The 55,301-nt window shown below is 70.1% G+C and carries 57 protein-coding genes and 1 pseudogene (1 of these 58 running past the window's edge); 36 read left to right on the forward strand and 22 right to left on the reverse strand.

What is annotated here, in order from left to right; translation table 11 throughout:
* Both TN53_RS27375 and TN53_RS44235 read left to right on the forward strand, forming a co-directional pair.
* Positions 1–778, forward strand: a 778-nt coding sequence (locus TN53_RS27375) for a peptidase dimerization domain-containing protein (protein ID WP_046261347.1), incomplete at its 5' end; no start/stop codon positions are given.
* Positions 779–849: 71 nt separating this feature from the next.
* A complete protein-coding gene (locus TN53_RS44235; protein WP_052745321.1) occupies positions 850–1,251 on the forward strand; it encodes a hypothetical protein in 402 nt (133 codons plus the stop codon).
* Positions 1,252–1,419: 168 nt separating this feature from the next.
* Here the strand turns inward: TN53_RS44235 and TN53_RS27385 are convergent, their stop codons facing one another.
* Positions 1,420–2,250 (reverse strand): LppX_LprAFG lipoprotein, encoded by an 831-nt coding sequence (locus tag TN53_RS27385; protein ID WP_234441722.1) that lies wholly within the window; start codon positions 2,248–2,250, stop codon positions 1,420–1,422.
* Between the two features lie 203 nt (positions 2,251–2,453).
* On the opposite strand from TN53_RS27385, the gene TN53_RS27390 reads away from it, so the two are divergent.
* Positions 2,454–2,816, forward strand: a complete 363-nt coding sequence (locus TN53_RS27390) for a hypothetical protein (protein ID WP_052745322.1) — start codon at positions 2,454–2,456, stop codon at positions 2,814–2,816.
* Positions 2,817–2,944: 128 nt separating this feature from the next.
* Complete coding sequence (locus TN53_RS27395) at positions 2,945–3,253, forward strand: SCO4225 family membrane protein (RefSeq protein WP_052745323.1); 309 nt, start codon at positions 2,945–2,947, stop codon at positions 3,251–3,253.
* Between the two features lie 96 nt (positions 3,254–3,349).
* On the opposite strand, the gene TN53_RS27400 is transcribed toward TN53_RS27395, so the two are convergent.
* Positions 3,350–3,787 carry a hypothetical protein gene (locus tag TN53_RS27400; protein WP_003974483.1) on the reverse strand — a complete coding sequence of 146 codons (438 nt, stop codon included), beginning with the start codon at positions 3,785–3,787 and terminating at the stop codon, positions 3,350–3,352.
* Between the two features lie 483 nt (positions 3,788–4,270).
* Between TN53_RS27400 and hemL the strand changes: the two genes are divergently transcribed.
* The 8 genes from hemL (at position 4,271) to TN53_RS27440 (ending at position 12,790) form a co-directional block, all read left to right on the forward strand.
* Positions 4,271–5,587: a glutamate-1-semialdehyde 2,1-aminomutase gene (hemL, locus tag TN53_RS27405; protein ID WP_046261349.1), complete on the forward strand. Its 1,317-nt coding sequence runs from the start codon at positions 4,271–4,273 to the stop codon at positions 5,585–5,587.
* Between the two features lie 38 nt (positions 5,588–5,625).
* A complete protein-coding gene (locus TN53_RS27410; protein WP_046261411.1) occupies positions 5,626–6,273 on the forward strand; it encodes a histidine phosphatase family protein in 648 nt (215 codons plus the stop codon).
* Between the two features lie 131 nt (positions 6,274–6,404).
* Positions 6,405–7,697 carry a polysaccharide deacetylase family protein gene (locus TN53_RS27415; RefSeq protein ID WP_046261350.1) on the forward strand — a complete coding sequence of 431 codons (1,293 nt, stop codon included), beginning with the start codon at positions 6,405–6,407 and terminating at the stop codon, positions 7,695–7,697.
* A gap of 66 nt (positions 7,698–7,763) precedes the next feature.
* Entirely contained in the window at positions 7,764–8,366 is a 603-nt protein-coding gene (locus TN53_RS27420; protein ID WP_046261351.1) for a TlpA family protein disulfide reductase, read from the forward strand.
* Position 8,367: 1 nt separating this feature from the next.
* Positions 8,368–9,141, forward strand: a complete 774-nt coding sequence (locus tag TN53_RS27425) for a cytochrome c biogenesis CcdA family protein (RefSeq protein WP_046261352.1) — start codon at positions 8,368–8,370, stop codon at positions 9,139–9,141.
* A 3-nt stretch (positions 9,142–9,144) separates the two neighbouring features.
* Complete coding sequence (gene resB, locus TN53_RS27430) at positions 9,145–10,869, forward strand: cytochrome c biogenesis protein ResB (protein ID WP_046261353.1); 1,725 nt, start codon at positions 9,145–9,147, stop codon at positions 10,867–10,869.
* Between the two features lie 187 nt (positions 10,870–11,056).
* On the forward strand, positions 11,057–12,157 hold the full coding sequence (gene ccsB, locus TN53_RS27435; protein WP_046261354.1) for a c-type cytochrome biogenesis protein CcsB: 1,101 nt from the start codon (positions 11,057–11,059) through the stop codon (positions 12,155–12,157).
* Between the two features lie 222 nt (positions 12,158–12,379).
* Positions 12,380–12,790, forward strand: a complete 411-nt coding sequence (locus TN53_RS27440; RefSeq protein ID WP_046261355.1) for a hypothetical protein — start codon at positions 12,380–12,382, stop codon at positions 12,788–12,790.
* On the opposite strand, the gene TN53_RS27445 is transcribed toward TN53_RS27440, so the two are convergent.
* Positions 12,787–13,755 (reverse strand): isopenicillin N synthase family dioxygenase, encoded by a 969-nt coding sequence (locus TN53_RS27445; RefSeq protein ID WP_234441723.1) that lies wholly within the window; start codon positions 13,753–13,755, stop codon positions 12,787–12,789. The two genes, TN53_RS27440 and TN53_RS27445, sit on opposite strands and share 4 nt — an antisense overlap.
* Complete coding sequence (locus TN53_RS27450) at positions 13,748–14,197, reverse strand: nucleoside deaminase (RefSeq protein WP_046261357.1); 450 nt, start codon at positions 14,195–14,197, stop codon at positions 13,748–13,750. Before TN53_RS27450 ends, TN53_RS27445 begins: the two co-directional genes overlap by 8 nt.
* 112 nt (positions 14,198–14,309) lie before the next feature.
* Between TN53_RS27450 and TN53_RS27455 the strand changes: the two genes are divergently transcribed.
* A complete protein-coding gene (locus tag TN53_RS27455; RefSeq protein WP_046261358.1) occupies positions 14,310–15,623 on the forward strand; it encodes a PucR family transcriptional regulator in 1,314 nt (437 codons plus the stop codon).
* Here the strand turns inward: TN53_RS27455 and TN53_RS27460 are convergent.
* Positions 15,620–16,531, reverse strand: coding sequence for a transglutaminase-like domain-containing protein (locus TN53_RS27460; RefSeq protein WP_046261359.1), 912 nt, complete (start codon positions 16,529–16,531; stop codon positions 15,620–15,622). The genes TN53_RS27455 and TN53_RS27460 overlap by 4 nt on opposite strands.
* 133 nt (positions 16,532–16,664) lie before the next feature.
* Between TN53_RS27460 and TN53_RS27465 the strand changes: the two genes are divergently transcribed.
* On the forward strand, positions 16,665–17,432 hold the full coding sequence (locus TN53_RS27465; RefSeq protein ID WP_046261360.1) for a CDP-alcohol phosphatidyltransferase family protein: 768 nt from the start codon (positions 16,665–16,667) through the stop codon (positions 17,430–17,432).
* A 155-nt stretch (positions 17,433–17,587) separates the two neighbouring features.
* Here the strand turns inward: TN53_RS27465 and argG are convergent, their stop codons facing one another.
* The 3 genes from argG to TN53_RS27480 all read right to left on the reverse strand — a co-directional run bounded on the left by argG (position 17,588) and on the right by TN53_RS27480 (position 20,832).
* Positions 17,588–19,042, reverse strand: coding sequence for an argininosuccinate synthase (gene argG / locus TN53_RS27470; RefSeq protein WP_046261361.1), 1,455 nt, complete (start codon positions 19,040–19,042; stop codon positions 17,588–17,590).
* Positions 19,043–19,100: 58 nt separating this feature from the next.
* The gene (locus TN53_RS27475) at positions 19,101–19,697 is read right to left on the reverse strand and encodes a TetR/AcrR family transcriptional regulator (RefSeq protein ID WP_046261362.1); all 597 of its coding nucleotides are present in this window, start codon (positions 19,695–19,697) and stop codon (positions 19,101–19,103) included.
* Positions 19,698–19,854: 157 nt separating this feature from the next.
* Positions 19,855–20,832 (reverse strand): quinone oxidoreductase family protein, encoded by a 978-nt coding sequence (locus tag TN53_RS27480; protein ID WP_046261363.1) that lies wholly within the window; start codon positions 20,830–20,832, stop codon positions 19,855–19,857.
* 116 nt (positions 20,833–20,948) lie between these two features.
* Between TN53_RS27480 and TN53_RS27485 the strand changes: the two genes are divergently transcribed.
* Together TN53_RS27485 and TN53_RS47465 are read left to right on the forward strand one after the other, a co-directional pair.
* Positions 20,949–21,281: an ArsR/SmtB family transcription factor gene (locus TN53_RS27485; RefSeq protein WP_046261364.1), complete on the forward strand. Its 333-nt coding sequence runs from the start codon at positions 20,949–20,951 to the stop codon at positions 21,279–21,281.
* Between the two features lie 41 nt (positions 21,282–21,322).
* Positions 21,323–21,949, forward strand: coding sequence for a hypothetical protein (locus TN53_RS47465; RefSeq protein ID WP_046261365.1), 627 nt, complete (start codon positions 21,323–21,325; stop codon positions 21,947–21,949).
* Here the strand turns inward: TN53_RS47465 and TN53_RS27495 are convergent.
* Positions 21,931–23,328: a purine-cytosine permease family protein gene (locus TN53_RS27495; protein ID WP_046261366.1), complete on the reverse strand. Its 1,398-nt coding sequence runs from the start codon at positions 23,326–23,328 to the stop codon at positions 21,931–21,933. The genes TN53_RS47465 and TN53_RS27495 overlap by 19 nt on opposite strands.
* A 169-nt stretch (positions 23,329–23,497) precedes the next feature.
* Between TN53_RS27495 and TN53_RS27500 the strand changes: the two genes are divergently transcribed.
* A complete protein-coding gene (locus tag TN53_RS27500; protein ID WP_046261367.1) occupies positions 23,498–24,439 on the forward strand; it encodes a DMT family transporter in 942 nt (313 codons plus the stop codon).
* Here the strand turns inward: TN53_RS27500 and TN53_RS27505 are convergent.
* The gene (locus TN53_RS27505) at positions 24,384–25,292 is read right to left on the reverse strand and encodes a LysR family transcriptional regulator (protein ID WP_046261368.1); all 909 of its coding nucleotides are present in this window, start codon (positions 25,290–25,292) and stop codon (positions 24,384–24,386) included. The two genes, TN53_RS27500 and TN53_RS27505, sit on opposite strands and share 56 nt — an antisense overlap.
* Complete coding sequence (locus tag TN53_RS27510; protein ID WP_046261369.1) at positions 25,292–25,612, reverse strand: PLD nuclease N-terminal domain-containing protein; 321 nt, start codon at positions 25,610–25,612, stop codon at positions 25,292–25,294. Before TN53_RS27510 ends, TN53_RS27505 begins: the two co-directional genes overlap by 1 nt.
* 87 nt (positions 25,613–25,699) lie before the next feature.
* Here TN53_RS27510 and TN53_RS27515 point away from each other — a divergent pair, with 87 nt between their 5' ends.
* Complete coding sequence (locus TN53_RS27515; protein WP_046261370.1) at positions 25,700–27,157, forward strand: menaquinone biosynthesis decarboxylase; 1,458 nt, start codon at positions 25,700–25,702, stop codon at positions 27,155–27,157.
* Positions 27,154–28,056 (forward strand): menaquinone biosynthesis prenyltransferase MqnP, encoded by a 903-nt coding sequence (mqnP, locus tag TN53_RS27520; protein ID WP_046261371.1) that lies wholly within the window; start codon positions 27,154–27,156, stop codon positions 28,054–28,056. Before TN53_RS27515 ends, mqnP begins: the two co-directional genes overlap by 4 nt.
* Here the strand turns inward: mqnP and TN53_RS27525 are convergent.
* Complete coding sequence (locus TN53_RS27525) at positions 28,046–28,648, reverse strand: rhomboid family intramembrane serine protease (RefSeq protein WP_046261372.1); 603 nt, start codon at positions 28,646–28,648, stop codon at positions 28,046–28,048. The two genes, mqnP and TN53_RS27525, sit on opposite strands and share 11 nt — an antisense overlap.
* A gap of 81 nt (positions 28,649–28,729) precedes the next feature.
* Here TN53_RS27525 and TN53_RS27530 point away from each other — a divergent pair, with 81 nt between their 5' ends.
* From TN53_RS27530 to TN53_RS27560, 7 genes are all read left to right on the forward strand, one after another.
* Positions 28,730–29,419: a UbiX family flavin prenyltransferase gene (locus TN53_RS27530; protein WP_046261373.1), complete on the forward strand. Its 690-nt coding sequence runs from the start codon at positions 28,730–28,732 to the stop codon at positions 29,417–29,419.
* A gap of 79 nt (positions 29,420–29,498) precedes the next feature.
* A complete protein-coding gene (locus tag TN53_RS27535) occupies positions 29,499–29,954 on the forward strand; it encodes an Lrp/AsnC family transcriptional regulator (protein ID WP_046261374.1) in 456 nt (151 codons plus the stop codon).
* 38 nt (positions 29,955–29,992) lie between these two features.
* Positions 29,993–31,156 (forward strand): aminofutalosine synthase MqnE, encoded by a 1,164-nt coding sequence (mqnE, locus tag TN53_RS27540; protein ID WP_046261375.1) that lies wholly within the window; start codon positions 29,993–29,995, stop codon positions 31,154–31,156.
* Between the two features lie 86 nt (positions 31,157–31,242).
* Positions 31,243–31,890, forward strand: a complete 648-nt coding sequence (locus TN53_RS27545; RefSeq protein WP_046261376.1) for a UdgX family uracil-DNA binding protein — start codon at positions 31,243–31,245, stop codon at positions 31,888–31,890.
* A 27-nt stretch (positions 31,891–31,917) separates the two neighbouring features.
* Complete coding sequence (locus tag TN53_RS27550; protein ID WP_046261377.1) at positions 31,918–32,439, forward strand: GNAT family N-acetyltransferase; 522 nt, start codon at positions 31,918–31,920, stop codon at positions 32,437–32,439.
* Between the two features lie 86 nt (positions 32,440–32,525).
* A complete protein-coding gene (locus TN53_RS27555) occupies positions 32,526–32,825 on the forward strand; it encodes a DUF4229 domain-containing protein (protein ID WP_046261378.1) in 300 nt (99 codons plus the stop codon).
* 226 nt (positions 32,826–33,051) lie between these two features.
* Positions 33,052–33,738: a TetR/AcrR family transcriptional regulator gene (locus tag TN53_RS27560; protein ID WP_046261379.1), complete on the forward strand. Its 687-nt coding sequence runs from the start codon at positions 33,052–33,054 to the stop codon at positions 33,736–33,738.
* Here the strand turns inward: TN53_RS27560 and TN53_RS27565 are convergent.
* Both TN53_RS27565 and TN53_RS27570 read right to left on the reverse strand, forming a co-directional pair.
* On the reverse strand, positions 33,720–34,562 hold the full coding sequence (locus tag TN53_RS27565) for a MaoC family dehydratase (protein ID WP_095046764.1): 843 nt from the start codon (positions 34,560–34,562) through the stop codon (positions 33,720–33,722). The two genes, TN53_RS27560 and TN53_RS27565, sit on opposite strands and share 19 nt — an antisense overlap.
* On the reverse strand, positions 34,562–35,830 hold the full coding sequence (locus TN53_RS27570; protein WP_046261380.1) for a 3-oxoacyl-ACP reductase: 1,269 nt from the start codon (positions 35,828–35,830) through the stop codon (positions 34,562–34,564). The genes TN53_RS27565 and TN53_RS27570 overlap by 1 nt, the downstream gene beginning before the upstream one ends.
* A 99-nt stretch (positions 35,831–35,929) precedes the next feature.
* Between TN53_RS27570 and TN53_RS27575 the strand changes: the two genes are divergently transcribed.
* From TN53_RS27575 to TN53_RS47470, 3 genes are all read left to right on the forward strand, one after another.
* On the forward strand, positions 35,930–37,201 hold the full coding sequence (locus TN53_RS27575) for an acetyl-CoA C-acetyltransferase (RefSeq protein ID WP_046261381.1): 1,272 nt from the start codon (positions 35,930–35,932) through the stop codon (positions 37,199–37,201).
* A 379-nt stretch (positions 37,202–37,580) separates the two neighbouring features.
* On the forward strand, positions 37,581–39,500 hold the full coding sequence (locus TN53_RS27580) for an AMP-dependent synthetase/ligase (RefSeq protein WP_046261382.1): 1,920 nt from the start codon (positions 37,581–37,583) through the stop codon (positions 39,498–39,500).
* Positions 39,501–39,997: 497 nt separating this feature from the next.
* Positions 39,998–40,348 carry a HEAT repeat domain-containing protein gene (locus TN53_RS47470; RefSeq protein ID WP_159038208.1) on the forward strand — a complete coding sequence of 117 codons (351 nt, stop codon included), beginning with the start codon at positions 39,998–40,000 and terminating at the stop codon, positions 40,346–40,348.
* Here the strand turns inward: TN53_RS47470 and TN53_RS27590 are convergent.
* Complete coding sequence (locus TN53_RS27590) at positions 40,319–40,513, reverse strand: DUF397 domain-containing protein (RefSeq protein ID WP_046261384.1); 195 nt, start codon at positions 40,511–40,513, stop codon at positions 40,319–40,321. The genes TN53_RS47470 and TN53_RS27590 overlap by 30 nt on opposite strands.
* Positions 40,510–41,364, reverse strand: a complete 855-nt coding sequence (locus TN53_RS27595) for a helix-turn-helix domain-containing protein (protein WP_095046766.1) — start codon at positions 41,362–41,364, stop codon at positions 40,510–40,512. The genes TN53_RS27590 and TN53_RS27595 overlap by 4 nt, the downstream gene beginning before the upstream one ends.
* A gap of 130 nt (positions 41,365–41,494) precedes the next feature.
* Here TN53_RS27595 and TN53_RS27600 point away from each other — a divergent pair, with 130 nt between their 5' ends.
* Complete coding sequence (locus TN53_RS27600) at positions 41,495–41,950, forward strand: ATP-binding protein (RefSeq protein ID WP_046261386.1); 456 nt, start codon at positions 41,495–41,497, stop codon at positions 41,948–41,950.
* Positions 41,951–41,967: 17 nt separating this feature from the next.
* Positions 41,968–43,347, forward strand: a complete 1,380-nt coding sequence (locus TN53_RS27605; protein ID WP_052745324.1) for an FG-GAP and VCBS repeat-containing protein — start codon at positions 41,968–41,970, stop codon at positions 43,345–43,347.
* 18 nt (positions 43,348–43,365) lie between these two features.
* On the opposite strand, the pseudogene TN53_RS27610 reads toward TN53_RS27605, so the two are convergent.
* Positions 43,366–43,920 (reverse strand): annotated as a pseudogene (locus TN53_RS27610) (LysR family transcriptional regulator substrate-binding protein); the annotation flags it as partial.
* Between the two features lie 187 nt (positions 43,921–44,107).
* On the opposite strand from TN53_RS27610, the gene kstD reads away from it, so the two are divergent.
* Positions 44,108–45,862: a 3-oxosteroid 1-dehydrogenase gene (gene kstD / locus TN53_RS27615; protein ID WP_046261387.1), complete on the forward strand. Its 1,755-nt coding sequence runs from the start codon at positions 44,108–44,110 to the stop codon at positions 45,860–45,862.
* Positions 45,863–45,960: 98 nt separating this feature from the next.
* Here the strand turns inward: kstD and TN53_RS27620 are convergent, their stop codons facing one another.
* From TN53_RS27620 to TN53_RS27630, 3 genes are all read right to left on the reverse strand, one after another.
* Positions 45,961–46,605 (reverse strand): class I SAM-dependent methyltransferase, encoded by a 645-nt coding sequence (locus tag TN53_RS27620; RefSeq protein WP_046261388.1) that lies wholly within the window; start codon positions 46,603–46,605, stop codon positions 45,961–45,963.
* Positions 46,606–46,668: 63 nt separating this feature from the next.
* The gene (locus TN53_RS27625) at positions 46,669–46,983 is read right to left on the reverse strand and encodes an AzlD domain-containing protein (protein ID WP_046261389.1); all 315 of its coding nucleotides are present in this window, start codon (positions 46,981–46,983) and stop codon (positions 46,669–46,671) included.
* Entirely contained in the window at positions 46,980–47,669 is a 690-nt protein-coding gene (locus TN53_RS27630) for an AzlC family ABC transporter permease (RefSeq protein WP_046261390.1), read from the reverse strand. Before TN53_RS27630 ends, TN53_RS27625 begins: the two co-directional genes overlap by 4 nt.
* A gap of 68 nt (positions 47,670–47,737) precedes the next feature.
* Here TN53_RS27630 and TN53_RS27635 point away from each other — a divergent pair, with 68 nt between their 5' ends.
* A complete protein-coding gene (locus tag TN53_RS27635; protein ID WP_046261391.1) occupies positions 47,738–48,307 on the forward strand; it encodes a helix-turn-helix domain-containing protein in 570 nt (189 codons plus the stop codon).
* Between the two features lie 90 nt (positions 48,308–48,397).
* Here the strand turns inward: TN53_RS27635 and TN53_RS27640 are convergent, their stop codons facing one another.
* Positions 48,398–48,601, reverse strand: coding sequence for a cold-shock protein (locus tag TN53_RS27640; RefSeq protein ID WP_007490911.1), 204 nt, complete (start codon positions 48,599–48,601; stop codon positions 48,398–48,400).
* A 285-nt stretch (positions 48,602–48,886) separates the two neighbouring features.
* On the opposite strand from TN53_RS27640, the gene TN53_RS27645 reads away from it, so the two are divergent.
* The 3 genes from TN53_RS27645 (at position 48,887) to TN53_RS27655 (ending at position 52,774) form a co-directional block, all read left to right on the forward strand.
* On the forward strand, positions 48,887–49,735 hold the full coding sequence (locus tag TN53_RS27645; RefSeq protein ID WP_046261392.1) for a menaquinone biosynthetic enzyme MqnA/MqnD family protein: 849 nt from the start codon (positions 48,887–48,889) through the stop codon (positions 49,733–49,735).
* A gap of 84 nt (positions 49,736–49,819) precedes the next feature.
* Entirely contained in the window at positions 49,820–50,248 is a 429-nt protein-coding gene (locus tag TN53_RS27650; protein ID WP_046261393.1) for a hypothetical protein, read from the forward strand.
* A gap of 180 nt (positions 50,249–50,428) precedes the next feature.
* Positions 50,429–52,774, forward strand: coding sequence for a serine/threonine-protein kinase (locus TN53_RS27655; protein ID WP_046261394.1), 2,346 nt, complete (start codon positions 50,429–50,431; stop codon positions 52,772–52,774).
* A gap of 10 nt (positions 52,775–52,784) precedes the next feature.
* Here the strand turns inward: TN53_RS27655 and TN53_RS27660 are convergent, their stop codons facing one another.
* Positions 52,785–55,301, reverse strand: partial view of an FtsK/SpoIIIE domain-containing protein gene (locus TN53_RS27660; RefSeq protein ID WP_046261395.1) — the 3' portion only. Its footprint extends 2,097 nt past the window's final position; 2,517 of the gene's 4,614 nt are visible here — the last part of the coding sequence; its start codon lies off the right edge, out of view; its stop codon occupies positions 52,785–52,787.

The following is a 55,301-nucleotide window of genomic DNA, read 5'->3' on the forward strand; positions in this document are numbered from 1 at the left end:
CGGGCACTTCGGGGGGGGGGGGGGGGGGGGGGGGCTCGGTGGGTTCGGGCGATTGCGGGGGGGGTACGGCGGGGACGTCTGTGTCATCCCCGAACCGACCGCCGGCACCCTGGTCACCGCCAACGCGGGCGCGCTGACGTTCCGGCTCACCGTCAACGGGAAGTCCGCGCACGGCAGTTCACGCGACGAGGGGGTCAGCGCGATCGACGCCTATCTGCCGCTGCACCGGGCGCTGGGGCGGCTGGAGGCCGAGCGGAACCGGGAGCCGCATCCGCTGATGGCGGAGTATCCGATCCCGTACGCCCTGTCGGTGGGGACCCTGCGCTCCGGGGACTGGGCGAGCAGTGTGCCCGATCTGCTGGTCGCGGACGGGCGGTTGGGGGTACGGCTGGGGGAGGAGCCGGCGGCGGCGCGGGCCGCGTTCGAGCGGTGTGTGGCCGAAGTGTGCGCCGGGGACGCCTGGTTGGCCGACCATCCGGTCGCCGTGTCCTGGCCCGGTGGGCAGTTCGCGAGCGGTCGGCTGCCCCAGGGGCATCCGCTGCCCGGCGTGATCCGCGGCGCGCACGCGGACGCCGGGGGCGGGCCGCTCAGGGAGCGCGGGGCGTCGTACGGGAGTGATCTGCGCCTGTACGCCGGGGCCGGGATTCCGACGTTGCAGTTCGGGCCGGGGGACATCCAGGTCGCCCACAGTGCGCGGGAGCGGGTGTCCGTGCGGGAGGTGGTGGCGGTGGCGCGGACGCTGGCGTTGACGGTGCTGCGGACGGTGGGGACGAAGTGACGGGAACCGGCGGGCCCGTCCGGCGATCTTCCTGAGTGGGCCGGGTCGGCCCGCGGGGGAAGGAGCCGTCCATGTTCACGTCCTGGCGCAGTGCCCTGTCGTACGCGGCGATCGTCACGCTCGTCTCGCTGGCCGTGGGGGAGGTCGGCAACGTTCTCTGGAGCCCCGAACTCCTCACCCCGGACCGGCTCGCCTTCCCGCTGGTCGCGATCGTCGTGCTCGTCGAGGCGCGGCTGCTGCTGCCCCCGCTGTCGCGCTGGAGCACGGCCGGCATCGACACCGGTCTGTACGCGCTCGTCCTGCTGCTGGTCACCGCCGCCGAGGCCGTGGTCTACGACGGTCCGCCCGCCGACTCCGCCTTCCTCATGCTGATCTTCGCACTGTTCACCCTCCAACTCCCGTCCGTCTTCGCACTGTCGGCCTGGCGCCACAGGCATCTGACCCCGCGCGGACGGGCGGCGCTCACTTCCTGACGGTTACGGAGAGGAGTTGGCCGCGGTCGGCGTCCGGGAGTCACCAACACCCGGGCAAGGACGCCGGCGCCGGTCCGGAGAACGGGTACGGGACCGACTTCTGCTGGGACGGCGGGTCTGCTGGGGACGGACGAGCCTGCCGGCGGCGGTCAGGTGCCCGGGTGATGCTCACCCTTCCGCTGTGTCGTCTCCGAGAGGCCTGGTGTCCTTGGCCCGCGGGGCTTTGATGGTGACGGGCTGGTTGATGTCGAGGAAGGTGACGGTCAGCTCGAGCCGCCCGTCTTCGGTGCCGGTCAGCAGGTCGAGATGCCTGGCCTGGAAGCGGAACTGCTTGGTGCGGCCGTCGCCGTCGATCCACAGGTCCATGGTGAGCGGGTCGGAGGCCTCCAGCCCGAAGATCTGATCACGGCGCTCGCCCCGCAGGCTGTCGGCGTCGACCGTCCCCTTGTAGTGCGTAGCCCTGGTGCCGTCGACCGCCTCGGTCCCGATCAACCGCAGATCCTTCGAGCCGACCAGGAGCGTGGACTGCACGAGCAGGTTCTGCTCCAGCTGACGGGGAAGCACGCCGTAGGACTGGTTCTCCGTGTTGCCGCGTCCCCATACAGCCGGTGCGGCGCTCAGCCAGCTCTTGCCGTTCAGCTTCTCGGAACGGACCGCGCTGCCACCGACGTACATGACCCCGTCGACGAACCGGATCTCCAGTCGGCCGTGCCCGCCCCGGTCGCCCCCTTCGGTCATGTCCATGCGCATGGCCGACGGTTTCGTGGTCATGGAGGCCTCGGCCTTCAGGCGGCCCTTCCCCGCCACGGTTCCACTGACTCGATAGTGGAGCGATGTGATGTTCTCGGAGTTCTCGGCCGCCTTCGCCACGGCCGCCGCGGGCGTCGCCTCGGGCGGGTCCCCAGCCACGGAATCGCTCTTGGCGCCCCCTCCGCAGGCAACTGATCCGCCGACGAGGAGCATGGCCGTGAACGCCGCGACTCTCACTCTGCCGGTCACCGAAACAACAGTGGATATCCCCACAATCCCCCCAGGCTGGATGGCGTGTTCGAGCCAAGATCGCGAGCCTAACCCGGGATGTGGCCTGTGGTCCGCGGGCCGGAAACCCAGACGGAGATGAGCACCCGTACTCATGCCTCGGCGCGGGTCGTCGGGCCACCGTGGAACACACGGCGACAACGGACGAACCGAAGGGATCCGCGATGTCGAACGTCTCGGGGCCGGGCCGCCTTGTGCGGTTGCGGCGGCTGCTCGCGCTTGCCACGGACAACTGGGGCGGCCGGGGGTATCTGGTGGTCTTCGCCGCTTCCGTGCCGGTGGCGTTCCTGTTTCCGGACAGTGTGTACGCGATGGCTCCGGTGCTGCTCACGGAGCCTCTGTCGATGCTGGGCGCGGTCTTGCCCTTCGGGCCCGGTAGCGCCGAGGGCAGTGGTGGGGTGGCTGTCGTGGCCGCCTCGGTCGGCATGGGTGCCTGGCTGCTCGCGTGCGCTCTGGTGAACGCCGCCGTGGTCGGTGCGCTCGCCCATCACGTCCGGGACGTGCGTGGCGACGCCCGGCACGCGTGAACCACTCCCCTCACCTCGAACGCCACCTCGATCGTCACTCCGAACGTCACTCCGAAGCGAAAGGCACTGACATGGCCCGTTCCGCACGCCCCCGATTCCCGAGGCTCCGAGCCCTGTTGGCGCCTGCCATGGACAACTGGCTCGCGCGGGGCTACCTCGCAGTCGTCGCGGTGTCGCTGGGGTTCTTCCTGTGGGCCGTGTACCTGTCGCCGGACCCCGGGTTCGCCGGGATCTGGCCGCTCATGACCACGGCTCCGCTCAGCATGATCGTCGGCGTCCCTCTGATGGCGCTGGCACCCGACGGGGACTCCCCGCTCGCCTGGCTGACCCCGTTGCTCTTCTCCGCGGGGACCGTACTGTGCGGGCTGTTCAACGCCGTACTGCTCGGCCTGCTGGCCCGCAAACTGACGGGCCGGGAGCCGCACCCGGCCGCCTGACCGTCACCGAGGGCGGCGAACGCCGGTCCGGTCCCGGGCACCCGCCCTCACCGTCACGGTCAGCCGCGCGACGGACCTACCGACCGGCGCCCCGGCTCAGGGCCAGACCAGGCAGTACGGCTGATGCCCCGCCTCGTGGAGGCGGTGGCTGAAGTCCTGCCACTCGTGCAGCAGTTGGTACACATTGAACGCGTCCCGCGGACCGCCACGGTCCGGGACCGTCGACCAGATGAACGCCGCCGCGCCCACCGCTTCCTCGCCGATGCCGCGCAGCGGGTCGACGACCGTCATGGGGAGCTTCACGACCGCGTAGTCGGGGTGCAGGACGACCAGTTCGAGCGGCGGGACCTTGTGCAGCGGGACGCCCTCTATGCCGGTGAGGACCATGGCCGCCATGGTCTCCGGCTTGATCTTGGTGAACATGCCGTTCATCCCGAGCTCGTCGCCGCCGAGCTCCTCGGGGCGCATCGAGATCGGGACGCGGGCCGCGGTCGCGCCGTCCGGCGCGCCGAAGTACTTGTACGTCACCCCCACCCGACCACCATTCCTGCTCCCCGCCCCCAGCTGCTCGATCCGACGTTCGATACGTCGGTCGTCCCGCTCCGACTCACTCGGGACCGCATGTCCTTGACGTGATTCTGCGGCTTCCTCCGCGTCGCGCCGGTGCCTTCCCCGCCGGGCACGTCGAGGACCCAGGTCATCAGTCCCCTCGCCCAGTCCGCCACCGCGATGCATATCTCCACCCGACTGCTTTTCTAGGAGGCGTGGCCCCCGCCGCGCAACCCGATCATCGTGTCAGTGACCTCCCCCACGGCCGCCCGCCGAAACGTGCGTTGAAACACCTGTCCGCAGGATCTTCGCAGCACCCGAACACCAAGGGCCGCACGAGCTGTGTCTATCAGCTCTCAGTTTCGCAGATGCCGTCGGACCACAGACCGCTGTCGCCCAGGGCCGCTGGCCTACCCTGAGGAGGAAAGTCGGCAACCGGAGTCCGAGAAGTCGGAGAAGTCGCAGGTCATGAGCGAAACGCCCTATTCATATGATGCGCCTGCCTCACAGGCACTGTTCGACCGTGCGGCCACCGTCACACCAGGCGGCGTGAACTCCCCGGTGCGCGCCTTCCGCGCCGTGGGCGGAACGCCCCGGTTCATGGTGTCCGGCACCGGCCCGTATCTGACCGACGCCGACGGGCGTGAGTACGTCGACCTCGTCTGCTCCTGGGGGCCCATGATCCTCGGGCACGCACACCCCGAGGTCATCGCCGCGGTCCAGGACGCCGTCTCGCGCGGTACGTCGTTCGGTACGCCCGGCGAAGGCGAGGTCGCGCTCGCCGAGGAGATGGTCGCCCGGATCGAGCCGCTGGAGCAGGTGCGGCTGGTGTCCAGCGGCACCGAGGCCACCATGTCGGCCATCCGGCTCGCCCGCGGGTTCACCCGGCGGACCAAGGTCATCAAGTTCGCCGGGTGTTACCACGGTCACGTCGACTCGCTCCTCGCCGCGGCCGGGTCCGGTGTCGCCACCTTCGCCCTTCCCGACACGCCCGGTGTCACCGGCGCCCAGGCCGGCGACACCATCGTCCTGCCGTACAACGACCTCGAGGCCGTGCAGGAGGCCTTCCACCGGCACCCCGGCGAGATCGCCTGTGTGATCACGGAGGCCTCGCCCGGCAACATGGGCGTCGTACCGCCGCGCCCCGGGTTCAACCAGGGCCTCAAGGACGCGTGCTCGAAGAACGGCGCCCTCTACATCTCAGACGAGGTCATGACCGGCTTCCGGACGAGCCGCGCCGGCTGGTACGGGATCGACGGGGTCAAGCCCGACCTGATGACCTTCGGCAAGGTCATGGGCGGCGGCTTCCCGGCCGCGGCCTTCGGCGGTCGCGCCGACGTCATGGCGCACCTCGCGCCCGCCGGGCCCGTCTACCAGGCCGGCACCCTCTCCGGGAACCCGGTCGCCACCGCCGCGGGCCTCGCCCAGCTGCGGCTGCTCGACGACGCCGCGTACGACAAGGTCGACGCCGTGTCCGCGCGGATCCAGTCGCTCGTCACCGAGGCGCTCACCAAGGAAGGCGTCGCCCACCGGGTGCAGAACGCCTCCAACATGTTCTCCGTCTTCTTCACGGACCGTGAGGTGCGGGACTACGAGGACGCCAAGAAGCAGGAGTCCTTCCGCTTCACCGCCTTCTTCCACTCGCTGCTGGCCGACGGCGTCTATCTGCCGCCGTCCTCCTTCGAGTCCTGGTTCGTCTCCACGGCCCACGACGACCAGGCGGTCCAGCGCATCGCCGACGCCCTCCCGGCGGCGGCCCGAGCGGCAGCGGAGGCGACCGCGTGAGCACCTCGACCAACCCCGACATCACCGTCGTACACCTCATGCGGCACGGTGAGGTGGCCAACCCCGACGGGGTGCTCTACGGCCGTCTCGCCGGCTATCACCTGTCCGAGCTGGGGCGGCAGATGGCCGACCGGGTCGCCGAGCACCTGGCCCCCCGGGACGTCACGTACGTCTGCTCCTCCCCGCTGGAGCGCGCTCAGGAGACGGCCACGCCGATCGCCAAGGCGCACGGCCTCGACCTCGCGACCGACGGGCGGCTCATCGAGGCCGACAACGTCTTCCAGGGCAAGACGTTCGGCGTCGGCGACGGGGCCCTGAAGCGGCCCGAGAACTGGAAGCACCTCGTCAACCCGTTCAAGCCGTCGTGGGGCGAGGCCTACGTAGACCAGGTCGTCCGCATGATGGGGGCGCTGGACGCCGCGAAGGATGCCGCGCGCGGGCATGAGGCGGTGCTGGTCAGCCATCAGCTGCCGATCTGGATCGTGCGGTCGTACGTCGAGAAGCGGCGGCTGTGGCACGACCCGCGGCGGCGGCAGTGCACGCTGGCTTCGCTGACGACGTTCACGTACCAGGGCGACAAGATCGTGTCCGTGGGGTACAGCGAGCCCGCGATCGATCTCGTCCCCGCGCATCTGCGTGCCGGTGCCAAGCCGGTGAAGGGCAAGAGCAAGGCGTTCGGCGCATAGCCGATAGGGCTGATGCGCAAGACGTGTTCGTGACATTTGTTGCGGAATCCGTGTGATCGAGAGGAACCTCCTCGTTCGTCGCGTCCTCTGAATGGGTGACCACTTCGCAGGACATGACGAACGGGGATGCAATGCGCACTCTCACCCGTAGGGGAGCACTCGGACTCGGTGTGGGTGGTGCGGCAGCCCTCGGGCTCGCGGGCTGCGGCACCCTCACCCCGTCAGAGGGGTCGAGCGGCGCTTCGGGTTCCACCGGCGACAAGCCCAGCAGCAAGCCCAGCGGCCAGAGCCACCGCGCCCGCCCCATCGGCGACGGCTCCACCTCCTACACCGGCAAGCAGCCCGGCCAGCCCGCCAAGCCCGAACCGCTGGAGCCGGGCCAGACCCCGCCGCAGTTCGTCGTCTTCTCCTGGGACGGCGCCGGCGAGGTCGGCAACGGACTCTTCCCGCGCTTCCTGGACCTCGCCAAGGAGCACGGCGTCCACATGACCTTCTTCCTCTCGGGGCTCTATCTGCTGCCCGAGTCGAAGAAGCGGCTCTACGACCCGCCCAACAACCCGGTCGGTGCCTCCGACATCGGCTATCTCACCGACGAGCACGTCAAGGCCACCCTGACCAACGTCCGGCGCGCCTGGCTCGAAGGGCACGAGATAGGCACCCACTTCAACGGCCACTTCTGCGCCGGCTCCGGCACCGTCGGCAACTGGACGCCCCAGCAGTGGCGCAGCGAGATAGACCAGGCCAAGGCCTTCGTGAAGGAGTGGCGGACCAACACGGGGTGGACCGATCTGCCCGCCCTGCCGTTCGACTACGACAAGGAACTCGTCGGCGGTCGTACGCCCTGCCTCCTCGGCCAGGACAACCTGCTGCCCACCGCCAAGGAGCTCGGCTGGCGCTACGACGCCTCCTCGCCCGGCGGCCGCCAGGTCTGGCCGGAGAAGAAGGACGGGCTGTGGGACCTGCCGCTCCAGGCGATCCCGTTCCCCGGGCACAGCTTCGAGGTCCTCTCGATGGACTACAACATGCTCGCCAACCAGTCGATCAACTCCACCAACGCGCCCGCCCACAACTACCCGGCCTGGCGCGAGCAGTCCGCCGGGGCCTACATCGCCGGCTTCCAGCGTGCCTACGAGACCAACCGCGCCCCGTTCTTCGTCGGCAACCACTTCGAGCGGTGGAACGGCGGCATCTACATGGACGCCGTCGAGGAGGCCCTGAAGCACATCGCGGCGGAGAAGGAGAAGGGCGAGGACGTACGGCTGGTCTCCTTCCGGCAGTTCGTCGACTGGATGGACGTACAGAAGCCGGAGGTGCTGGCCCAGCTGCGGACGCTGGACGTCGGGCAGGAACCGGCCGGTGGCTGGAACGCGTTCATGAAGGACAGCTCGCAGAGCACGGCGGGGAGCTCCTCGAACGCCGCCTGAAATGCGGATTTCCGCCCGCAAGGGGGGTGCGCAAGATCCTCAGAACGGGCATGCGAAACTTTTCACATGAGTGCCCTGACCCGCACCAACCGCCGTGCCGTCCTGTTCACCGCCACGGCCGCCGCAGCCGCGCTGACCCTCACCGCGTGCAGTTCCGGCGGCAAGGTGGGCGGCAGCGGTGACACCAACTTCATCACGGGAAACGACGGCGTCGACACGGTCGCCCAGGGCAAGCGGGACGCCGCCCCGGTGCTGTCCGGCAAGACCATCGACGGCGAGCAGCTCTCCACCGCCGACTACAAGGGCAAGGTCCTCGTCGTCAACGTGTGGGGCTCCTGGTGCACCCCCTGCCGGGCGGAGGCGAAGAACCTCCAGGCCGTCTCCGAGAAGTTCAAGGGCCAGGGCGTCCAGTTCGTCGGCATCAACACCCGGGACACCAACACCACCTCGGCGATCAACTTCGAGAAGGAGTTCGGGGTCACCTTCCCGAGCCTGTACGACCCGACGGGCAAGCAGATGCTCCGGTTCAAGAAGGGCACGCTCAACCCGCAGCTGATCCCCTCCACGCTCGTCATCGACCGGAGCGGCAAGATCGCGGCGCGGGCGCTGATGGCGCTCGGCGAGGACACGCTGACCGGCATGATCAAGCCCGTGCTCGCGGAGAAGTGACGTGAGCGCGACGTTGACGCTCGCCGAAGCCGTGGGCCACAACGAGACCGTGTTCAGCGGCGCCCTGCTCCTCGCGCTGCCGATCGCCGTGCTCGGCGGACTCGTCTCCTTCTTCTCCCCGTGCGTGCTGCCGCTGGTCCCCGGCTATCTGTCGTACGTCACCGGCGTCAGCGGCACCGATCTGGCCGAGGCCCGGCGCGGGCGGATGGCCGCCGGGGCCTCCCTCTTCGTGCTCGGCTTCACCGTCGTGTTCGTCTCCGGCGGGGCGCTGTTCGGGTACTTCGGGCAGACCCTCCAGGAGGAGCGGGACACCCTGTCCAAGGTGCTCGGTGTCCTCATGATCCTCATGGGTGTCTTCTTCATGGGCATGATGCCCTGGCTCACCCAGCGGGAGTTCCGCTTCCACACCAGGCCCGCCACCGGACTCGCCGGCGCCCCCCTGCTGGGCGCCCTGTTCGGCATCGGCTGGACGCCCTGCATCGGTCCGACGCTGTCCTCGGTGCAGACGCTCGCCATGCAGGACGGCAGCGCGGTACGCGGCGCCGTACTCACCGTCGCCTACTGCCTCGGCCTCGGTGTCCCCTTCGTGCTGGCTGCCGTAGCCTTCCGCAAGGCGCTCGGCGCCTTCGCCTGGGTCAAGCGCCACTACGTCTGGGTGATGCGCATCGGCGGCACGATGATGATCGCGACCGGTGTGCTGCTGCTGACCGGGGCGTGGGACAGCATCGTGCAGGAGATGCAGGGCTGGTCCAACGGCTTCACTGTGGGGATCTGATCGATGAGCAAGACGACAACCAACGCGCCCACCGACCCCACCCCCGCCACCGGCGACGAGGACCTCGGCGCCGCCGGCTCCCAGCTCTCCACCGCCCCCGAGGACACTCTGAGCGTGCCCGCCCTGGGCGTCATCGGTTGGGCCCGCTGGTGCTGGCGGCAGCTCACCTCCATGCGGGTCGCGCTGCTCCTGCTCCTGCTGCTGTCGCTGGGCGCGATCCCCGGCTCGCTGATCCCGCAGACCGGCACCGACGAGACGAAGGTCGCCGACTTCCGTAACGCCAACCCCACCCTCGGGGACGTCTACGACAAGCTCGGTCTCTTCCACGTCTACAGCTCGGTGTGGTTCTCCTCGATCTACATCCTGCTGTTCGTCTCCCTCATCGGCTGCATCGTGCCCCGCACCTGGCAGTTCGTCGGCCAGCTGCGCGGCCGCCCGCCGGGCGCCCCGAAGCGGCTGACCCGGCTGCCCGCCTACACCACCTGGCGCACCGAGGCCGAGCCCGAGCAGGTCCGCGAGGCCGCGCTCGCCCTGCTGAAGAAGCGCCGCTTCCGCGCCCACCTCGCCGGTGACAACGTCGCCGCCGAGAAGGGCTATCTGCGTGAGGTCGGCAACCTCGCCTTCCACATCGCGCTCATCGTGATGCTGATCGCCTTCGCCTGGGGCCAGCTGTTCAAGATGGAGGGCAACAAGCTGGTCGTCGAGGGCGACGGGTTCTCCAACACCCTCACGCAGTACGACGACTTCAAGTCCGGCACCCTCTTCACCCAGGACGAGCTGGACCCGTTCAGCTTCACCCTCAACGACTTCCAGGGCAGCTACGAGAAGACCGGCCCCAACCGGGGCACCGCGCGCACCTTCCAGGCCGACGTCAGCTACAGCGTGGGCGCCTACGGCAAGGACGAGCGGACGGTCATCAAGGTCAACAAGCCCATGGAGATCGGCGACTCCAAGGTCTACCTCACCGCCCACGGCTACGCCCCCGTCATCACGGTCCGCGACGGCAAGGGCAAGGTCGTCTACCGCGACGCCGTACCGCTGCTGCCGCTCGACAACAACATCACCTCCTCGGGTGTCATCAAGGTCATGGACGGCTACCGCAACACCAAGGGTGTGCGGGAGCAGCTGGGCTTCGAGGCCTTCTTCCTGCCGACGTACACGGTCGGCAGCGAGACGGCCTCCACCTTCCCCGCGCTGAACAACCCGGTGCTGAACCTCGCGGGCTACTACGGCGACCTCGGGGTCGACGCGGGTATCCCGCAGAGCGTCTACCAGCTCGACAAGTCCCATCTGAAGGAGTTCAAGGACGCCAAGGGCAAGCAGCAGCGGGAGAACCTCAAGCCGGGCGAGACCATGAAGCTCCCGAACGGCGCCGGTTCGATCACCTACGACTCCACGGCGGAGTGGGCCAACTTCCAGGTCACCCGCCAGCCCGCCAGCGACTGGGCACTGACCGGCTCGATCGTCGCGATCTTCGGCCTCGCCGGCTCTCTGTTCATCTCCCGCCGCCGGGTGTGGGTGCGGGCGGTCAAGGGCGCCGACGGTGTGACGGTCGTCGAGATGGCCGGCCTGGGCCGCAGCGAGTCCGCGAAGGTGCCGGAAGAGCTGGGTGACCTCGCGGGGATTCTTTACGACCAGGCGCCGGGGGTATCCGGCGAGACGGAGGCGGAGCCGGATGGTGTGTCCGACTCCGACGCGGCGTCTGTTGCCGAGGGGGCCGAGAATTGAATCCTCTCCCGCGCGGAACTAGGGAGATTCCTGGCTCACGCCGCCTGGCGGACCAGCGGCCCTCCAGGCCTTCCACGATCAACTCCAGCCGGGTTGAAACCAGCCCGGTATCACGACTGCCAGCTTCTCCGAAGACCACATCACCCGACGGCAAGTCGCCGGGATATTCACCCGAAGGAGTGCTGAGGTGACTCTCGCCGCCACAACCGAGTTGGCCGCCGCCACCAACGAACACCTCGCGAATCTCAGCAACACGCTGATCTACTCCGCGATGGCCGTCTACACCCTGGCCTTCTTCGCCTACATCACCGAATGGATCTTCGGTAGCCGCAGCAAGATCGGCCGTACCGCCGCCGCGCTCACCGAGGGGGCGGACGGCAAGGCGAAGGCGCCGGCCGTGACGGTGAAGAAGGGCGGCTCCACCGCCGTACTGGAACGGCCGAAGGTCGTGGTGCGGGCCGCGGCCGGTCAGCGGGATGTGCCGGACGGTCCCGGGGCGCACGGTGGGGACGAGCAGGGGGACCTTTACGGGCGTATCGCCGTGTCCCTCACCGTGCTCGCCTTTCTCATCGAGCTCGCCGGGGTCATCGCCCGCGCGGCCTCGGTGGAGCGGGCGCCGTGGGGCAACATGTACGAGTTCAACATCACCTTCTCCACGGTGGCCGTCGGCGTGTACCTCACGCTGCTGGCGCTGAGGAAGAACGTGCGCTGGATGGGCCTGTTCCTGATCACCACGGTCCTCCTCGATCTCGGCATCGCCGTCACTGTCTTGTACACCGCCAGCGACCAGTTGGTTCCCGCCCTCCACTCGTACTGGCTGTACATCCACGTCTCCACGGCGATCCTGTGCGGCGCGGTCTTCTACGTGGGCGCGGTCAGCACGATCCTCTACCTGTTCAAGGACTCGTACGAGAACAAGCTCGCCGGCGGCGGCAAGCCCGGCAGCTTCGCCACCTCCTTCCTGGAGCGGCTGCCCGCCTCGGCGTCCCTCGACAAGTTCTCCTACCGCGTGAACGCGGCCGTCTTCCCGCTGTGGACGTTCACGATCATCGCGGGCGCGATCTGGGCGGGCGACGCGTGGGGCCGCTACTGGGGCTGGGACCCCAAGGAGACCTGGGCGTTCATCACCTGGGTCGCCTACGCCTGCTACCTGCACGCCCGGGCCACGGCCGGCTGGAAGGGCCGCAAGGCCGCGTACCTCGCTCTTCTGGCGTTCGGCTGCTGGCTGTTCAACTACTACGGCGTCAACATCTTCGTCTCCGGCAAGCACTCCTACGCGGGCGTGTAGGCGCAGGGCGTAACCGCCTTACGGTGAAGGCCGGTTCCATGTGACCTGAGTCACGGGAACCGGCCTTCGTTATGCGGACAGGTGGAGGGGCGTGGATACGAATCTGCGGAAACGGATTCGCTCGTGGCCATCACCGCGGTCCTGGAGCGCGCCATCGTCGACAAGAAGGACCAGCGCCCCTGACCACGTGCGGAACCTCGCCCCACGGCCCACGCTGGTGTCATGAGCGGTTCCATCGAGCAGGGCGCCAGCCAGACCCATGGGAACACGCACATCCTGCACTTTCTGGTGCGGCTGCCGAGGCCCATGGAGATGGTCTGGCCCGCGCTGGCCACGGCGGGCGGGCTCGCGGGCTGGTGGACGGAAGCCGAGGTGCTCGAACCCCGGCTCGGCGGCGCTGTCGCGCTGCGCGGGCTGGGGGCCGGGCAGGTCACCGCCTGGGACGTGGAGCGGGTCGCCGAGTACACGGTGGAGGGCGGTGGCCGGATCAGGTTCCATCTGGAGCGCGACGGTGACGACGGCTCGGTCCTCCGCCTCACCCACGAGTTCCGGGGTGAGGCGGAGGCCGAGCCGCGCCGGCGGGCCCGCTGCGAGCGGCTGGTCGAGAAGCTCGCGGGTCAGTCGACCGGTTAGCCGACCGTGATCGAGTCCAGCTTCTCCCGCAGATACACATGCGAGTCGACCGGCTCGTACGCCACCCGCCCCACCGGAGCCGGTACCGACTCCACCACCGTGCCCGGGGTGCACTCACCGAAGTAGACGAGGGACATGAGCTCCTCGGCGGGCGCGTCCGCCGGCGGCGGCAGCACCCGGTGCCGTCCCGAGCGCCAGCGGTCGCCGGTCCAACGGGCCATCAGGTCACCGATGTTGATGGTGAAGGCGTCCGGGTCGAAGGGCGCGTCCTCCCAGCCGCCCTCGTCCGTCCAGACCTGGAGCCCGCCCTTGCCCGCCTGCCGGTCGAGGATCGTCACCGTGCCGAAGTCGGTGTGCGGGCCGATGCGGAACTGACCGGGCTGGGGTTCGCCGATGACCTCGGTCCCGGGGTACCAGTTGATGTTGAAGCCGTAGGTGGGGTGATCCATGTGCCGGGAGAAGAAGTCGTGTTCGAGCCCGAGGGCCACACCGAGCAGGTCGAGGAGCCGGTTCTCCAGTTCACCCATCCGTGCCAGGTACTCCGCGCACAGGGTCTGTAGTTCCGGCACCTCCGCCGGCCAGACGTTGGGCGCGTACCACTCCGCGTTGATCTCCGGGTCCTCGAAGGGCTCGTGCGTCGCGAAGGTCAGCGACTCCTTCAGGTCCGGCGGGGTCTCGGTGCCTTCCGAGTAGCCGTTGGCCTCGGCGCCGGGGCCGAGCCAGCCGCGGCCGCCGACCTTCGCGGTGTAGGGCTCCTTGACGTCGACGGGCATCCGGAAGAAGGCACGGGCGGCCTCGCGGATCGCCGCGCGCAGCTCCGGGTCCACACCATGCCCGGTGACCAGCAGGAACCCGGCGGTCTGGAGGGCCTCGTCGACGGTACGGGCGATGGCGGCGCGGGTGTCCGTGTCACCGTCCACCCAGGGCCTCAGGTCGATCGTGGGGATGCGCGGCTGGTCAGTCACCAATGTCCTCATTCCAGAGAGCCGGGTTGTTCTTGATGAAGTCGCGCATCAGCTCGACGCACTCGGGGTCGTCCAGGAGGACGATCTCCACGCCGTGTTCGGCGAGCCAGTCGTGGCCGCCGTGGAAGGTGGTCGCCTCGCCGATCACCACCCGGGAGATGGCGAACTGCCGGACGAGGCCGGAGCAGAACCAGCAGGGCGAGAGGGTCGTCACCATCGTCGTACCGCGATACGACCGCTGCCGCCCCGCCGCGCGGAACGCCGCCGTCTCCGCGTGCATGGACGGGTCGTCGTCCTGGACGCGCCGGTTGTGGCCGCGGCCCAGCAGGGTGCCGTCGGCTGCGTAGAGCGCGGCGCCGATCGGGATGCCGCCCGCGGCGAGACCGGCGCGGGCCTCCGCGACGGCGGTGGCGAGCTGGGTGTGCGGGTCCGTGGGGTCCATGCCTTCACTCTCCTGTGGCCGAAACACGAGGGCAACGTGCGGAAAGTACTCTCCCCGCAGCCCGCAGCCGGACGTTCTGTCAGCGGGACTGTCAGCGGCCTGGAGGTTCCCCGTGCCCGCCCTCACCCTCCGCGAAGTCCTCACCCTCGACCCCGTCCGCGCCGCCGAGCCCGAGCTGCTGGCCGGGGAGGGCGCCCTGGACCGTCCTGTCCGCTGGGTGCACTCCAGTGAGGTCTACGAGGGCGCCAACTTCCTCGACGGCGGCGAACTGCTGCTGACCAACGGTTTCGGGCTGAGCGAGCCGGACGAGGAGGTCCGTCGCCGGTACGTCCGGGAGCTGGCCGCGCGCGGTGCGGCCGGGCTCGCGGTGGAGGTGGGCAGGTCGCTGCCCGCCATGCCGGCCGAGGTGGTGGACGAGGCCCGCCGCCTGGAGCTGCCGCTGCTGGCCATGCACCGCGTCGTGCCGTTCGTACGGATCACGGAGGCCGCCAATCGGGCGATCGTGGCACGGGGGCTGTCCGGGCGGTCGGTCGTACGGCCCTGGGGCGACGACCACACGGCGGCCCTGCTGGCCGACCTCGCCGACCGGGCGGCACTGAACCAGCCCGAGGTGGAGGCGCGGGCGGCGCTCGCGGGGTTCCATCCGGGGCCGGGGGCGCGACTGATCGGGGTGTCGGTGCACGGGACCCGGGAGACGGGGGTGGTGGACCGGGCGGTACGGGTGCTGGGCGGGGCGAGTGTCCTGCGGGCGGCGTTTCCGGGGGACGTGCTGGCGCTGCTGGCGTTGCCCGGGACCCGGTCCGGCGACCCCGTGCGAGGGGTCCAGGACGCGTTCCGCTCCGCTGCGGAACCCGGGCTGACCGTGGCCGTCGGGCATGCCGTTGCCGTCGGGAGCGGCTGGCTGCGGTGGAGCGACACGTTGCGGGCGGCCCGTACGACCTTGGAGCTGGCGCTGACCGTCCCGGCCGCCGAGCCCGGGGCGCCCGAGGGGCCGCTGGTGACGTCGTCCCGGGCCCTCGCGCTGGAGCGGGAGCTGACCCGGGATGGCGTCGACGCGAACCGTGACCGGCTTGCGCGGCTGGTGCAGCATGCGTTGGGGCCGTTGCTGGAGTGGGAGGCGGCGCATGCGAGCGATCTGGTGCGGACGCTGGAGGTTCATCTGCGGAACGGTTGCTCGCCGACGCGGACGGCGGCTCTGCTGCACATCGGTCGGCAGTCGCTCTACCAGCGGTTGGAGCGGATCGAGTCTCTGTTGGGGCTGGAGATCGGGGATCCGGATCTGTTGGGGGAGCTGTTGGCGGCGGCTTGTGCGTATCGGGTGGTTCGGGGGCGGTCTGCTGGTGTGACCGAGATGGGTAGTCGTTCGGGCGCGGGGCCGTCGTGGCTGGTCGCGCAGTTCCCCGCGCCCCTGCGTGGGTTGGCCTAGCGAAGGGTTATGACGCTCGGGCCGTTGAAGGGGGCGTAGGAGGTCACCGTTTGTGGGGTGCGCAGCACCTCGTTCTCGGCGAACAGCCGTTGCGCCGCCTCGAAGGAGATCTCGTCCGAGACGACCGGGGCCACCCCGTCGTAGAACTTCCGCGACGGCTCCGGGAGCGGAGTACCCGGTTCGCCCTCGTCCTCTCCCCAGACGTCCCACAGCAGGGTCTCGACCTTGTTGAGGGCGGCGAGGTCGAGGCGGATGCTGCCGGCCACGTACCGCTCGCCCCAGAACGGTCCCTCCTGGGGGCCGTGGAGGCCGAACGTCCTCTCGTCGGCGCCCTTCTCGCGGATCGCCCGCCATGCCTCGCCCGCGACGAGGAAGCGGTCGCGGGGGACGTCCATCGGGTCGAAGTTCACCTTCCAGTGGCCGCTGACGAAGGGGTCGGCGAGTTGGGCGTCGGCGAGCAGCCAACCGCGTTCGTCGTCCCAGTACTCGGTGACGACGTGGTCGCCGTGGAAGCTCGACCCCCAGTAGTCGGCGAAGCCGATCCGGACCCGGGCCGGGATGCCCGCGTGGCGCAGGAACGAGCAGTGCAGCAGCGTGAAGTCCCGGCAGGTGCCGACGAAACGGTCGCCGAGTTCGCGTCGCACGGACAGTGGGGCAGCGTTGCGCTCGACGAGGATGTTCAGGGTGTCGTCGATGTACCGCGACTCGGCGTCGTTGTGCAGCCGTTCGGTCGGGTGGGTGTGGCCGAAGAGGCCGCCCTCGATGCGGTGGATGAGCAAGTCCCGGGAGATACGGGCGAGTTCGACCGGGTCGTGCGGCAGATCGGCGTAGACACCGGCGAGTGCACCCGGGTCGGAGTACGTGCTCTGGGCGGCGTAGAAGGCGAGGGCTTCCTTGGTCTCGGGCATGGCTCGACGGTGTCAAAATTCGGCACAAAATGTCCAGAGGCCCTGTCGGGAAACTTTCGCAACAGGTCAAGTAGCCTGTGCCGACCACCGCCGCTCCAGCGGCAGTTGGGCCCCTGCAGAAGGAAGAACGGTCATGGTCGCTGCCCCGGTTCTGGAGGAGCTGCGGGAGGTGGTCCAGCCGCAGGCCAAGCTGGCCAGCCGCAACGGTGAGCACTGGGCGGGCCGGCTGTACATGCGGCGCGTGTCGCTGCGGTTCACCCGGCAGCTGGTGCGGACGCGGGTCACGCCGGACCAACTGACCTGGACCATGGTCGTGTTCGGGGTCGCCTCGGGGGCCGCGCTGATGATTCCGGGGCTCACCGGTGCCGTACTGGCCGTGGTGTGCATGCAGTTGTTCCTGCTCTTCGACTGCGTGGACGGGGAAGTCGCGCGCTGGAAGGGGCAGAACAGTGCGGGTGGGATCTATGTCGACCGGCTGGGTGCCTATCTGGCCGACGCGGCGCTGATGGCGGGGGCGGGGTATCGGGCGGCCGAGTCCGGGGCCGGGGGGTGGCTGTCCGTCGGGGTCGCCACCGCGTTGGGGGTTGTGCTGCTGAAGGCGTCCACCGATCTGGTGGATGTGGCCCGGGCGCGGCGGGGGCTCGGGGTTGTCGACGACGAGGCGACGCGGCCGCGGTCGCAGGGGGTGGCGTCGGTACGGCGACTTGCCGCCGCGTTCAAGATTCACCGGGTGACGAATGGGATCGAGGCGTCGCTGGTTCTGCTGGTTGCCGCGGTCGCGGATGAGGTCACCGGCGGTATCGAGCCGACTCGGTGGGTACTGGGTGCGTTGGCTGTCATCACGTGGGTGATGGTGCCGGCGCATCTGTTGTCGATCTTGTCGTCGTCGCGATTGCGCTGAGCGGCTGCCGTCATCGGTGGTTGGCTGACTGCTGCGCCGTCGTGGCTTGTCGCGCAGTTCCCCGCGCCCCTGACGGGGCGCTGCAGGACCCGGCGGAAACAAGAAAGGCCGGTCGGATGTTCCGACCGGCCTTTTCCTTACGTTTGTTGCCTTGCTCAGTCCGTGCCCAGCTCCATCGCCGCCCTGTCCAGCAGCGCGTCCTCCTCGGAGACCTCGCCCCGCGAGGCGATGACCTGGGCGCCGCCTTCCGGGAGTTCCGGCATGGTGCCGATGAGGCCCGTCGCCGCCGCCTGGGAGGCGCCGATGGTGGGGCTGCCGGTGCCGATGAGGCCGAGGCCCGCGTACTGCTCCAGCTTGGCGCGGGAGTCGGCGATGTCGAGGTTGCGCATGGTCAGCTGGCCGATGCGGTCGACGGGGCCGAAGGCCGAGTCCTCGGTGCGCTCCATGGAGAGCTTGTCGGGGTGGTACGAGAACGCCGGGCCCGTGGTGTCGAGGATCGAGTAGTCCTCGCCCCGGCGCAGGCGCAGGGTGACCTCGCCGGTGACGGCCGCGCCGACCCAGCGCTGGAGCGACTCGCGGATCATCAGCGCCTGCGGGTCCAGCCAGCGGCCCTCGTACATGAGCCGGCCGAGGCGGCGGCCCTCGTTGTGGTACTGGGCGAGGGTGTCCTCGTTGTGGATCGCGTTGACGAGGCGCTCGTACGCGGCGTGCAGGAGGGCCATGCCCGGCGCCTCGTAGATGCCGCGGCTCTTGGCCTCGATGATCCGGTTCTCGATCTGGTCGGACATGCCCAGGCCGTGGCGGCCGCCGATGGCGTTGGCCTCCAGGACCAGGTCCACGGCGGAGGCGAACTCCTTGCCGTTGATCGTGACCGGGCGGCCCTGTTCGAAGCCGATCGTCACGTCCTCGGTGGCGATCTCGACCGACGGGTCCCAGAACTTGACGCCCATGATCGGCTCGACGGTCTCGAGGCCGGTGTCCAGGTGCTCCAGGGTCTTGGCCTCGTGGGTGGCGCCCCAGATGTTGGCGTCGGTGGAGTACGCCTTCTCCGTGGAGTCCCGGTACGGCAGCTGGTGGGCGACCAGCCACTCGGACATCTCCTTGCGGCCGCCGAGCTCGGTCACGAAGCTCGCGTCCAGCCAGGGCTTGTAGATCCGCAGGTGCGGGTTGGCGAGCAGACCGTAGCGGTAGAACCGCTCGATGTCGTTGCCCTTGTACGTCGAGCCGTCGCCCCAGATCTGGACGTCGTCCTCGAGCATCGCCCGGACCAGCAGCGTGCCGGTGACGGCACGGCCGAGCGGGGTGGTGTTGAAGTACGCCCGGCCGCCGGAGCGGATGTGGAACGCGCCGCAGGTGAGCGCGGCCAGGCCCTCCTCGACGAGTGCGGCGCGGCAGTCGACCAGGCGCGCGAGCTCGGCGCCGTAGGCCTTGGCGCGGCCGGGCACCGAGGCGATGTCGGGCTCGTCGTACTGGCCGATGTCGGCCGTGTACGTGCACGGGACGGCGCCCTTGTCACGCATCCACGCGACCGCGACGGAGGTGTCGAGGCCGCCCGAGAAGGCGATGCCGACGCGCTCGCCGGCGGGCAGGGAGGTGAGGACCTTGGACATAGGAAGATTATGCATCGGAACGCATGGTCATGCAAACCCCGGTGGTGAGTGGCGCCCGTCACTCTCCCGCGACCGAGCGCCAGATGCGTTCCGGCAGGATCCGCGCCGCCTCGTCGAGGTCGACGTCGTCGATACCGGACAGCCGGCGCCGGGCGACGCCGATCACCGGCCCCATCACCAGCGACTCGATCAGCCCGAGAGGAAGCGGTGCCAGCTCTCCCGACTCGACGTGCAGCTGGATCCACGCGGTCATCGGCGACAGCCTCGCCTCCTGGGCGTCACGGAGTTCCCGGCCGTTGGCCATGCCGCGGCGGTCGGCCATGGGGGAGTGGAGGAGCAGCGCCGCGTCGTGGTGTTCCTGGACGAATCTCAGGTACGCGGCCACGATCGCGCGGATGCCGGTGCGTGCGGTACGGGTCCCTTGTACCGCCGTGACCAGCTCGCCCAGCATGCGGCCCAGCCAGCGGTTCATCAGTGCGTCGGTCAGGCCGTTCAGGCTGCCGAAGTGGTGGTAGAGGCTGCCGAGGCTCACGCCGCTGGCCTGGGTGATCGCGTTGACGGTCAGGCCCTGCTCGCCCGCCTCCGCGTACACGCGCAGCGCGGCGTCGAGAAGCAGCTCGACCGTGGCCTCGCCGCGTTGTTGCTTGGGGCTCATCGGCGTCAGCGTAGAGCAGCTGTCGTTCTAGAGTGAATTTCTAGAAAACTCCTCCAATTTTTCCCCCGACTGGTCCAGACTGATCGCTGCCGGACGTGCGCGTCCGCCCGTATCCGGGGGGAACGGGCGGGCCGCCGCCGGTCTTACGGGGAGTGCCCTACTGGCCGTTCACCCGCAGCAGCAGCTTGCCCGTGCTCGACCGCGTCCCCATCAGCCGGTGCGCCTCCGCCGCCTCGGCCAGGCCGAACTCGGCGGTGACGGGGAGCGTGACGGTTCCGTCGGCGACCTTCGCGAAGGCCCGCTCGGTGAGTGCCCGCAGCTCGTCCGGCGCGGTCTGGGCGAGGGTGAGGATGGAGAAGCCGCCGACGGTCACGCCGTACGGGAACAGCTCGGGCTGCCCGACGCTCCATGGCTGGGCGCCGCTCGCGTTGCCGAAGGAGACGAGGCGCCCGAAGGGGGCGAGGGCGGCGAGTGAGGCGCGGAAGGTGTCGCCGCCGACGGGGTCGAGGGCGAGGTCGACGCCGCGGCCGTGGGTGGATTCCTGTACGGCCTTCTCGAAGTCGCCGACGAAGACCTCGTCGTAGGAGCCGTGCTCCTTCGCGAACGCGGCCTTCCCCAAGCTCGACACGACCCCCAGGACGGTGGCCCCGGCCGCCTTCGCCAGCCGGCCCGCGACCGTCCCGACACCGCCGGCGGCACCCTGTACGAGGACCGTCTCGCCGGGCTGGAGCCGGCCTACGGAATGGACGAGCGCGTACGACGTCGGCAGCACGGTCGGCAGGGTCGCGGCGGTGCGCAGACCGACGCCGGAGGGCACCGCGAAGACGGTGGCCACGTCCGCGACGACGACCTCGGCATAGGCGCCGCCGGCGGTCAGCGCGGCGACCTCCTGCCCGACGGCGAGCCCGGTGACGCCCGCGCCGAGGGCCCGCACGCGCCCGGAGACCTCCAGCCCCGGCCGGAAGGGAAGTGACGGCACCCGGTACCCGGTCTCCCTCGCCTTCAGATCGGCGAAGTTGATCCCGGCGTACGCCACGTCGACGCTCACCTGCCCGGGACCGGGCTCGGGGACGTCCACCTCGACGACCTCGAGGACCTCGGGACCGCCGTGTTCCTGGATCTCGACCGCGCGCATGCCACACCTCGTCCGGAGAGTGTTCAATGAAAAGCGAACACTCACGAGTGTATGGTTTTCATCGAACACTCTGCAAGCAGCCACTCGGCAAGGGGCGCACGGAAGGACCACGCACCATGGCCACCACCAGTCATCGCGCCGCCCCCGAGCACACCCACCCCGACGACGTGCCCGTCCTGACGGCGCTCGCGGCGCTCGCCGACCCCGTACGCGTGCAACTGGTACGGGAGTTGGCCGCCTCCGCCGACTGGTCGCGCAGCTGCGGCACCTTCGACGTGCCGGTCGGCAAGGCGGCCAAGAGCCATCACTTCGCGGTGCTGCGCGCGGCCGGGCTCATGGAGCAGCGCGACGAGGGGCCCAAGCGGGTCAACCGGCTGCGGCGGGAGGAGTTCGACGCCCGTTTCCCGGGGCTGCTGGCGCTGGTTCTGCGCGAGGATGTCGTTTCCTGACCCGTTGTGAACCGTTTGGCCCGCTCCGGCGTCACAGTGGCATGACGAACCTCAGGTGGATCGCGGCGGCCGTCGCCACTGCCGGTGTGGTGGTGGGGGCAGCCCTGTACATCGACGAGCTGGAGACCGGGCACACCGACGGCGGCCTGCTCGACGCCCCCCGGGAAAGCGCCTCGGTCAAGAAGGCGAGCGCTCCGGCCGAGGACCGGTGTGTCGGCACGGTCCCGGTGCCCCCGGACGCCGACCCCGAGGAGACCCCGCTGGACCGCAGCCTCACCCGCATCGACAAGCTGGCCGCGGGCGAGCACTCCGCCGTCTACACCGGCATGGGGGTCGACGAGGACAAGAACGCCGCCGACATCTGGCGCATCCCCTCCGACGCCTTCGACGCGGCCGTCTGCGCCGCCGCCGAGAAGGGCGTGAAGCTACGGCTGCACTCCGCCGACGTCGACCGCGGGACCCTCGAAGCCCTCGCCGAGCGGATCAGCGAGGACATGTACCGCTGGGACGGCACCTTCCAGCTGCGTCAAGTCGGCGTCGACGAGCGGGGGTTCGTACGTGTGGGCGTCGACGACCCGAAGACGGCCGAACCCCTCGTGGAGAAGGAGTTCGGCCCCCGGTACATCAAGGTGGAGTACGTCACGCAGGCTCACGCCGACGTCGGCTGATCCGCCCGCCGCAGCACCGCGTACAGCCCCGCGCTCACCGCGAACCCGACCAGACAGGTGATGTCGCCGAACGACGGCCACTGCTCCGGCACCCATCCGACGTACTTCTCCTGGTTGGAGAAGAGCGGCACGGACACCACGATGCCGGTCAACAGGGCCGCGATACCCGGCCAGTTGGCGAAGGAGCGGTCGCTGATCCGGAGCGACAGCACCTCGTCCGGCGTCCGCGCCTGCCGCCACCGCTCGACCAGCACCACCCCGAGCCACGGCCCCACCCAGTACGCGATCACCAGCAGGAACGCCTCGTAGGCGTGCCCCGCGTCCGCCAGCGACGTCCACGCCGCCGCCGTACCGGCGAGGCCGCACAGCACGACGATGGCGCCCCGGCCGAGCCACGGCGGGAGCTTCAGACCCAGCGAAGTGATGGACATGGCCGAGGAGTAGACGTTCAGGGCGTTCGCGGAGACCGCGCCGAGGATGATCGCCAGCAGTACCAAGTGGCTGAGCCAGCTGGGGAGATGGCCGGTGAAGGCGGCCGTAGGGGTGGCGCCCTCGGGGGCGACGATCGTCGCCGAGGCCGCGCCGATCACCGACACGACCGCGATCGACACGAAGAGACCGACCGCCGGGTACAGGACCGTCCGGAAGCGGTTCGCCGTGCGCGGGAGGTAACGGGAGTAGTCCGAGGCGCCCGGGTTCCAGCCCGCCGCGTAACCCCAGGCCGTGCTGAACGCCAGCAGGAAACCGCCGATGCCGCCGCCCGCGCCGGAGCCGCCCAGGTCGGCCTCCTTGAAGGTCCACACCCCGGCCAGCAGGAAGACCACCGCGAGGGCCGGGAAGGCGTACTTCTCGAAGGCGTGGACGAAGTTGTGGCCGACGAAACCGATCACGATCTCGGCGGCGACCACGACCAGCAGGGAGGGGAGCGGCCGCAGGTCCGTCAGCGTGTTGAGGGCGAAGGCCGCGCTCACACTGTTCACCGCGAACCAACCGACGCCCGCGACGAGGGCGTTGACGCCCGACGGCAGCAGATTCCCCCGGTAGCCGAAGGAGAAGCGGCCGATCGCCATCTGCGGAACACCGAACCGCGGACCGTCCAGCGACAGGATCCCCTGCGTCAGCGCGCCCAGCGCCGTGCCCAGGAGCAGGGCCGCGGTCGCCTGCCAGAAGCTCAGACCGAAGAAGAGGACCGAGATCACGCCGATGTAGACGGTCGCGAACTTGATGTTCGGAGAGGCCCACGTCCACAGCAGCTGGAGCGGGCTGCCGTGGCGCTCGGAGTCCGGGATCGGTTCCGAGCCGGCCGTCTCGACGGCGATGACCTTGTCACCGTATGCGGGGGCGATGGCCGTGGCGGAGCCGGCCGGAGCAGTCGTCATGCGAGGTAAGTGTCCGGTTCCGGGCGGTCGCGGCCCAGAGGCGCACTGTCCGCTTCGGGAGCCTCACCGGCGTACAACCTGCACGCATCGGCGCCACCGATGGGGGCATCGGCAGGACACCCCACTGGCGCGTGGACCAGCACCGATGCCCGCTCGTAGCGTCGGGGACATGACCTCAGAGAGCAAGGGCACAGAGACCAGGGGCATCGCCCAGCTGACGACCGCGATGGTGCTCTCCGGCACCCTCGGCGTCTTCGTCGTCGAGTCGGGCGCCTCGCCGTTCAACGTCGTCTTCTTCCGCGTCCTGTTCGGCGCCCTCGCGCTCGGCGGCTATGTCATCGCCCGCGGCTGGCTCCGCGACCACGGCTTCACCCCGCGCACCCTCGGACTCGCCGTCCTGGGCGGGGTGTTCATCGTCTTCAACTGGGTGTTCCTCTTCCAGTCGTACGAGAACACGTCGATCTCCGTCGCGACGGTGGTCTACCACACCCAGCCGTTCTACGTCGTAGTGCTGGGCGCCCTGCTCTTCCGCGAGCGGCTGACGGCCGCCAAGGTCGGCTGGATCGCGCTGGCCTTCGCGGGCCTGACCCTCGTATCGGGCGTGACACCAGGGGACTTCACCAGCGGCGGCACCTATCTCCTCGGCGTCGGACAGGCGTTGCTCGCCGCCCTCCTCTACGGGCTGTCCACCCTGGTCACCAAGCGCATTACCGGCGTACGCCCCCACCTCATCGCCCTCGTCCAAGTCCTGGTCGGCATCCCGCTGTTGCTCCCCTTCGCCGACTTCGGCGCGATGGCCGGCGCGGGCGCGGACTGGGGCTGGCTGGTCGGGCTCGGGTTCATCCACACGGGCGTCATGTACGTCCTGATGTACGCCGCCTACGCCCAGCTGCCGGTCTCGAAGATCGCCGTACTCGCCTTCGTCTACCCGGCCGTCGCGATGGTCATGGACTGGGCGGTGTACGGCCACCACATCGGCCTCGTGCAGTCGCTGGGCGTCCCGCTGATCGTGCTGGCGAGCCTCAAGGTCACCCTGGCCCGCGATCCCCGGGTCGTCACGTCCCGTCGTACGACGTCTGCTCCCGCACCAGCCGCACCGCAGCCTCGATGAACAGGGTCAGATGGCGTGGCAGGCGCTTCCCCGCCCGCCACGCCACCTGCGTGTACAGCTGGAACGGCGGCTCCCACGGCAGCTCGACCAACGCCCCGGACGCCAGCTCCGCGTCCACCGTCACCCGGGGCAGCAGCGCGACACCGAGACCGCCCGCCACACCCCGCTTGGTCGCCTCGATCGTGCCGAACTCCATGAAGGGCGGCGGGGATCCGGTGCGGTGCACGAGCTCGGACTCGAAGAGGTCGCGGTAGGGGCAGCCGGGTTCGGTGCCGACGAGCTGGACCTCGGTGAGGTCCTCCGTCTTGAGCGTGGGGGTCCGCATGGCGAGGGGATGGCCGGGCGCGGCGACCAGGACCAGCGGCTCCGGCGCGAGCACCCTGCTCTCCAGCCCCGCGTGCCCGGTCTCCGGCTCCATCAGGAAGCCCACGTCGTACGTGCCCTGCCGCAGAGCCTGCCGGGTCTCGTCGCCCAGCGTCGTGCGCAGGGAGAGCCGGACCTTCGGATGGCGGTGGTGGAAGAGCTCCAGGAGCGGCGGCAGCCGGTAGGAGGTCAGCGACTCCATCGTGCCGACGGCGAGCGTGCCCGAGGGTTCCTCCGCGTCGACGACCGCCGCGCGGGCCTCCTCGCTCAGCTCGATGATCTGGCGGGCGTACGGCAGCAGCCGCTCACCGGCCTGTGTCAGCCGGATGCGGCTGCCGAGCCGGTCGAAGAGCGGGGTGCCCAGGGAATCCTCCAGGGCGCGGATCTGGCTGGTCACGCTGGACTGCGCGTAGTTCAGCTCGGCCGCGGCCCGGGTGAAGCTCAGGACGGTCGCGACCTTCTCGAAGGTGACGAGCAGCCGCAGCTCCATCAGCCGTCCTTGGAGCCGTCCTCGCCGCGCTCCTTCTTCTCCTCGCCCAGGGACTTCAGGAAATCGGGGTTGTCGTCGGGGGCGACCCACTGGCCGCGCCCGCCCCGCTCCCGCACACCGGACCAGCCCTCGGCCGCAGGGCTGCGCTTCTTGCCCGCGATCAGCCACGAGATCGAGCCGACGAGCGGGAACAGCAGCACGAGGATGGCCCACAGCGGCTTGGGCATGTGGCGGACGTCCTCCTCCTTCGTGCTGATGCAGTCGATGAACGTGTACACGCTCAGCGCCAGTGGGACGAGGAACATCAGCACCCGGAGCATGGGTCCTCTCCAGCGAAACGGTCGACGGGCCGGGGGCACGGCCCCCGGGTTCAGGCCCAGGGTAGCCGCTCGGGGATACTTGACCCCATGGCTTACGACGATCTTCGCTCGCTGCTCAGGGCCCTGGAGCGCGAGGGCGACCTCAAGCGCATCAAGGCCGAGGTGGATCCGTACTTGGAGGTCGGGGAGATCGTCGACCGGGTGCAGAAGTCCGGGGGTCCGGCGCTGCTCTTCGAGAACGTGAAGGGCTCCGCGATGCCCCTCGCGATGAACGTCTTCGGGACCGACCGGCGGCTGCTGAAGGCGCTGGGCCTGAAGTCGTACGCCGAGATCTCGGAGAAGATCGGCGGCCTGCTGCGGCCCGAACTGCCGCACGGCTTCGTGGGGGTGCGCGAGGCCTTCGGGAAGCTCGGTGCGATGGCGCACGTGCCGCCGAAGAAGGTGAAGTCCGGGGACGCGCCGGTGCAGGAGGTCGTCCTCACCGGCGACGACGTCGACCTGGACCAGCTCCCCGCCCTCTTCACCTGGCCGCAGGACGGCGGCTCCTTCTTCAACCTGGGCCTGACCCACACCAAGGACCCGGAGTCCGGGATCCGCAACCTCGGTCTGTACCGGCTCCAGCGCCACGACAAGCGCACGATCGGCATGCACTGGCAGATCCACAAGGACAGCCGCAACCACTACCAGGTCGCGGCGCGGCGGGGCGAGCGACTTCCGGTCGCGATCGCCTTCGGGTGCCCGCCGGCCGTGTCGTACGCCTCCACCGCGCCGCTCCCCGGCGACATCGACGAGTACCTCTTCGCCGGCTTCCTCGCGGGCAAGCGGATCGAGATGGTCGACTGCAAGACGGTGCCGCTCCAGGTGCCGGCGCAGGCGGAGGTCGTGATCGAGGGCTGGCTGGAGCCGGGCGAGATGCTGCCCGAGGGCCCCTTCGGCGACCACACGGGGTTCTACACCCCGCAGGAGCCGTTCCCGGCGCTGAAGATCGACTGCGTGACGATGCGGAAGCGGCCGCTGCTCCAGTCGATCGTGGTGGGCAGGCCCCCGACGGAGGACGGCCCGCTGGGCAAGGCGACGGAGCGCTTCTTCCTCCCCCTGCTGAAGATCATCGTCCCGGACATCGTGGACTACCACCTGCCCGAGGCGGGCGGCTTCCACAACTGCGCGATCGTCTCGATCGACAAGAAGTACCCCAAACACGCCCAGAAGGTGATGCACGCGATCTGGGGTGCCCACATGATGTCCCTCACCAAGCTGATCGTGGTGGTCGACTCCGACTGCGACGTCCACGACCTTCACGAGGTCGCGTGGCGCGCCCTCGGCAACACGGACTACGCGCGCGACCTCTCGGTCGTCGAGGGTCCGGTCGACCATCTCGACCACGCCTCCTACCAGCAGTTCTGGGGCGGTAAGGCGGGGATCGACGCGACGAAGAAGTGGCCCGAGGAGGGCTACACCCGTGACGGAGGCTGGCCCGACATGGTGTTGTCCGACCCGGAGACGGCGGCGACGGTCGACCGACGCTGGAAGGAATACGGACTGTGAGTTCAGCTTCAGCCGCGATCCCGCAGCCGGGACGCACCAAGGCGTTCCTGCGCCTGGTGATGATCGAGCACTCGGTCTTCGCGCTCCCCTTCGCGTACATCGCCGCGCTCACCGCGATGTTCCAGATGGACAGGAACATCCACTGGGGCCGGCTGCTCCTGGTGACGATCTGCATGGTCGGCCTGCGCACCTTCGCGATGGCCGTCAACCGGATCATCGACCGCGAGATCGACGCGCGGAATCCCCGGACAGCCCAGCGCGAGCTGGTGACCGGCGCGATGTCGGTGCGCCACGCCTGGACGGGGGCGCTGGTCGCGGTCGTGGTCTTCCTGGGCTCGGCGGCCCTGCTGAACCCGCTCTGCCTGGCCCTGGCCCCCGTCGCGGTGATCCCGATGGTGGTCTACCCCTACGGCAAACGGTTCACGAACTTCCCGCAGGCCATCCTGGGCCTCGCCCAGGCCATGGGCCCGGTCGGCGGCTGGCTGGCCATCACCGGCGAGTGGTCCTGGGACGCGGTGATCCTCGGCCTCGCGGTCGGCATCTGGATCGGCGGCTTCGACCTGATCTACGCCTGCCAGGACGTGGAGACCGACCGCGAGATCGGTGTCATGTCGGTCCCGGCCCGCTTCGGCATCCCGGCGGCGATCTGGGGCGCCCGCGTGTGCCACGCGCTGACGACGGCGCTGCTGCTCTGGTACGCGGTGGCCACGGACGCGGGCGGGTTCTTCTGGTTCGGCCTGATGATCGTCGCCGCCGCGTTCGTGTACGAGCACAACATCGTCCGCCCGACTGATCTGTCCCGGCTGAACAGGGCGTTCTTCAGCGTCAACGGGTTCATCGGGATCGCCCTGTTCGTGTGCGCGCTGCTCGATCTGCTGGTGCGCGGCCTCACGGTGTGAGCGCAGGGGCGGTGGCGCGGCGCCGGAACACGAACGCCGCCGCCACGCCCGCGACCAGGCCCAGCAGATGCCCTTGCCAGCTGACCCCCGTCTGGGTCGGCGCCAGGCCCGTCAGTATCGAGCTGCCCCAGACGGCACCGACGAGCAGGCCGGCCAGGACGCCGAGCAGTCGTCGCTCCACGAAACCGCTGACCAGCAGGAAGCCGAAGAGGCCGAAGATCAGGCCCGAGGCGCCGGCGGTGTTGGTGCGGTCGGGGGCTATGAGCCAGACGCCCAGCCCGTCGGCCACGATGACCAGCGCGCAGACCGCGAGGAAGCGGCGGATGCCGCCGAGGGCCGCGAGGAAGCCTATGACCAGCAGCGGGACGGTGTTCGCCGCCACGTGGGCCCAGCCGAAGTGGATGAACGAGGCCGGGACCACGTCGATCAGTTCCGAGGGCTCGCGCGGCACGATGCCGAAGTCGTCCAGCGCGTGGCCGCTCACCACGTCCACGACTTCCAGCAGCCACAGCAGCGCGACCCAGCCCAGCATCAGCTTGGCCGCGGTCCGCGCACGGTCGCCTCGCGACTGCTCCAGCCCGGTACCGGACATGGCAACCCCCAATCCCCTCCGGAGAACGGCCAGACCCCCTTGACCGGTTCCCACCCTGCGACGCCGGATAGGCTCGGGGGTGTGAACCCAGCCAAGCCAGGAGAGACACGGCGTACGCCTTGGATCGTAGGGGTGTCCGGCGCTTCCGGCACCCCGTATGCCGCGTCCGTGCTGCGCGCGCTCCTCGACGCCGGCGAGAGCGTCGACCTGGTCGTCAGCCGGGCCTCGCGGCTCACGCTGCTGGACGAGACGGGGATCTCCTTCAGGGACGCGCACTGGCAGGACGACCTGCGGGAATGGCTGGCCAGGGGGGCCGACGGCAAGCCGGGAAGCTTTGCCATCGACGCCGGTATCGAGCGGGTGCGGTACTGGGCCGCCGGGGACCTGGCCGCGGGGCCGTCCTCGGGGTCGTATCCCGTCAAAGGGATGCTGATCGTGCCCGCCTCGACCGGCTGTGTCGCCGGTGTCGCCCTCGGGCTCTCCAAGGACCTGCTGCAGCGTGCGGCGAGCGTGACCCTCAAGGAGGGGCGCAAGCTGGTGGTAGCCGTTCGGGAGACCCCGCTGAACGGTCAGACGCTCCGGCACCTGGTGACCCTGGACGACGCGGGCGCCACCGTGGTGCCTGCCTCGCCCGCCTTCTACGCGGGGGCGACGCACATCCAGGACCTGGTGGACTTCGTCGCCGGACGGGTCCTCGACGCGGCGGGCGTCGAGCACCGGCTCTACCGCCGCTGGAAGGGCGAACTAGGCGGCGGGACCCACACGACGTGAACGCCGTCTGAGCACGTCGCAGCAGGTCAGCAGTACCTCTCATCACTTCGGGAACTTTTCAGCGGAAGGCTTCGATCGCATGGACGCGGTGGACAGGCAGCTCATCCAGGCCCTGAGGGAGAACGGCCGGGCCTCCTACGCGGAGCTGGGGCGCCTCGTCGGTCTGTCGGGACCCAGTGTCACCGACCGCATCAACCGGCTGGAGGCGGCCGGCGTCATCACCGGTTACCGCGCCACCGTCGACTCCGCCTCGCTCGGCCTCGGCGTCACCGCGCTGATCGGCATCTCCCTCTCCGACGCCACCGACCACGAGGACGTGGCCCGCCGGCTCAAGGACCTCGGCGAGATCGAGGACTGCTGGTTCATCGCCGGCGACGACTCGTACATGCTCAAGGTGCGGGCAGCCGATGTCGACGGCCTGGAGAAGACCATCCGGCGGCTCAGCGGCACGAAGGGCGTCTCGCGGACCCGTACCACCATCGTGCTCTCCACGAAGTGGGAGAACCGGGTCGGAGAGCTTCCCGAAGAGGCGTAGACGTACGGTTGGACAGGTCGTCGGAGAAAGGTTGTGACATGGACGTCGGGCTCAGGCGCGAGCTGGAGGAGAAGGTACGGGCGGGCGTTCGCCTGACCCGCGAGGACGGCATCGCGCTCTACGCGTCGGACGACCTGGCCTGGCTCGGCGGACTCGCGCACGAGGTGCGGACGCGGAAGAACGGCGACGTCGTCCACTTCAACGTCAACCGCCATCTCAACATGACCAACGTGTGCACGGCGTCCTGCGCCTACTGCTCCTTCCAGCGCAAGCCGGGCGAGAAGGACGCGTACACGATGCGCATCGAGGAGGCGGTGAAGCTCGCCAAGGCGATGGAGGGCGAGAACCTCACCGAGCTCCACATCGTCAACGGCCTGCACCCGAACCTGCCGTGGCGCTACTACCCGCGGTCCCTGCGGGAGCTGAAGGCCGCGCTGCCGAACGTCTCGCTGAAGGCCTTCACGGCGACCGAGATCCACCACTTCGAGACGATCAGCGGGCTGTCGGCGTCGGAGATCCTGGACGAGCTCATCGACGCCGGTCTGGAGTCCCTCACCGGCGGTGGCGCCGAGATCTTCGACTGGGAGGTCCGCCAGCACATCGTGGATCACCGGACGCACTGGGAGGACTGGTCGCGCATCCACCGCCTGGCGCACGAGAAGGGGCTCAAGACCCCGTCCACCATGCTCTACGGCCACATCGAGGAGCCGAAGCACCGGGTGGACCACGTGCTGCGCCTGCGTGAGCTCCAGGACGAGACCGGCGGCTTCCAGGTCTTCATCCCGCTGCGCTACCAGCACGACTTCGTCGACGTGAAGGACGGCAAGGTCCGCAACCGCCTCCAGGCACGCACGCAGATGGCGACCGGCGCGGAGGCGCTGAAGACCTTCGCGGTCTCCCGTCTGCTCTTCGACAACGTCCCGCACGTCAAGGTCTTCTGGGTCATGCACGGCGTCCAGACCGCCCAGCTGGCCCTCCAGCACGGTGCGGACGACATGGACGGTTCGGTCGTCGAGTACAAGATCACCCACGACGCGGACAACTACGGCACGCCGAACAAGCTGACGCGTGAGGACCTCCTGGACCTGATCCGGGACGCCGGATTCCGGCCGGTGGAGCGGAACACGCGGTACGAGGTGCTTCGCGAGTACGACGGTCCTGATCCGGCGCGTAGGGAGTCCCCTCAGCCGATGCGGGTGTGAGGGCGCCGTATTCGACTGCGCGACCAGCCCCCACCGCCCCGCACTCGGCATGAGTCCGATCGCCCCCCGGCGGGTACCCGGCCCTCATGGCGTCCGAGGACGAATACACCGCCGAGCCCTTCCTCCCTGAGAACCCGGGGAAGGCGACGCTCACCGCCCTGCGCCGGGCGGCGGCCGACTGCCAAGGCTGCCCCCTGCACCGGGACGCCACCCAGACCGTCTTCGGCGAGGGCGGCGCGGACGCCCGCGTCATGCTCGTCGGCGAGCAACCCGGCGACCAGGAGGACCGGCAGGGGAAGCCTTTCGTCGGGCCCGCGGGCAAGCTGCTCGAGCGGGCGCTCGCCGAGGCCGGTATCGACCCGGCGGACGCGTATGTCACCAACGCCGTGAAGCACTTCAAGTTCACGCGGGCCGAGCCCCGCAAGCGGCGTATCCACAAGGCCCCCACCCTCCGTGAGATGACCGCCTGCGGCCCGTGGCTGGAAGCCGAACTGAGCGTTGTGGAACCGGAGTTGATCGTGGTCCTCGGCGCCACCGCGGGCAAGGCGCTGCTCGGTTCGTCGTTCCGGGTCACGCAGGAGCGGGGGGCCGTTCTGGAGCGGGAGATCCACGGCCGCGAGGAGCGGCTGGTCGCCACCGTGCACCCCTCCTCCGTCCTGCGGTCCGAGGACCGCGAGGCCGCCTACCAGGGGCTCGTCTCCGATCTACGGGTGGCGGCCCGCGCTCTGGGGTGATCGGAGGCCGTTTTAGACTCGTGGCCCATGGAGCTCACGTACCGCTTGGACCCCGACCTCACCCCCGCCCTCCTCGACGAGCTGACCCACCTGTGGCTGGCCGTGAACAACGCCGGTGGGGCGGTCGGGTTCGTCGGTACGACGACGTATGACGAGGTACGTCCGGACGTGGAGCGGTACGCGGAGTCGACCGCGGCGGGGAGGCACCGTCTTCTGGCCGGGTTCGACGCGCAGGGGCGGCTGCGGGCGACCGCCTTCTTCGGCTTCAGCACGCACCGCCTGCAGAGCCACTACGCCTGGCTCTACACGGTCATGGTCGACCCCGCCGTCCAGGGCGGCGGCCACGGCCGGTCCCTGCTGGCGGAGGTCGAGACGCACGCCCGCGGCTTCGGCCTGGAGGCGCTGAAGCTGACCTGCCGGGGCGGCCTCGGCCTGGACCGGTTCTACGCGTCCGCCGGGTACAAGGAGGTCGGCCGGGTGCCGGGCGGGCTGCGGGTGTCCGCGGACGACTACCGGGACGACATCATGATGTGGCTCCCGCTGACCTGACACCCGCTGCAAGATCGGGTACCGGGCGTGCTTCACTGGAAGGCACCCTTGGGGAACTTTCAGCCGGAACGGAAGAGTGGATTGAGATGCTCCGCTACACACTGATGCGCCTCGGGATCTTCGTGGGCTGCCTCGTGGTCGTCTGGGGCCTCGTCTACGCCGGTGTCGCCCCGCGCGGCCTCGGCGACTCCAACGGCATGTGGATCGTCCTGCTCTCCCTGGTGATCTCCGCGCCCATCAGCTTCGTGGCCCTCCGCAAGGAGCGCGACCGGGCCTCCGTCCAGATCGTCCAGAAGGTCGACCGCGCCAAGGCGAACCTGGAAGCCAACCGCAACCAGGAGGACTCAGCCGACGACACGGCGCGTGCGCAGGGCCAGACGACCTAGGGCCTCCCCGGCGGATCATGTCGGCGTCGCGGGGTCTGGTGCGCACTCCCCCACTGCCTTAAAGGCGTGGGGGACCCCCAGCCGCGTTGTCGTCAGAAGCCGACGCTCCGCGTCGACTCCCTCCTCCGCCTTGCAGCTGCACGCACCAGACCCCGCTCGGCTCGGTCGCAAGGCACTGCCTCCTGCGGCCGACCTGATCCGCCGGGCAGGCCCTAGTCTTGCCCCTATGGGTGCAGTGAAGACCAAGCGGATGCCGCGCGCGGTCCGTGAACAGCAGATGCTGGACGCTGGCGTGGAGACCTTCGGGCGGCGTGGGTACATGGCCGCCTCGATGGATGAGATCGCCGAACTCGCGGGTGTCTCCAAGCCGTTGGTCTATCTGTACCTGAACTCCAAGGAAGACCTCTTCACCGCCTGCATCCGCCGGGAGGCGCTCGCGCTGACCGAGGCGGTGCGCTCCGGGGTCCGTACCGACCAGCCCGCGGACCGCCAACTCTGGGACGGGCTGCTGGCGTTCTTCACGCACACCGGACAGAAGCCGGACGCCTGGTCCGTGCTGCACCTGCAGGCCCGTACCCACGGTGAACCCTTCGCCGCCGAGGTCGCCGCGATGCGCGAGGAGATCGTCGCGTTCGTGACGCAGTTGATCGTCGTCGCCGCGCGGGATGCCCTCCCCCACCCTCGACTTCGCTCGTGCGGGGGGACCCCCATCGATCCCGACCTGCCCGAACGCGAGGTCGCCGGGCTCGCCGAGGCCCTCGTCGGCGCCGCGGAGTCCCTCGCCGCGTGGGCCAACGCCACCCCGGGCGTCACCGCCAAACAGGCGGCGCTGACGCTGATGAACTTCGCGTGGGCCGGGCTGGGGAATCTGATGGAGGGCCGGCCCTGGGCCCTTCAGGGCGTCAGCGGATAGACGCTTCCGGAGACGTGGAGCCGGCCTCCACCGCCCCGCAGCTCGAACCGCTCGCCCTGCGCCGCGTAGGTCACCGCCCCCGGCAGCAGCACCGGCGCCCTGAACTCCGCCCGCACCAACGCCGCTTGGGGAACACCGTGCGCGGCGAGACACCGGGCCACCGTCCACATGCCGTGCGCGATGGCCCGAGGGAAGCCGAAGAGGCGGGCGGTGAGCGGGTGGAGGTGGATGGGATTGCGGTCACCGGACGCGGCGGCGTAACGCCGGCCGACGTCCCCGGCGAGACGCCACTCGGCCACCGAGGGGAGCGAAGCGCCCTTCTCGACAGGGGCGGTGCCTTCGCCGGACGTCGAGCCGTGCCGCGCCAGATACGTGCTCCGCGACTCCCATACGACGTCGTCGCCGACCCGCACCTCGGTGACGACCCCCGCCTCCGTGCCGCGCCTATGCGGCGCCAACCCGTCGACGTACACGGTGAGTTCGTGTTCCGCGGTGGCGGCGAGCGCCCGGCGCTGAGTGATCGCGATCGACGTATGGACGAGACCGAGCAGCGGCAGTGGGAAGTCCCGCGCGCTCATCAGCCGCATGGCCAGCGGAAACCCGAGCACATGCGGATACGTCACCGGCAGTGCGTCGTCGCCGGTGGCGAAACCGCAGACCCGCTCGTAGGCCGCCAGCCGTGCCAGGTCCACCCGCAGCGCGGGCAGGAGCAGCCGGGTGCGCGGGAACTCGGCGTCCGGGCGGGGCCGTTTGACGGCGGAGAGCAGGGCGCCGCGGGCGAACAGGGGCGCGAGGGCGGGCGGCCGGGTGAGGACGACGGTCACTACGCCCCCAACAGGCTCTGGCCGCAGACCCGTACGACCTGCCCGTTCACCGCGCCCGACGCCGGATGCGCGAGCCACGCGGTGGTCTCGGCGACGTCGACGGGCAGCCCGCCCTGGGCGAGGGAGTTCATCCGGCGGCCCGCCTCACGGATGAGGAGGGGCACGGCGGCGGTCATCCTGGTCTCGATGAACCCGGGAGCGACGGCGTTCACGGTCACCCCGTGCTCGGCGAGGGCGCGGGGGGCGAGCGACCGCACCAGACCCACGACCCCCGCCTTGCCGGCGCCGTAGTTGGTCTGCCCCGCGTTCCCGGCGAGCCCGGCGATGGAGGCGGTGGCGACGATCCGGCCGGCCGGCCTGAGGGTGCCCGCGGCCAGCAGCGCGTCCGTCGTACGCAGCACACTCGCGAGGTTCACGTCGAGGACCGAACTCCACCGGTCCGCAGACATGTTGACGAGACGACGGTCCCGGGTGATTCCGGCGTTGTGGATCAACACGTCGAGCCCGTCCGGTAGTTCGGCGGCGATCCGCTCGCCCGCGTCGGCGGCGGTGATGTCGAGCGCGAGGGCCCTGCCGCCGAGCTTCTCCGCGAGCCTCAGAGCGTCCTCCTCGGCCTGCGGTACGTCGAGTACGACGACCTCGGCCCCGTCCCTGGCCAGCGTCTCGGCGACGGCCGCGCCGATGCCCCGGGCGGCGCCGGTGACGAGGGCGGTGCGGCCGGCGAGGGGCTGGTCCCGGTCGACGGTCACGTCCTGGGCCGTCCCCGTCACCTCGATGACCTGACCGCTGACGTAGGCGGACCTGGGGGAGAGGAGGAAGCGCAGGGTGGACTCGGCGGCGCCCCGGTCGGTGAGCCGTACGAGGTTCACGGTCCTGCCCCGCCCGATCTCCTTGCCGAGCGAGCGCGTGAAGCCCTCCAGTGCCTGCTGGGCGGCGGCCTGGTGGTGGTCGGCGGGGTCGAGGGGCGCGCCGAGCACGACGATGCGGCCGCTCGCGGCGACCGACCGCACCACGGGGTGGAGGGCCGCGTGGACGTCGGCGAGGCCGTCGACGTCCCGTACGCCGGTGGCGTCCAGGACGACGGCGGAGGAGCTGCCGACGGAGGAGGGGGCGGGCTTGCCCGCGGTGAGGTGGAGGACCTCGCCCCCCGCGAGCCCGGGCTGCTCCGGCGACCAGCGGCGCAGCGCCGAGGGCTGCGGCAGCCCGAGTCCGCGGGTCAGGAAGCGGCCGGGCGCGGTGCCGGTGAAGCTCAGATAACGGTCGGCCATTGCCGTCTCCCCACTCGGTCCCACCTCTTTATCAGCCTTCTTACTCTGGAGTAAGGTTACCGCAGGTAAGCCTACGTCACGCATGAGGAGCAGGTCGAGATGAGCCCCCTTCAGGTGCCCGTGGCCCGGCGGGTCGCGATCATCGGCGGCACCCGCGTGCCCTTCGCCCGCTCGGACGGCCCGTACGCCACCGCCTCGAACCAGGAGATGCTGACGACGGTCGTGAACGCACTGGTGGAGCGCCATGGCCTCCAGGAGCCGGGTGCGGTGGGCGAGTTCATCGCCGGCGCGGTGCTCAAGCACAGCCGCGACTTCAACCTGGCCCGCGAGACGGTCCTCGGCTCCGAGCTGGCCCCGACGACCCCGGCGTATGACATCCAGCAGGCCTGCGGCACCGGCCTGCAGGCCGTCATCGCCGCCGCCAACAAGATCGCGCTCGGCCAGACCGAGTCGGCGATCGCGGGCGGCGCGGACACCGCGAGCGACGCACCGCTGGGCGTCAACGACCAGCTGCGACGGATCCTGCTGGAGGCGCGCAGGGCGAAGTCACCGGGCGCCCGGCTCAAGGCGCTCGCAGGGGTGCGCCCCCGCCACCTCGTCCCTGACATCCCGCGCAACGCCGAGCCCCGCACCGGCCTGTCGATGGGCGAGCACGCGGCGGTGACGGCCCGCGCCTGGGGTGTCTCCCGCGAGGTCCAGGACGAACTGGCGGCGACGAGTCACCAGCGACTGGCGGCGGCGTACGAACGCGGCTTCTTCCAGGACCTGGTGGTGCCGTTCCGGGGCCTGGACCGTGACCAGAACCTGCGGCCGGACTCGACGGCGGAGAAACTCGCCGCGCTGAAGCCGGTGTTCGGCCTCGACGGGCCCAACCCGACGATGACGGCCGGGAATTCGACGCCCCTCACCGACGGAGCGGCGGTCGTGCTGCTGGCCTCGCAGGAGTGGGCTTCGGCGCGCGGGCTTGAGCCGCTGGCGTACCTGTCGACGTACGAGACGGCGGCCGTCGACTTCGTGAAGGGCGAGGACGGTCTGCTGATGGCACCGGCCTACGCGGTGCCGCGCATGCTGGAACGGTCCGGTCTCGCCATGGCCGACTTCGGACTCGTGGAAGTCCATGAGGCCTTCGCGTCACAGGTGCTGGCCACGCTGGAGGCGTGGGAGAAGGCGGGGCTGGACCCGGTGGACCGCGAGCGGCTGAACGTGACGGGCTCGTCGCTGGCCACGGGGCACCCCTTCGCGGCGACCGGGGCGCGAATCGTCGCGACGCTGGCAAAGTCGCTCGCGGAGCGCGGGGGCCCGGGCCGGGGCCTGATCTCGGTGTGCGCGGCGGGTGGGCAGGGGGTGACGGCGGTGCTGGATCGGCCGTGACGGGGGTGCTGGATCGGCTGTGACGGGGTGCTGGATCGGCCGTGACGGCGGTGTTGGGACTGCCGTGACGGGGTGCTGGAACGGCTGTGACCGGCGGCCGACCGGGCGTGGGCGGGGACCGACCTGGCGTAGGCGATGGCCAGCCGACTTGCTCACCCGCCCGTAGCTGACAAAGGTTCATATTGCGGGAGAGGTTGCACAGACCCGGCCCCGGAGCATCCCCGAACCCACACGAACTCGCCACCTGCACCTCCTAGGATCGCCGATCTAACTGCCGGTAACCCCCCCATATCCGCCCACCACCGGTGAACGCCCAGGTACGCACGGCGCGTACCTATGCAGCAGAGCGGTATCCAGCTGCGCGCCTCAGGAGCTGCCCATGTCCTCGTCCCTCCCTTATGTCTCCGCGACCGACTACGACGGCGCGCCCGTGCTCGTGGAGCCGGAGATCAAGCGACTGGACGGCGAGGTCCGGGAGGTGTCCGTACCGCCGGTCGTGCCGCCCGTGACACACGGCTCGCTGGCCGACCTGCCCTTCGACAACGCGGCCGCCGCTCCCCAGGACCGGGTGCTCAGCCGCCGTGCGGAGGACGGCAGTTGGTCGGATGTGACGGCGGCGGAGTTCGCGGCTCAGGTGCTGGCGCTGGCCAGGGGCCTGGTGGCGGAGGGGCTCCAGCCGGGTGACCGTATCGCCGTCATGGCCCGCACGATCTACGAGTGGACGCTGCTGGACTTCGCCGCATGGGCGGCAGGCCTGGTGACGGTTCCCGTCTACCCGACCTCCTCGGTCTTCCAGACCCGCTGGATCCTCCAGGACTCGGGCGCTGTGGCACTGGTGACGGAAACCGTCGCCCAGGCTTCTGCCCTCGGCCCCGAACTCAACCGCCTGCCCGACCTGCGCCATCTGTGGGTCGTGGAGAAGGGCCATGTGGAGCGGCTGGCGGAGCTCGGCCAGCCGGTCTCCGAAGCGGAGATCGACGTACGCCGGGGCATGCTGGGCCCCGACACCCTGGCCACGGTCATCTACACCTCGGGCACGACCGGCCGCCCCAAGGGCTGCGCGATCTCGCACGGCAACTTCCTGGCGGAGGTCGACAACGCGATCGAGATCCTCCACCCGGTGTTCAGGTCCCGCTCGGACGAGGAGCTGGCGACCCTCCTCTTCCTCCCCATGTCCCACGTCTTCGGCCGCATGGTGGCGATCGCGTGCATCCGGGCCCGGGTCCGCCTCGGCCACGCACCGAGCCTGAAGTCGGAGGACCTGCTCGGCGACCTGGCCAGCTTCAAGCCCACCTTCCTCCTGGTCATCCCGTACATGCTGGAGAAGGTCTTCAACAGCGCCCGGGCCAAGGCGGAGACAGGCGGCAGGGTCTCGGCCTTCGACCGCGCGGTGAACGTGGCCGTCCGCCACGGCGAGGCGACGGAGGCCCGCCAGGCGGGCACCGGCAGCGGCCCGGGCACCGCGCTCAAGGCGGCCCGCACCTTCTACGACCCCCTCGTCTACCGCCGGATCCGCAACGCCATGGGCGGCCGGGTCCGCCACATCATCAGCGGCGGCTCACCGCTGGGCCGCAACCTCCACGCGTTCTTCGCGGGCGCGGGCATGGAGATCTACGAGGGATACGGCCTGACGGAGTCCACGGGCGCGGCCACGGTCACCCCGCCCCTCAAGTCCCGTCTGGGAACAGTGGGTTGGCCCCTGCCCGGCACCCGGGTCCGCATCGCGGCGGACGGCGAGATCCTGCTGGCCGGCGGCCAGATCTTCCGGGGCTACTGGGACCCGAACGCGGGCGGCGTGACCCCGGCGTCGTCCGACGGCTGGTTCGCGACCGGCGACATCGGCAGCCTGGACGACGAGGGCTACCTCACCATCACCGGCCGCAAGAAGGAACTCCTGATCACGGCAGGCGGCAAGACGGTCGCCCCGGCCCCCCTGGAGAACTGGCTCCGCCAACACCCCCTGGTCTCCCAGTGCATGGTGGTGGGCGACCGCCGCCCCTACGTAGCCGCCCTGATCACCCTCGACATGGAGGGCATCACCCACTGGCGCCGCATGAACGGCAAACACCCCGTCCCGGCGGAACTCCTCGCCGACGACGACGAGTTGCGAGCCATCCTCCAACGCGCGGTGGACGAGGCGAACAAGCTGGTGTCGAGACCGGAGTCGATCCGCCGTTTCGTGGTCCTGCCGAGGGACTTCACGGAGACGGAGGGCCATTTGACCCCGTCGATGAAGCTGAGGCGGGAGACGGTGATGGGGGACTTCACGGCGGAGATCGAGGGCCTGTACACCCGCTGAGGGGGGCCGGGGCGCCAGTCGGTGAGAGCGATTGGCAGATCTGTCCCGCACCGAACTCCGCCCACCTGCGCTTTTGCCGCCGGGGCTCCGGACAGATCTGCCAATCGCGGACATGTCGGCGCCGGGCGGCCGCTACCGTCCTGGCATGGGGCGGGAAGCGGAGCGGGTTGCGGCGGGTGGGGAGCGGGCGGTCGGGGTCGGGGGTGATGCCAGGGCCGTGGTGACCGGGGACTGCTTGTCCGCAAACACCTTCTCGACGACCCCGACCATGAGGTGCGCGAGTCCGCCCTGACCGACCTGTGCGGATACCGCAGCCACGAGGCCACCACGTGGGAGCTGGTACGCGACCGGCTGCAAACGACCCGGAAGAGACTGTTCGGGCGGAGGCGCTGCGGGTGACGAGGTACTACCGAGGCGCGGCCGACATCAGGGCCGTGATCCGTGTCCGTGCGGTCGAAGACCCCCATTCATGGGTTCGAGAGGTGGTGCTCGCACTGTTGGCCACGACGGCTGGAGACGATGACGCCACCGGCGAGTTCTTCGGGACCCGGGCAGCCCACGATCCCGATCCCAGGATCCGAGCCGGCGCCCTGCGCTGGTGGGCCGTGCACGAGACGGAGGAGAACGGCGCCGCGTTCCTGCGGGACCGGGCTGTCACCGACCCCGATGCCTTGCCGCGCATCGCAGCCCTCCAGTCCCTCGCCTACGGCTGGCCCGCCGACCCGGCCACGGCCCCACAGTTACGGGAGCGGGCCGAGGCGGACGAGGACGAGGGTGTACGTACGGAGGCGACCCGGTCCCTGGCAGCGGCGGTGGCGCTAGCGCCGGTCGCCGGTCAACTCCCCTGACAGGAAGGCGGACCAGGCAGCAGGGGAGAGGGCCACACGAGGGCCGACGGGTTGCTTGGAGTCGCGGAGGTGAACCGTGGCGGGAGTGAGGGCGACCTCCAGGCACTCGCCTCCCTCGCCGTCGCTGTAGCTGGACTTGAACCAGGTGAGCTGCTCGTTGGTCATAGCTCCTCCAGCTTCTGCTCGATCAACTTCCGGCTCTCCGAGGGGGACACTGCCATCGCTCGCATGATCCCATAGCGGTCCGCGATCTTCCGGACCTCTTCTGGATCGGTGATCAACCGGGGGTGCCCCTGCGTTTCTGTATACGCCACCTGCCCATGGCCCTTGGGCACCAATAGGTTGAACCCGCTTCCAGGGTTGGGATGTTCCTCCACCACCGTCGGCATCACCTGGATCTCGACGTTCTGCATCTGTCCCACGCTCAGCAGGCGTCGAAGCTGGTCCGCATGCACGCGCCTTCCGCCGATGGGGCGGTCCAGCACAACCTCTTCGAGGACATAGCTCACGATCGGCGCGGGCCGACGCTCGAAGACCTGCTGCCGTGAGAGCCGGTCTGCGACCCGCCTCTCGATCGTCGCCTCATCGAGGAACGGCCGCCGTTTCGCGAACACGACGTGCGCGTGATCCTCGGTCTGCAACAGCCCCGGGACACCGTTGTTGGCATAGAAGTGCAGCTCAACCGCCTCCGCCTCCAACCCCGCACAACTCCGATACCACTCCGGATGCCGAGTCCGGACCTTGGTCATCGCCTCCCTCACTTCGGGAATGGCCTCCTTCAACAGGCCCCCGGCGTCCAGGATCTCGTCGGCCTGCTCCAGGACCTCCGGACGGATCACCCGTACGCCGCGCTCCATGGCGGAGATCATTTCGGAGCCGTACCCCAACAGCTTCCCGAACTCCTTCTGGGTCAGCCCCTTCCGCTCCCGCAGCAGTTTGAGCATCTTGCCCAGCGCGGTGAACAACCCGGTCGCCCCGTCGACTTCGGCCGGTGTCTCCGGCCTGCACTCGTCCACAGATGGGCATTGGACCACCCTCCCGCTCGACTGCTCGTACTCCGGACCGACGGCACACGTACAGCCAGCTACTCAGAGTCGCCGCGTCGGACCTGGTCAGCGTAAATACAAGTTCGCCACTCTCTGTGATGTGAACGCCGACATCTCCACCCACCTCCCCGCCACCCCGCGCGGCGCCCGCCAGGCCCGTCACCTCGCCGCGATCCAACTCGCGGCCTGGGGCCACCCCCGCCACACCGAGGTCAACGCCACCGCCCAGCAGGTCGTCGCCGAACTCGCGGCCAATGCCGTCACCCACGGCAGAGTCCCCGGCCGCGACTTCGCACTGCGTCTGACGCTCACCGGCGAGGACACCCTCCGTATCGAGGTGAGCGACGCCCGAGCCGACCGCCGACTCCGTTACGTCACCGACCCGGACGCCGAGGGAGGCCGTGCTCTCATCCTCGTCACGCTCCTCTCCCAGGCCTGGGGTGTCACAGAGCGAACGGTGGGCAAGACCGTCTGGGCCGAGATCCCTCTGAAAGAACCGGAGTCATACGCCGCAACCATCACGCCCCACCGCGCGTCTCCTGATCACCACACTTAGATCACCGCAGGAGACGCATGTTCACGCGCACCACCCTCCGCCCGGCCCTCGCCACGGCCACGGCCGTGTCCCTGGCGGCCGGAGGACTGCTGGCCCTCTCCGCGGGCACCGCCACCGCCGCCACCCCGGCGAAGTACGCCGACGACTTCAACGGGGACGGCTACCGCGACTTCGCCGTGGGGGGACTCGGCGACGGCTCGGTCGTCGTGACGTACGGGACGGCGACCGGCCCCGGCACCACCACCAAGACCTTCACGCAGGCCACCGCGGGTATCCCGGGCACCCGCGGGGAAGCGGGCGGTTACGGCGATGCCTTCGGGGAGGACATGGCCACCGCGGACCTCAACCGTGACGGATACGCCGACCTCGCCGTCGCCGACTTCACCGAGAAGGTCGGTACCAAGGTGGGCGCGGGCGCGGTCACCATCCTGTGGGGTGCCAGGACCGGCCTCTCCGGCACCGGCGCGGTCCGTCTCAAGGTCACCGCCCACGCCCGCTACGGCTTCGGCAAGGCGATCGAGACCGGGGACTTCAACGGCGACGGCAAGGCCGACCTGGCGGTCGCCGACGGCATCGACACCGTCTACGTCTACCGCGGTGGCTTCGCCAAGTCCGGTACGACGGGGACGGTCACCAAGCACACCCTGGACGCCACTTTCGAGTCCACCGGCATGGTCGCCGGCAAGGTCACCAAGGACAAGGCAACGGACCTCTTCGTCCTCGGCCAGGGATACCACAACGACAAGATGACCCAGGACGTGTGGTTCCTGCGGGGCGGCTCCACCATCAAGCCCGGCAAGGTCACAGTGGTCAACAGCTCGACCCCCGACTACAGCCCGACCGGTGTCGTCGCCGACTTCGACAAGGACGGCTACGGAGACCTCGCCGTCAGCGACACGCGCTACAACAACAAGGCGGGTTCGGTGGTCGTCTGGCGCGGTGGCAGCACCGGGCCGACCACGAAGTACCGGATCACACAGGCCAGTTCGGGGGTGGCCACGGGCGCCACGACACGCGACTACTTCGGTTCCGCCCTCTCCGCCGGTGACACCAACGGCGACGGTTACCCGGACCTGGCGGTCGGCGTGCCCTCCGAGAAGGTCGGATCGATGGAGGACGCGGGCGGCGTGCACGTGCTGCGTGGCACCAAGTCCGGCGTCACCGGCACCAACTCCCAGTGGTTCACCCGCGCGACGGCGGGCGTCCCCGGCGACGCGAGTGAGTACGACCGCTTCGGCTCCCTCGTCCGCCTGCGCGACATCGACCGCGACGGCGACAAGGACCTCCTGGTGTCGAGCAACTACTACGACCCGAGCATCCTGCTGCCCGGCACGGCAGCCGGTATCACCAGCACCGATGCCAAGGAACTGCGCGTGGTGGCCGCGTTCCCGCAGTAACACCCGCCATCCTCACCGTCACCGCCCGGGCGTCCGCCGGAACCTCTCCACGGTGTCCGCGAACGCCCGGGCCGGCGGACTCAGCGCGTCCCACCGCCGTACGGCCCACCCCACCGGCAACGGACGCAGCTCGGGCAACGGGATCAGGCGCAGTCCCCCCGTCGCCGCCAGACCGGACAGCTCCGGGACGACCGCCCGGCCCACCCCCAACTCGGCCAGCAGCAGTGCGGTGTCCCAGTCGGCCACGTTCGTGTCGTAGCCCAGCCGTACGCCCAACTCTGCGCAGGAGGCGTCCAGTTGAGCGGCCGACGCCGAGTTCGGGGGCAGCCGTATCAGTCGTACGTCCGCCAGCTCGGTGGGGTCCAACCGGTCTCGTTCCGCCAGGGGGTCGTCCGCCCGTACCGCCAGCACCCACGGCAGCTCCGCCACCACACGCTGCTCAATGCCCCGCACCGGCGGTCCGAGCGTGATCCACGCCAGATCCAGCGTGCCCTCCGCCAGCGCGTCGAAGCTGCCGCGCCCCGAACTCACCGTGCGGAACTCGAGGTTCACGCGCGGATAGCGGCGGCGCCATGTCCAGGCCCCCGGTCCAGGGCGACGGCCTCAAGGGGCGCGGGGAACTGCGCGACCAGCCACAGCCGGCCGGCGGTCGCCCACGCTCCTGTAGCACCCTGCACGGCCCTTGACTTCACATGGTCCCCGCGTCACATTCCCATTTCTGACACACCCTCAGAAAACCCGATATCGGGCGGGAGTGACCATGACGACCACCAGCGCGGACCCCGCAGGACCGAGACCCACCCGCAGGCAGCTCCTCGGCAGCACCGCGGCCGCCGGGCTGGCCGTGGCGACCGGTGTGCAGCAGAGCGCCCGCGCCGCCGACCTGCCCCTCCTCGGGACGTACGACGTCGTCGTCATCGGTTCCGGTGCCGCCGGTATGACCGCCGCCCTCACCGCCGCCAAGCGGGGGCTGAGCTGTGTCGTTCTGGAGAAGGCGCCCACCTTCGGCGGGTCCGCGGCCCGTTCCGGTGCCGGGATCTGGATCCCCAACAACTCCGTGATCCTCGCCGCCGGCGTGCCGGACAGCCCCGCGAAGGCCGCCACCTACCTCGCCGCGGTCGTCGGGCCCGAGATCCCCGCCGCCCGGCAGCAGGCCTTCCTCGCCAACGGTCCCGCCATGATCTCCTTCGTCATGGCCAACAGCCCGCTGCGGTTCCGCTGGATGGAGGGGTACAGCGACTACTACCCGGAGCTGCCGGGCGGACTGCCCAACGGGCGTTCCATCGAGCCCGACTACCTCGACGGCAACATCCTGGGCGCCGAACTCGCCCACCTCAACCCGCCGTACATGGCCGTCCCGGACGGCATGGTGGTCTTCAGCGCCGACTACAAATGGCTCGCCCTGTCCGCCGTGAGCGCCAAGGGCCTCGCCGTCGCCACGGAGTGTCTGGCCCGCGGCACCAAGGCGCTCACCCTTGGACAGACGCCCCTCACCATGGGGCAGTCGCTCGCCGCAGGACTGCGCAAGGGACTGCTGGACGCGGGCGTGCCGGTCAGGCTGAACACCCCGCTCACCGACCTCTTCGTCGACAACGGCACCGTGGCCGGGGCGGTGGTCCCCGGCGGTCTCTACCGGGCGCGCCGAGGCGTCATCGTCGGCTCCGGCGGGTTCGAGCACAACCTCGCCATGCGCACCCAGTACCAGCAGCAGCCCATCGGCATCGACTGGACCGTCGGCGCGAAGGAGAACACGGGGGACGGGATACGGGCGGGGCAGCGCGTCGGCGCGGGCGTCGCGCTCATGGACGACGCCTGGTGGGGGCCCGCGATTCCGCTCCCGGGCCAGCCGTACTTCTGTCTCGCCGAACGCACCCTCCCGGGCACTCTCCTCGTCAACGCCGCCGGCCGTCGCTTCGTCAACGAGGCCGGTCCCTACAGCGACGTCGTCCACACGATGTACGAGCGCAACCCCACCGACCCCGACATCCCGGCCTGGCTGATCACCGACCAGAACTACCGCAACCGGTACCTCTTCAAGGACGTCGCGCCGACCTTCGTGCTCCCCGACGACTGGTACGGCTCGGGCGCCGCCAAGAAGGCCTGGAGCCTCGATGCCCTCGCCACCGCCATCGGTGTCCCGCAGGCGGCGCTGCGCACGAGCGTCGACCGCTTCAACTCCCTTGCCCGGCAAGGCACGGACACCGACTTCCATCGCGGCGACAGCGCCTACGACCACTACTACACGGACCCCTCCGTCCTCCCCAACTCCTGCCTCGCCCCCCTCTGGCTGCCTCCCTACTACGCCTTCCGTATCGTCCCCGGCGACCTCGGCACCAAGGGCGGTCTGCGCACGGACGCCCGGGCGCGGGTGCTGAGGGAGGACGGCTCGGTCATCTCCGGCCTGTACGCCGCCGGGAACGCCAGCGCGGCGGTCATGGGCCGCAGTTACGCCGGCGCCGGTTCGACGATCGGCCCGGCGATGACCTTCGGCTACATCGCGGCCAGGCATCTCTGAGCGGGCCGGGTGGAGTCGACTGCGGTTCGGCAGCGTCCTGAAGGGGCGCGGGGCTGTGTCGATTTGCGGCTGCCGCCGCGTTACTTCCAGCGGAGCGCTTAGGCAGGCCTGCGGGCGATCAGGAACGCCTGCTTCGTGGACTCCCACTCGTGGCAGGGTTCGCGCACCGTCCGCGAGACCATCGCGAACCCGGCCGCCTCCAGCAGTTCCACGATCGCCTCCGGCCGCCGCCGCTGGAAGTCGAGGATCACGTCATGACCGAAGGGCCGGTCGTGCCGTTTCGGTTCGTCGCCGACCTGGAACGCGACGAGCAGATGGCCGCCCGGGGCCAGGACCCGCCTGAACTCGGCGAAGAGGGAGGGGAGTCTCTCCACAGGGGTGTGGATGGACGAGTACCAGGACACGACCCCCGCGAGCGACCCGTCGGCCACGTCCAGCTCCAGCATCGACCCCTGCTCGAACCGCAGCCCCGGGTTCTCCCGCCGGGCGATCGCCAGCATCGACGCCGACAGGTCGAGCCCGAAGACCGACAGCCCGAGGGAGTCCAGATACGCGGTCACCCGCCCCGGCCCGCACCCGAGGTCGGCCACTGCGGCGCCCTTGCCCACGAGTTCGGCGAAGGCGTCGATCAACCCCCGCTCGATCGGTGTCGCCGTCAACTCGTCACGGAACCGCTCGGCGTAGTCCTCCGCGATGGTGTCGTAGAACGCCCGGGTGCTGGTCAGGAAATCGGAGTCGGTCATGCTCCGGGACCCTAGCCACCCCCACTGACAACGGCTCTCGGCCGATCGGCTCCCTGAGGTCCGCTACGCCATTCCGAACGCCCGCAACAGCGCCGCGGTTCCCGCCGCCCCCAGCACCACCACCACGAACGGCGCCCGTCGCCAGGCCATCACACCCCCGACCAGCACCCCGATGGGCCGCGCCCACCCGGCGAAGCCGCCGCCCTCGGTCAGCGCCCCCGTCGCGAGCAGGGCGGTCAGCAGCACGATGGCACCGGCGGAGAGCAGCTCCTGCACACGTGCGGGCAGTTCGACGCGTCCGTGCAGGGCCGGGCCGACCAGCCGGAAGGCGTACGTCCCGACCGCCAGCGCCAGGATCATCGCGACCGTCGCGCTCATGCCGACCGCCCCCGGCCGAAGGCGAGGAGTCCTGCCAGGGCCAGCAGCACGGGGACGCCGGCCGGGGCGACGGGAGCCAGGGCGAGCGCCACGCAGGCGCCGAGCACCGCGGATCGTCGTACGGCCGCATCCCCCCGCAGCGCGGGCAGCACCAGGGCGACGAGGACGGCGGGGAAGGCCGCGTCCAGGCCGTAGCGGGCCGTGTCGCCGAGGGCGTCACCGGCGAGGGCTCCGGCCAGGACACCGATGTTCCACACGGCGAACAGGCCGAGCCCCGAGACCCAGAACGCCGTACGACGTCGTACCGGATCGCTCTGGGCGAGGGCGAAGGCGACCGTCTCGTCGGTGACGAGGTGCGCCCCGACGAGACGTGCCAGACGGCCCTTGCCGAGGGTGTCCGCCACGGCGAGGCTGAAGGCCGCCGTGCGGGTGTTCAGGAGCAGGCCGGTGGCCGCCGCGGCGAGCGGACCGCCGCCGGCGAGCAGCACGCCGACCGCGCTGAACTGGGCGGAGCCCGCGTAGACGACGAGGGACATCACCACCGGCACCCACACCGGCAGCCCGCCGGCGACGGCGATCGCGCCGAAGGAGACGCCGACGATGCCGCTGGCGAGCCAGACGAGGGAGGCGTCCCGGATCAGATCCGGGGCGAAGGGGAGGCGCGGTGTTCGCTCTGCCGTACGCATGTTCTCTACAGTGGACAGTAGAGGCCGCGTTCGTCAAGGCGAACGTTCGTACCGATGGAGCGAACAGTATGTCCGACAGCCAGCCGCCCGCCCGACTGCCCCTGGAGTGGATCGCCGCCTCGCTGCGGCGGGAGCGCACCCGCGTCGGGCTTTCGCTGTCCGAGCTCGCCAAGCGGGCCGGGATCGCGAAATCGACGTTGTCGCAGCTGGAGGGGGGCAGCGGGAACCCGAGCGTGGAGACGCTGTGGGCGCTGGCGGTGGCGCTGGGGGTGCCGTTCAGCGCCCTGGTGGAGCCGCCGGCACCGTCGGTGCAGGTCATCAGGGCGGGGCAGGGACCGTCGGTGGCGTCCGAGCAGGCGAACTACGTCGGCGCGCTGCTGTCCTCCAGTCCGCCCGGGGCGCGGCGGGACATCTACCGGATCACCGCGGAGCCCGGCGCGGTCCGTGACTCGGAGCCGCACATCCCCGGCTCGGTCGAACACCTGATCGTGAGCACCGGGCGGGTCAAGGCGGGGCCGAAGGGTGAGGAGGTCGAGCTGGAGCCCGGGGACTACATGGCCTACCGCGGGGACGTGGCGCACTCCTACGAGGCGCTGCTGCCCGGGACGACGTTCGTGCTGGTCATGCAGCACATGTAGCGCGGACGGGAAAAGGCAGGAGCCCCGCTGCCTTGCGGCACGGGGCTCCTTGGGTACTGCACTCAGGTCCGGATCAGAGACTCAGGAGTCTCAGACGGGGGTGACGTTCTCCGCCTGCGGGCCCTTCGGGCCCTGGGTCACGTCGAAGGAGACCTGCTGGTTCTCCTCCAGCGAACGGAAGCCGTTCGCGTTGATGGCGGAGTAGTGGACGAACACGTCCGGGCCGCCACCCTCCTGGGCGATGAAGCCAAAGCCCTTTTCGGCGTTGAACCACTTCACGGTTCCGGTAGCCATAAGCCCTCCTTGGGCCCAAAGGGTTGCCCTGCTCCAGAACCTGCAAGTGCGAAACGGTGCTGCACGACTGCATACGTCTGAAAACGACTAGAGCCCGCGGTCACATGCTCCGCAGGCTCTGTACTGCAAGGGAAACCAAACTGCAACTTGCGGCGAGCCTAGCATGCAGGCAGCCGAAAGCAATAGAGGCCAAGATCACGTCACCCGTATGTTTGATCTCGCTCGTGTCGGGTTGACGGTGGGGGTGCCCATCGTACGTCAGTCAACAGGGTCTAGCCTCACGATGTGGACAATTCACGCACCCGGCCGCGCGTCGGCCACATCCAGTTCCTGAACTGCCTGCCCCTGTACTGGGGGCTCGCGAGAACGGGCACGCTCCTCGATTTCGAGCTGACGAAGGACACCCCGGAGAAGCTCAGCGAGAAGCTGGTGCGGGGAGATCTCGACATCGGTCCCATCACCCTGGTCGAGTTCCTGCGCAACGCCGACGACCTCGTCGCGTTCCCCGACATCGCCGTCGGCTGCGACGGCCCGGTGATGTCCTGTGTGATCGTCTCGAAGGTCCCGCTGGACGAGCTGGACGGCGCGAGGGTGGCCCTCGGGTCGACCTCCCGTACGTCGGTCCGCCTCGCCCAGCTCCTACTGGCCGACCGCTACGGCGTACGCCCCGACTACTACACCTGCCCGCCCGACCTCAGCCTGATGATGCAGGAGGCCGAGGCGGCGGTCCTGATCGGCGACGCGGCACTGCGGGCGAACCTGCTCGACGGGCCGAAGTACGGCCTTGAGGTGCATGACCTCGGCGCGCTCTGGAAGGAGTGGACGGGCCTGCCGTTCGTCTTCGCGGTCTGGGCGGCGCGCAGGGACTACCTGGAACGCGAACCGGCGATCACCCGCAAGGTCCACGAGGCCTTCCTCGCCTCCCGGAACCTGTCGCTGGACGAGGTCGGCAAGGTCGCCGAACAGGCGGCGCGCTGGGAGGAGTTCGACGAGCAGGTCCTGGAGCGGTACTTCACCACCCTCGACTTCCGTTTCGGGGGGCCGCAGTTGGAGGCGGTCGCGGAGTTCGCACGGCGGGTGGGGCCGACGACGGGTTTCCCCGCGGACGTGAAGGTGGAACTGCTCCAGCCGTAGATCGCCGGTGGTGGCCAAAAACCGTATGTCGAACGTCAGTTGGGATACAGTCCCCGCTGACCGATCTACCACGGGGAGGAACACGTGCGTCGTCACATCGTCGCGCTCCTGGCCGCCACCGCCACCGCCGCCGCACTGGGCGTCGCGGGGGCGCCCTCGGCTTCGGCCGCCGCACTGGTGAAGAGCTGCTCCACATCGGACGGCGGAGCCAGCGGTGGCATGCAGTGGGACTGGAACAGCAAGAAGAGCATGGATGTCGCCCTGATCCTGGCCGACACCGAGGCGGACAGCAACTGGGTCCGCATCCGGCTCGACATCACCACCGGCGAGGGCAACCGCTACACCTACAAGTGGCGCGAACTCCGCGACGGCAACGGCTCCAACAAGACCTGGACGACCACCGCCACGCATGACGACGGCATCGTCAGTGCGCGTGTGCAGGTGGAGGACGTGCACGGGACGAGCCCGCAGTCGACGTGTTACAGCGGCAAGGCGTACAACTCGTACTACTAGGGCGCCGGTTGCGTGCGGACGGGCCCCGGCGTGATGCCGGGGCCCGTTCCTCTGCACTGCCCCCGGGCGTCCCCCACTCCTGCCCCGTCAGCCTCACCCGTGCCGACCGTTACTACTGTGTCTGCGATGGCGAACACGGTCACGCCACTCGCACGCGCGTCACGACGGGGAAGGCCCACCATGGAGACACTGCAGCCGGACGACCCGCGGGAGCTGGGGAGTTACCGCATGCTGCGGCGGCTCGGGGCCGGTGGCATGGGACGGGTCTACCTCGCCCGTTCGCCCGGTGGCCGTACCGTCGCCGTGAAGGTCGTCCGCCCGGATCTGGCGGCGGACGCCGACTTCCGGAGCCGGTTCCGCCATGAGGTCGAGATAGCGAAGGCCGTCTCCGGCCGCTACACCGCTCCCGTCGTGGACGCCGACCCCGAGGCGCCACTGCCGTGGCTGGCGACGTCGTACGTGCTCGGCCCGGACCTCACGGACGTGGTCGCCGCGCACGGCGCGCTGCCCGAGCGGACCGTGCGCGCGCTGGCCGCGGGGCTCGCCGCGGCCCTTCAGGAGATCCACGCGGCGGGTCTGATCCACCGCGACCTCAAGCCCTCGAACGTCCTGCTCGCGGCCGACGGCCCGCGCGTCATCGACTTCGGCATCGCGCGTGCGGTGGACGGAAGCCGTATGACGCAGACGGGAGTCGTGGTCGGCTCTCCCGGATACATGCCGCCGGAGCAGGCGCTGGGCAAGGACGTGGGGCCCGCGGGCGACATCTTCTCGCTGGGCGCGGTACTGGCCTTCGCGGCGACCGGCCGCGGGACTTTCGGCGACGGTGCCGTCTCGCACGCGGCACTGCTCTACCAGGTCGTCCATGGCGAGCCGGACCTCAGGGACGTACCGCCGTCCCTGCTCGGCCTGATCCGCGCCTGTCTGCAGAAGGATCCGGCACAGCGGCCGGCCCCCGCCGAGATCGTCGCGGCACTGGCTCCGCAGGGCGTCGAGGGCGTACTGAGCGACTGGCTCCCGTCCGCGGTGGCCTCGACGATCGCCACGCACGCGGCGGGGATCCTGGACCTCGAGGCGCCGGCTGCGGCCGGGTTCGGCCCGGCGCCGACGACGGCGGGTCACGCGGGGACGGGTACGCCCACGCCGGGCTACGGATATCCGGCCGCGCCGGGCTACGGCACTCCCCCCGGAGGCACACCCGCGCCGGGTTACGGCACTCCCTCCGGAGGCACACCCGCGCCCGGTTACGGATATCCGCCCGCCCCGCAGCCGGGCACCGTACCGCTGGGTGCCGCCCCGGCCGCCGCCTCCTCCCCGTCCCGCCGTCGCGCCCTCACCCTCGGGCTCGGCGGGGCGGCAGCCGTCGTCGCGGTCGGTGGTGGTGCCGCGTGGTGGCTGGGCTCGGCCGGGGAGACCTCCGGCAGCGGGACGGGCGCGGCGGGCGGGGGAGGGTCGGCGCGGCCCGTCGAGGAGAGCTTCACGACTCCGCCGGCCGGAGTGGCGCCGCAGCCGCTGTGGCGCAAGAAGGTCGCCGAGGACAGCACATCGTCGGCCGTACCGCTGCTCACCCATGACGGGCTGCTGCTGGTCAGCGGTGACCCGCTCGTGGCGTACGACGTGAAGACCGGCAAGACACGCTGGTCCGGATCCGGCATCTGCCGGCCCGGCGCCCCGCTCCTCTTCCACGGCGGCAAGGTGTTCCTGGCCGACGGCGACTACGACGGCGTACTCGTCGCCTGCGACGTGAAGACCGGCGACGAGGCCTGGCGCAGCCGGCTCGGCAAGAAGATCACCGTCGAGGACACCATCGCCATCGACGACAAGAACGTCTACGTCACGGCGACCGACTACAGCGACTCCCGGAGCGCCACCAAATACCGCACCGCCATCGCCGCCATCAACCACACCACCGGTACGAAGGTGTGGCTCCAGAAACGGGACTGGGGCACCAAGGACTACGACGTCCAGGGCTCCGTCCTGGGCAAGTACCTGGTCTACGCCGACTCCAACCACAACCTCACCGTGCGGTCCACCGCCACCGGTGCCCAACTGTGGACCAAGAAGATCGGCGACGACTGGAGCTGGCGGCCCACCATCGCGAACGGTCTGGTCTTCCTGCCGGGCGCGACGCTGAGGGCCGTCGACGCGGACACCGGTGAGGTGAGCTGGACGCTGTCGCCCAACGGCCGCCGCGGTTTCAAGAATCCGACCGTCATCGACGGGGTGCTCTACGTCAGCGACTACGACGGTGGCGTCTGGGCGGTCGACGTCAGGACGCGCAAGCGGATCTGGCTCTGCGACGAACTGGAGATCTCGGGCCCGGAGACGTTCGTGAAGGCCGGCAACTCCCTTTACGGGGCCGCCGGTTCCCTGGACGGCGGGCTCGTCGCCCTCCAGGCCAGGACCGGCAAGCTCCGCTGGACCTACACCGACAGCGACAACTGGGGCGAGCCGTGGCAGGTCGCCCTCGCCGGCAACCGGCTGCTGGTGTCGAACGGGCCGGAGTTCTACGCGCTGGCGGCTGTCTGAGGAACCACCTCTACATCGGCGTCGTGACGGTCACGTGCTCCCCGGTGCCCAGGTGCAGCATGCCCTTGCCGGGAGTGATCTGGCCGCCGACCATGCTCCGGTTCGTGCGGATGCCGATCAGCTCGCCCGCGGAACTGTCCTGCGGGGACAGCAGGATGCCGCGGCGGGCCTTCTTCATGTCGACCTGCCAGCCGGAGAAGCCGTCACAGATCTCCTCCTCGTCGCCGGCGATGACGACGGCGAGACCCTCCTCGACGCCGCGCTCCACGATGCGCTTGAAGATGTCCTCGGCGTCGCAGTCGTCGTGCACCTCCGCGTCGTCGACCAGGGTGACGATCGGCTGCTCGGGACTGGCCGAGCCGATGAGCTCCTCCATCTCGTCCTCGTCGATGTCCCGGCCCGTGAAGACCTTCAGGACGCCTTCCTGGCCCTCCAGTTCACGCAACGGGGACGGGCGGGGCGCGGCGAGGATCAGCCGGACGCCCTGGGTGAGATAGGACCGCGCGATGTTCAGCAGCACCGTGCTGCGCCCGGACTTCGCGGGGCCGCCGATCACGAACGCCGGGACACCCTGGGAGAGATCGGGGCCGAAAGCGGTGAGCTCGTCGCCGCCGACACCCGCCAGGGACCAGAGCGGCGAGGCGCTGGTCGCCGGGTCGCGCATCGCCCAGGCGTCGGCGAAGGAGATCCGGCTGGGCAGCACGTCCACGCGGAACGGGCGGCGGGAGCGCGGCAGTTCGGCGTCCCGCGCGGCAGCGGTCTCGCCGATCGCGACGAGCGCCGCGGCCTGGCCCTGACCGGTGGTGTCCTCGGCCAGCAGGGCGAACTGGGTCTCCGTGGCCGTCTCGCCGGCGTACCCGCGGCCGGGCGGGATCTCCTCGGGGATCTTGCGGGCGTTGATGTCCAGCATCGAGAAGTCGCCGCGGTCCGCCAGACGCAGACCGTACTTGTCCTCGGTGAGGGAGGAGATCCGCCCGGTCAGCAGCTGGCGGTCGCCGGTGATCACCAGATGCAGGCCGACGCTCGCGCCCTCCCGCATCAGCGCCATCACCTGGTCGGTGAGGTCACCGTGATTGTACTCGCCGAGGGTGGGCAGCCAGCCCTCCCAGCGGTCCAGCAGCACCACGATGTGCGGCAGCCGCTCGTCCTCGGCGGCGAAGGAACGCTGCTCGCCGATGTCGGCGTAGCCCTTCTCCGCCAACAGCTCCTGGCGGCGGTTGAGTTCACCGGTCAGCCGGCTGAAGAGGCGGATGACGCGCTCCTGCTGGTTGCGGCTGACGACCGCACCACAGTGGGGCAGGCTGGTCAGCGCGTTCAGGGCGCCGTTGCCGCAGTCGATGCCGTACAGGTGGACGTCGGCGCTGGACAGCGTACGGGCCAGTGAACCGGCGATCGTGCGCAGCACCTGCGAGCGGCCGCTGCGCGGGGCGCCGGCGACGAGCAGGTGCCCGAAGGTCGAGAAGTCGACGACGACCGGGCGGCGGGCCTGATCGGACGGCAGGTCCTCGATGCCGTACGGCGCCGCCGGCAGCGTCCCGCGGCCCTGCACCGCGGGAATCTCGTCCAGCAGCAGCATCTCGTCCAGGGCGGGCAGCCACGGGGAGTGCTGGGCCGGGATGCCCAGCGCCTGGTTGGCCTCCCGTACGGCGTCCACCAGCACCTTGAGGTCGGTGATCTCGTCGTCCTCGCGGGCCTCGGACTTGGGCTTGGTGAGCCCGGCCCGGCCCAGGTCCTGCCAGGCGAGCTGACCGGCCCACGGCGCGAGCGCGGTGGGATCGGCGGCACCGGGGCGGCGGCCACCGACGCGGCCGGACTGGAAGGGGACGAGGGAGGCGTGGCCCAGCCGGACGTACGCCCGGCCGGGGGTGCTCTTGGCGATGTGACCGGCGTCGGGCGCGTCGATGACGTCGGTCGACTCACCGGCGTCGGTCACGCGCAGCGCGATCCGCAGGTTGGTGTTGGCGCGGATCTCGGGCGACACGACACCGCTGGGCCGCTGGGTGGCGAGCAGGAGGTGGATGCCGAGGGAGCGGCCTCGCTGGGCGATGTTGACGAGGCCGGTGACGAAGTCGGGCAGGTCACGGACCATGGACGCGAACTCGTCGATGACGATGAGCAGTCGGGGCACATGCGGGTGGGACGGGTCCCGGCGCACCAGGTCCTGGTAGTCCTCGATGTCCTTGGCGTCGGCGGCGGCGAGGATGTGCTCGCGCCGCTTCAGCTCCGCGCCCAGCGACTCCAGGGCGCGTTCGACGAGGTGGGCGTCGAGGTCGGTGACCATGCCGACGGTGTGCGGGAGCTTGACGCAGTCCTTGAAGGCGGATCCGCCCTTGTAGTCGACGAGGACGAACGTCATGTTCTCGGGGGTGTTGGCGACGGCGAGCGCGGCCACGATCGTCTGCAGCAGCTCCGACTTACCCGAACCGGTGGTACCGGCGATGAGTCCGTGCGGGCCGTCGCGCCGCAGGTCGATGCCGAAGGGACCGTCGTAGGACTCGCCGATGACCGCCATGGTGGACTGCCCGCC

Origin of the sequence: Streptomyces sp. WM6386 (assembly GCF_000972385.1) — a bacterium.
In the GTDB taxonomy this organism is placed as follows: domain Bacteria; phylum Actinomycetota; class Actinomycetes; order Streptomycetales; family Streptomycetaceae; genus Streptomyces.

Bases quoted from the DNA above. Each gene is read 5' to 3' on its own strand.
- TN53_RS27450 (WP_046261357.1), bottom strand. From the start codon at position 14,197: ATGGACCCCACGGACCCGCACACCCAGCTCGCCACCGCCGTCGCGGAG.
- TN53_RS27500 (WP_046261367.1), top strand. From the start codon at position 23,498: ATGACCTCAGAGAGCAAGGGCACAGAGACCAGGGGCATCGCCCAGCTG.
- TN53_RS27580 (WP_046261382.1), top strand. From the start codon at position 37,581: ATGTCCTCGTCCCTCCCTTATGTCTCCGCGACCGACTACGACGGCGCG.
- TN53_RS27620 (WP_046261388.1), bottom strand. From the start codon at position 46,605: ATGACCGACTCCGATTTCCTGACCAGCACCCGGGCGTTCTACGACACC.
- TN53_RS27465 (WP_046261360.1), top strand. From the start codon at position 16,665: ATGGTCGCTGCCCCGGTTCTGGAGGAGCTGCGGGAGGTGGTCCAGCCG.
- TN53_RS27630 (WP_046261390.1), bottom strand. From the start codon at position 47,669: ATGCGTACGGCAGAGCGAACACCGCGCCTCCCCTTCGCCCCGGATCTG.
- TN53_RS27495 (WP_046261366.1), bottom strand. From the start codon at position 23,328: ATGACGACTGCTCCGGCCGGCTCCGCCACGGCCATCGCCCCCGCATAC.
- TN53_RS27480 (WP_046261363.1), bottom strand. From the start codon at position 20,832: ATGCGCGCGGTCGAGATCCAGGAACACGGCGGTCCCGAGGTCCTCGAG.
- TN53_RS47465 (WP_046261365.1), top strand. From the start codon at position 21,323: ATGACGAACCTCAGGTGGATCGCGGCGGCCGTCGCCACTGCCGGTGTG.
- TN53_RS27570 (WP_046261380.1), bottom strand. From the start codon at position 35,830: ATGGCCGACCGTTATCTGAGCTTCACCGGCACCGCGCCCGGCCGCTTC.
- TN53_RS27535 (WP_046261374.1), top strand. From the start codon at position 29,499: ATGGACGCGGTGGACAGGCAGCTCATCCAGGCCCTGAGGGAGAACGGC.
- TN53_RS27410 (WP_046261411.1), top strand. From the start codon at position 5,626: ATGCGGCACGGTGAGGTGGCCAACCCCGACGGGGTGCTCTACGGCCGT.
- TN53_RS27460 (WP_046261359.1), bottom strand. From the start codon at position 16,531: ATGCCCGAGACCAAGGAAGCCCTCGCCTTCTACGCCGCCCAGAGCACG.
- TN53_RS27515 (WP_046261370.1), top strand. From the start codon at position 25,700: ATGGCTTACGACGATCTTCGCTCGCTGCTCAGGGCCCTGGAGCGCGAG.
- TN53_RS27395 (WP_052745323.1), top strand. From the start codon at position 2,945: ATGGACAACTGGCTCGCGCGGGGCTACCTCGCAGTCGTCGCGGTGTCG.
- TN53_RS44235 (WP_052745321.1), top strand. From the start codon at position 850: ATGTTCACGTCCTGGCGCAGTGCCCTGTCGTACGCGGCGATCGTCACG.
- TN53_RS27475 (WP_046261362.1), bottom strand. From the start codon at position 19,697: ATGAGCCCCAAGCAACAACGCGGCGAGGCCACGGTCGAGCTGCTTCTC.
- TN53_RS27575 (WP_046261381.1), top strand. From the start codon at position 35,930: ATGAGCCCCCTTCAGGTGCCCGTGGCCCGGCGGGTCGCGATCATCGGC.
- TN53_RS27485 (WP_046261364.1), top strand. From the start codon at position 20,949: ATGGCCACCACCAGTCATCGCGCCGCCCCCGAGCACACCCACCCCGAC.
- TN53_RS27625 (WP_046261389.1), bottom strand. From the start codon at position 46,983: ATGAGCGCGACGGTCGCGATGATCCTGGCGCTGGCGGTCGGGACGTAC.
- TN53_RS27605 (WP_052745324.1), top strand. From the start codon at position 41,968: ATGTTCACGCGCACCACCCTCCGCCCGGCCCTCGCCACGGCCACGGCC.
- TN53_RS27635 (WP_046261391.1), top strand. From the start codon at position 47,738: ATGTCCGACAGCCAGCCGCCCGCCCGACTGCCCCTGGAGTGGATCGCC.
- argG (WP_046261361.1), bottom strand. From the start codon at position 19,042: ATGTCCAAGGTCCTCACCTCCCTGCCCGCCGGCGAGCGCGTCGGCATC.
- mqnE (WP_046261375.1), top strand. From the start codon at position 29,993: ATGGACGTCGGGCTCAGGCGCGAGCTGGAGGAGAAGGTACGGGCGGGC.
- kstD (WP_046261387.1), top strand. From the start codon at position 44,108: ATGACGACCACCAGCGCGGACCCCGCAGGACCGAGACCCACCCGCAGG.
- TN53_RS27415 (WP_046261350.1), top strand. From the start codon at position 6,405: ATGCGCACTCTCACCCGTAGGGGAGCACTCGGACTCGGTGTGGGTGGT.
- TN53_RS27590 (WP_046261384.1), bottom strand. From the start codon at position 40,513: ATGACCAACGAGCAGCTCACCTGGTTCAAGTCCAGCTACAGCGACGGC.
- TN53_RS27560 (WP_046261379.1), top strand. From the start codon at position 33,052: ATGGGTGCAGTGAAGACCAAGCGGATGCCGCGCGCGGTCCGTGAACAG.
- TN53_RS27440 (WP_046261355.1), top strand. From the start codon at position 12,380: ATGAGCGGTTCCATCGAGCAGGGCGCCAGCCAGACCCATGGGAACACG.
- TN53_RS27505 (WP_046261368.1), bottom strand. From the start codon at position 25,292: ATGGAGCTGCGGCTGCTCGTCACCTTCGAGAAGGTCGCGACCGTCCTG.
- TN53_RS27390 (WP_052745322.1), top strand. From the start codon at position 2,454: ATGTCGAACGTCTCGGGGCCGGGCCGCCTTGTGCGGTTGCGGCGGCTG.
- TN53_RS27655 (WP_046261394.1), top strand. From the start codon at position 50,429: ATGGAGACACTGCAGCCGGACGACCCGCGGGAGCTGGGGAGTTACCGC.
- TN53_RS27550 (WP_046261377.1), top strand. From the start codon at position 31,918: ATGGAGCTCACGTACCGCTTGGACCCCGACCTCACCCCCGCCCTCCTC.
- TN53_RS27420 (WP_046261351.1), top strand. From the start codon at position 7,764: ATGAGTGCCCTGACCCGCACCAACCGCCGTGCCGTCCTGTTCACCGCC.
- TN53_RS27545 (WP_046261376.1), top strand. From the start codon at position 31,243: ATGGCGTCCGAGGACGAATACACCGCCGAGCCCTTCCTCCCTGAGAAC.
- TN53_RS27640 (WP_007490911.1), bottom strand. From the start codon at position 48,601: ATGGCTACCGGAACCGTGAAGTGGTTCAACGCCGAAAAGGGCTTTGGC.
- TN53_RS27555 (WP_046261378.1), top strand. From the start codon at position 32,526: ATGCTCCGCTACACACTGATGCGCCTCGGGATCTTCGTGGGCTGCCTC.
- resB (WP_046261353.1), top strand. From the start codon at position 9,145: ATGAGCAAGACGACAACCAACGCGCCCACCGACCCCACCCCCGCCACC.
- TN53_RS27510 (WP_046261369.1), bottom strand. From the start codon at position 25,612: ATGCTCCGGGTGCTGATGTTCCTCGTCCCACTGGCGCTGAGCGTGTAC.
- TN53_RS27525 (WP_046261372.1), bottom strand. From the start codon at position 28,648: ATGTCCGGTACCGGGCTGGAGCAGTCGCGAGGCGACCGTGCGCGGACC.
- hemL (WP_046261349.1), top strand. From the start codon at position 4,271: ATGAGCGAAACGCCCTATTCATATGATGCGCCTGCCTCACAGGCACTG.